At 39.3% G+C, this 56,497-nt stretch carries 57 protein-coding genes, 5 tRNA genes and 6 pseudogenes (2 of these 68 running past the window's edge); 23 read left to right on the forward strand and 45 right to left on the reverse strand.

Annotation, left to right across the window (positions count from 1 at the left end; genetic code table 11):
- The 4 genes from purB to glmU all read left to right on the forward strand — a co-directional run.
- Positions 1-655, forward strand: the end of a protein-coding gene (gene purB / locus KP710_RS07020; protein WP_140449784.1) for an adenylosuccinate lyase. It extends 716 nt beyond the left edge of the window; the window shows 655 of its 1,371 coding nt (coding positions 717-1,371); its start codon lies off the left edge, out of view; it ends in the stop codon at positions 653-655.
- A 271-nt stretch (positions 656-926) separates the two neighbouring features.
- Positions 927-1,418: a 50S ribosomal protein L10 gene (gene rplJ / locus KP710_RS07025; RefSeq protein WP_005626605.1), complete on the forward strand. Its 492-nt coding sequence runs from the start codon at positions 927-929 to the stop codon at positions 1,416-1,418.
- Between the two features lie 54 nt (positions 1,419-1,472).
- Positions 1,473-1,844, forward strand: a complete 372-nt coding sequence (gene rplL / locus KP710_RS07030) for a 50S ribosomal protein L7/L12 (protein ID WP_009501111.1) — start codon at positions 1,473-1,475, stop codon at positions 1,842-1,844.
- Between the two features lie 158 nt (positions 1,845-2,002).
- Complete coding sequence (glmU, locus tag KP710_RS07035) at positions 2,003-3,373, forward strand: bifunctional UDP-N-acetylglucosamine diphosphorylase/glucosamine-1-phosphate N-acetyltransferase GlmU (protein WP_215771036.1); 1,371 nt, start codon at positions 2,003-2,005, stop codon at positions 3,371-3,373.
- A gap of 40 nt (positions 3,374-3,413) precedes the next feature.
- Here the strand turns inward: glmU and KP710_RS07040 are convergent, their stop codons facing one another.
- From KP710_RS07040 to KP710_RS07070, 7 genes are all read right to left on the reverse strand, one after another.
- On the reverse strand, positions 3,414-3,725 hold the full coding sequence (locus tag KP710_RS07040; RefSeq protein ID WP_065265519.1) for a DUF5389 family protein: 312 nt from the start codon (positions 3,723-3,725) through the stop codon (positions 3,414-3,416).
- A 96-nt stretch (positions 3,726-3,821) separates the two neighbouring features.
- Positions 3,822-3,898 (reverse strand) — tRNA-Arg (locus tag KP710_RS07045).
- A gap of 56 nt (positions 3,899-3,954) precedes the next feature.
- Positions 3,955-4,031, reverse strand: a tRNA-Arg gene (locus tag KP710_RS07050).
- 20 nt (positions 4,032-4,051) lie between these two features.
- A tRNA-Ser gene (locus KP710_RS07055) sits at positions 4,052-4,146 on the reverse strand.
- Between the two features lie 115 nt (positions 4,147-4,261).
- The gene (locus tag KP710_RS07060; protein WP_048953344.1) at positions 4,262-5,206 is read right to left on the reverse strand and encodes an alpha/beta fold hydrolase; all 945 of its coding nucleotides are present in this window, start codon (positions 5,204-5,206) and stop codon (positions 4,262-4,264) included.
- A gap of 78 nt (positions 5,207-5,284) precedes the next feature.
- A complete protein-coding gene (gene asd, locus KP710_RS07065) occupies positions 5,285-6,400 on the reverse strand; it encodes an aspartate-semialdehyde dehydrogenase (RefSeq protein ID WP_048953345.1) in 1,116 nt (371 codons plus the stop codon).
- 165 nt (positions 6,401-6,565) lie between these two features.
- Positions 6,566-7,282 carry an MgtC/SapB family protein gene (locus KP710_RS07070; RefSeq protein WP_048953346.1) on the reverse strand — a complete coding sequence of 239 codons (717 nt, stop codon included), beginning with the start codon at positions 7,280-7,282 and terminating at the stop codon, positions 6,566-6,568.
- A gap of 152 nt (positions 7,283-7,434) precedes the next feature.
- Between KP710_RS07070 and rimO the strand changes: the two genes are divergently transcribed.
- Positions 7,435-8,772: a 30S ribosomal protein S12 methylthiotransferase RimO gene (gene rimO, locus KP710_RS07075; RefSeq protein WP_048953347.1), complete on the forward strand. Its 1,338-nt coding sequence runs from the start codon at positions 7,435-7,437 to the stop codon at positions 8,770-8,772.
- Between the two features lie 116 nt (positions 8,773-8,888).
- Here rimO and KP710_RS07080 read toward each other — a convergent pair whose 3' ends face one another.
- The gene (locus KP710_RS07080) at positions 8,889-9,752 is read right to left on the reverse strand and encodes an AraC family transcriptional regulator (protein ID WP_111407853.1); all 864 of its coding nucleotides are present in this window, start codon (positions 9,750-9,752) and stop codon (positions 8,889-8,891) included.
- Between the two features lie 131 nt (positions 9,753-9,883).
- Between KP710_RS07080 and KP710_RS07085 the strand changes: the two genes are divergently transcribed.
- Positions 9,884-10,102, forward strand: coding sequence for an OsmC family protein (locus KP710_RS07085; RefSeq protein WP_046943022.1), 219 nt, complete (start codon positions 9,884-9,886; stop codon positions 10,100-10,102).
- A 108-nt stretch (positions 10,103-10,210) separates the two neighbouring features.
- On the opposite strand, the gene KP710_RS07090 is transcribed toward KP710_RS07085, so the two are convergent.
- The 11 genes and pseudogenes from KP710_RS07090 to KP710_RS07135 form a co-directional block, all read right to left on the reverse strand.
- The gene (locus KP710_RS07090) at positions 10,211-10,825 is read right to left on the reverse strand and encodes a CadD family cadmium resistance transporter (protein ID WP_003766668.1); all 615 of its coding nucleotides are present in this window, start codon (positions 10,823-10,825) and stop codon (positions 10,211-10,213) included.
- Positions 10,826-11,134: 309 nt separating this feature from the next.
- Complete coding sequence (locus KP710_RS07095; protein ID WP_181153943.1) at positions 11,135-11,827, reverse strand: ATP-binding cassette domain-containing protein; 693 nt, start codon at positions 11,825-11,827, stop codon at positions 11,135-11,137.
- Positions 11,827-11,955: pseudogene (locus KP710_RS07100) on the reverse strand (ABC transporter permease); the annotation flags it as partial. The gene KP710_RS07095 and the pseudogene KP710_RS07100, both read right to left, overlap by 1 nt.
- A gap of 304 nt (positions 11,956-12,259) precedes the next feature.
- The gene (locus KP710_RS09520) at positions 12,260-12,454 is read right to left on the reverse strand and encodes a helix-turn-helix domain-containing protein (protein ID WP_204371006.1); all 195 of its coding nucleotides are present in this window, start codon (positions 12,452-12,454) and stop codon (positions 12,260-12,262) included.
- Between the two features lie 100 nt (positions 12,455-12,554).
- The gene (locus KP710_RS07110; protein ID WP_048952635.1) at positions 12,555-13,085 is read right to left on the reverse strand and encodes a DUF302 domain-containing protein; all 531 of its coding nucleotides are present in this window, start codon (positions 13,083-13,085) and stop codon (positions 12,555-12,557) included.
- 125 nt (positions 13,086-13,210) lie between these two features.
- A pseudogene (locus KP710_RS09525) lies at positions 13,211-13,393 on the reverse strand (carboxymuconolactone decarboxylase family protein); the annotation flags it as partial.
- A gap of 12 nt (positions 13,394-13,405) precedes the next feature.
- Positions 13,406-13,558, reverse strand: a pseudogene (locus KP710_RS09530) (RNA methyltransferase substrate-binding domain-containing protein); the annotation flags it as partial.
- A gap of 127 nt (positions 13,559-13,685) precedes the next feature.
- Positions 13,686-13,946: an AzlD family protein gene (locus tag KP710_RS07120; protein ID WP_226385942.1), complete on the reverse strand. Its 261-nt coding sequence runs from the start codon at positions 13,944-13,946 to the stop codon at positions 13,686-13,688.
- 443 nt (positions 13,947-14,389) lie between these two features.
- Positions 14,390-15,406, reverse strand: coding sequence for a YeiH family protein (locus KP710_RS07125; RefSeq protein WP_065244871.1), 1,017 nt, complete (start codon positions 15,404-15,406; stop codon positions 14,390-14,392).
- A 393-nt stretch (positions 15,407-15,799) separates the two neighbouring features.
- Positions 15,800-16,126, reverse strand: a complete 327-nt coding sequence (locus KP710_RS07130; protein WP_133253120.1) for an IS3 family transposase — start codon at positions 16,124-16,126, stop codon at positions 15,800-15,802.
- A gap of 332 nt (positions 16,127-16,458) precedes the next feature.
- Positions 16,459-17,331: an MBL fold metallo-hydrolase gene (locus KP710_RS07135; RefSeq protein WP_048953291.1), complete on the reverse strand. Its 873-nt coding sequence runs from the start codon at positions 17,329-17,331 to the stop codon at positions 16,459-16,461.
- 140 nt (positions 17,332-17,471) lie between these two features.
- Here KP710_RS07135 and KP710_RS07140 point away from each other — a divergent pair, with 140 nt between their 5' ends.
- Positions 17,472-18,425: a GlxA family transcriptional regulator gene (locus KP710_RS07140; RefSeq protein WP_048953292.1), complete on the forward strand. Its 954-nt coding sequence runs from the start codon at positions 17,472-17,474 to the stop codon at positions 18,423-18,425.
- 177 nt (positions 18,426-18,602) lie between these two features.
- On the opposite strand, the gene KP710_RS07145 is transcribed toward KP710_RS07140, so the two are convergent.
- Positions 18,603-19,181 carry an NAD(P)H-dependent oxidoreductase gene (locus KP710_RS07145; RefSeq protein WP_048953293.1) on the reverse strand — a complete coding sequence of 193 codons (579 nt, stop codon included), beginning with the start codon at positions 19,179-19,181 and terminating at the stop codon, positions 18,603-18,605.
- A 110-nt stretch (positions 19,182-19,291) separates the two neighbouring features.
- Here KP710_RS07145 and KP710_RS07150 point away from each other — a divergent pair.
- Positions 19,292-20,179, forward strand: a pseudogene (locus tag KP710_RS07150) (LysR substrate-binding domain-containing protein).
- Between the two features lie 51 nt (positions 20,180-20,230).
- Positions 20,231-20,529, forward strand: a pseudogene (locus tag KP710_RS09535) (helix-turn-helix domain-containing protein); the annotation flags it as partial.
- 76 nt (positions 20,530-20,605) lie between these two features.
- On the opposite strand, the pseudogene KP710_RS09540 reads toward KP710_RS09535, so the two are convergent.
- The 4 genes and pseudogenes from KP710_RS09540 to KP710_RS07170 all read right to left on the reverse strand — a co-directional run.
- Positions 20,606-20,952, reverse strand: a pseudogene (locus KP710_RS09540) (NADH oxidase); the annotation flags it as partial.
- 193 nt (positions 20,953-21,145) lie between these two features.
- Complete coding sequence (locus KP710_RS07160) at positions 21,146-21,481, reverse strand: thioredoxin family protein (RefSeq protein ID WP_111315152.1); 336 nt, start codon at positions 21,479-21,481, stop codon at positions 21,146-21,148.
- Between the two features lie 121 nt (positions 21,482-21,602).
- Entirely contained in the window at positions 21,603-21,908 is a 306-nt protein-coding gene (locus tag KP710_RS07165) for an aldo/keto reductase (RefSeq protein ID WP_207929724.1), read from the reverse strand.
- Entirely contained in the window at positions 21,908-22,486 is a 579-nt protein-coding gene (locus KP710_RS07170) for an NAD(P)H-dependent oxidoreductase (protein WP_048953296.1), read from the reverse strand. The genes KP710_RS07165 and KP710_RS07170 overlap by 1 nt, the downstream gene beginning before the upstream one ends.
- A gap of 178 nt (positions 22,487-22,664) precedes the next feature.
- On the opposite strand from KP710_RS07170, the gene KP710_RS07175 reads away from it, so the two are divergent.
- Complete coding sequence (locus KP710_RS07175) at positions 22,665-23,555, forward strand: LysR family transcriptional regulator (protein WP_111407786.1); 891 nt, start codon at positions 22,665-22,667, stop codon at positions 23,553-23,555.
- A gap of 112 nt (positions 23,556-23,667) precedes the next feature.
- Here the strand turns inward: KP710_RS07175 and rep are convergent, their stop codons facing one another.
- From rep to waaA, 4 genes are read right to left on the reverse strand one after another with little or no spacing between them, the layout of a single operon-like run.
- Positions 23,668-25,683, reverse strand: a complete 2,016-nt coding sequence (rep, locus tag KP710_RS07180) for a DNA helicase Rep (RefSeq protein ID WP_111407787.1) — start codon at positions 25,681-25,683, stop codon at positions 23,668-23,670.
- A 5-nt stretch (positions 25,684-25,688) separates the two neighbouring features.
- The gene (locus KP710_RS07185; protein ID WP_111407788.1) at positions 25,689-25,901 is read right to left on the reverse strand and encodes a YceK/YidQ family lipoprotein; all 213 of its coding nucleotides are present in this window, start codon (positions 25,899-25,901) and stop codon (positions 25,689-25,691) included.
- Entirely contained in the window at positions 25,898-26,368 is a 471-nt protein-coding gene (gene coaD / locus KP710_RS07190) for a pantetheine-phosphate adenylyltransferase (RefSeq protein ID WP_111407789.1), read from the reverse strand. Before coaD ends, KP710_RS07185 begins: the two co-directional genes overlap by 4 nt.
- Positions 26,365-27,648, reverse strand: a complete 1,284-nt coding sequence (waaA, locus tag KP710_RS07195; protein ID WP_111407790.1) for a lipid IV(A) 3-deoxy-D-manno-octulosonic acid transferase — start codon at positions 27,646-27,648, stop codon at positions 26,365-26,367. The genes coaD and waaA overlap by 4 nt, the downstream gene beginning before the upstream one ends.
- A 62-nt stretch (positions 27,649-27,710) precedes the next feature.
- On the opposite strand from waaA, the gene KP710_RS07200 reads away from it, so the two are divergent.
- Positions 27,711-28,475, forward strand: a complete 765-nt coding sequence (locus KP710_RS07200) for a glycosyltransferase family 2 protein (RefSeq protein ID WP_111407791.1) — start codon at positions 27,711-27,713, stop codon at positions 28,473-28,475.
- Here the strand turns inward: KP710_RS07200 and KP710_RS07205 are convergent.
- From KP710_RS07205 to KP710_RS07225, 5 genes are all read right to left on the reverse strand, one after another.
- Positions 28,472-29,029 (reverse strand): DNA-3-methyladenine glycosylase I, encoded by a 558-nt coding sequence (locus KP710_RS07205; protein ID WP_111407792.1) that lies wholly within the window; start codon positions 29,027-29,029, stop codon positions 28,472-28,474. The two genes, KP710_RS07200 and KP710_RS07205, sit on opposite strands and share 4 nt — an antisense overlap.
- Positions 29,026-29,844, reverse strand: a complete 819-nt coding sequence (aroE, locus tag KP710_RS07210; protein WP_111407793.1) for a shikimate dehydrogenase — start codon at positions 29,842-29,844, stop codon at positions 29,026-29,028. The genes KP710_RS07205 and aroE overlap by 4 nt, the downstream gene beginning before the upstream one ends.
- Positions 29,845-29,847: 3 nt before the next feature.
- Positions 29,848-30,399 (reverse strand): L-threonylcarbamoyladenylate synthase type 1 TsaC, encoded by a 552-nt coding sequence (gene tsaC, locus KP710_RS07215; RefSeq protein WP_111407794.1) that lies wholly within the window; start codon positions 30,397-30,399, stop codon positions 29,848-29,850.
- A gap of 15 nt (positions 30,400-30,414) precedes the next feature.
- Positions 30,415-30,951: a DNA topoisomerase family protein gene (locus tag KP710_RS07220; RefSeq protein ID WP_111407795.1), complete on the reverse strand. Its 537-nt coding sequence runs from the start codon at positions 30,949-30,951 to the stop codon at positions 30,415-30,417.
- A 123-nt stretch (positions 30,952-31,074) separates the two neighbouring features.
- Positions 31,075-32,220 carry a porin gene (locus tag KP710_RS07225; RefSeq protein WP_111407854.1) on the reverse strand — a complete coding sequence of 382 codons (1,146 nt, stop codon included), beginning with the start codon at positions 32,218-32,220 and terminating at the stop codon, positions 31,075-31,077.
- Between the two features lie 284 nt (positions 32,221-32,504).
- On the opposite strand from KP710_RS07225, the gene tig reads away from it, so the two are divergent.
- The 5 genes from tig (at position 32,505) to nusG (ending at position 36,876) form a co-directional block, all read left to right on the forward strand.
- Complete coding sequence (tig, locus tag KP710_RS07230) at positions 32,505-33,803, forward strand: trigger factor (protein WP_215771037.1); 1,299 nt, start codon at positions 32,505-32,507, stop codon at positions 33,801-33,803.
- A 96-nt stretch (positions 33,804-33,899) separates the two neighbouring features.
- The gene (gene clpP, locus KP710_RS07235) at positions 33,900-34,511 is read left to right on the forward strand and encodes an ATP-dependent Clp endopeptidase proteolytic subunit ClpP (RefSeq protein ID WP_258182720.1); all 612 of its coding nucleotides are present in this window, start codon (positions 33,900-33,902) and stop codon (positions 34,509-34,511) included.
- Between the two features lie 8 nt (positions 34,512-34,519).
- On the forward strand, positions 34,520-35,761 hold the full coding sequence (gene clpX / locus KP710_RS07240) for an ATP-dependent protease ATP-binding subunit ClpX (protein WP_111696257.1): 1,242 nt from the start codon (positions 34,520-34,522) through the stop codon (positions 35,759-35,761).
- Positions 35,762-35,900: 139 nt separating this feature from the next.
- Complete coding sequence (gene secE / locus KP710_RS07245; protein WP_009500265.1) at positions 35,901-36,317, forward strand: preprotein translocase subunit SecE; 417 nt, start codon at positions 35,901-35,903, stop codon at positions 36,315-36,317.
- A gap of 1 nt (position 36,318) precedes the next feature.
- Entirely contained in the window at positions 36,319-36,876 is a 558-nt protein-coding gene (gene nusG, locus KP710_RS07250; protein WP_048953309.1) for a transcription termination/antitermination protein NusG, read from the forward strand.
- 55 nt (positions 36,877-36,931) lie between these two features.
- Here the strand turns inward: nusG and KP710_RS07255 are convergent, their stop codons facing one another.
- The 6 genes from KP710_RS07255 to KP710_RS07280 all read right to left on the reverse strand — a co-directional run bounded on the left by KP710_RS07255 (position 36,932) and on the right by KP710_RS07280 (position 42,065).
- Positions 36,932-37,684 (reverse strand): DeoR/GlpR family transcriptional regulator, encoded by a 753-nt coding sequence (locus KP710_RS07255; protein ID WP_048953310.1) that lies wholly within the window; start codon positions 37,682-37,684, stop codon positions 36,932-36,934.
- 29 nt (positions 37,685-37,713) lie between these two features.
- Complete coding sequence (locus KP710_RS07260) at positions 37,714-38,292, reverse strand: rhomboid family intramembrane serine protease (RefSeq protein ID WP_111407798.1); 579 nt, start codon at positions 38,290-38,292, stop codon at positions 37,714-37,716.
- A gap of 26 nt (positions 38,293-38,318) precedes the next feature.
- A complete protein-coding gene (rluA, locus tag KP710_RS07265; protein ID WP_111407799.1) occupies positions 38,319-38,978 on the reverse strand; it encodes a bifunctional tRNA pseudouridine(32) synthase/23S rRNA pseudouridine(746) synthase RluA in 660 nt (219 codons plus the stop codon).
- 2 nt (positions 38,979-38,980) lie between these two features.
- Positions 38,981-41,752, reverse strand: coding sequence for an RNA polymerase-associated protein RapA (gene rapA, locus KP710_RS07270; protein ID WP_111407800.1), 2,772 nt, complete (start codon positions 41,750-41,752; stop codon positions 38,981-38,983).
- 111 nt (positions 41,753-41,863) lie between these two features.
- Positions 41,864-41,940, reverse strand: a tRNA-Arg gene (locus tag KP710_RS07275).
- Between the two features lie 48 nt (positions 41,941-41,988).
- A tRNA-Pro gene (locus KP710_RS07280) sits at positions 41,989-42,065 on the reverse strand.
- Positions 42,066-42,243: 178 nt separating this feature from the next.
- Between KP710_RS07280 and folD the strand changes: the two genes are divergently transcribed.
- The 5 genes from folD (at position 42,244) to purT (ending at position 46,500) form a co-directional block, all read left to right on the forward strand.
- On the forward strand, positions 42,244-43,098 hold the full coding sequence (gene folD, locus KP710_RS07285) for a bifunctional methylenetetrahydrofolate dehydrogenase/methenyltetrahydrofolate cyclohydrolase FolD (protein WP_111407801.1): 855 nt from the start codon (positions 42,244-42,246) through the stop codon (positions 43,096-43,098).
- A gap of 292 nt (positions 43,099-43,390) precedes the next feature.
- A complete protein-coding gene (locus KP710_RS07290; RefSeq protein ID WP_106013745.1) occupies positions 43,391-43,993 on the forward strand; it encodes a beta-phosphoglucomutase family hydrolase in 603 nt (200 codons plus the stop codon).
- Complete coding sequence (locus KP710_RS07295) at positions 43,993-44,466, forward strand: YqaA family protein (protein ID WP_106013747.1); 474 nt, start codon at positions 43,993-43,995, stop codon at positions 44,464-44,466. Before KP710_RS07290 ends, KP710_RS07295 begins: the two co-directional genes overlap by 1 nt.
- A 340-nt stretch (positions 44,467-44,806) precedes the next feature.
- Positions 44,807-45,310, forward strand: coding sequence for an S-ribosylhomocysteine lyase (gene luxS, locus KP710_RS07300; protein ID WP_111407802.1), 504 nt, complete (start codon positions 44,807-44,809; stop codon positions 45,308-45,310).
- An 8-nt stretch (positions 45,311-45,318) separates the two neighbouring features.
- Entirely contained in the window at positions 45,319-46,500 is a 1,182-nt protein-coding gene (purT, locus tag KP710_RS07305) for a formate-dependent phosphoribosylglycinamide formyltransferase (RefSeq protein ID WP_111407803.1), read from the forward strand.
- A 57-nt stretch (positions 46,501-46,557) separates the two neighbouring features.
- On the opposite strand, the gene dtd is transcribed toward purT, so the two are convergent.
- From dtd to KP710_RS07320, 3 genes are all read right to left on the reverse strand, one after another.
- Entirely contained in the window at positions 46,558-46,992 is a 435-nt protein-coding gene (gene dtd / locus KP710_RS07310) for a D-aminoacyl-tRNA deacylase (protein WP_111407804.1), read from the reverse strand.
- On the reverse strand, positions 46,989-47,429 hold the full coding sequence (mioC, locus tag KP710_RS07315) for an FMN-binding protein MioC (protein WP_111407805.1): 441 nt from the start codon (positions 47,427-47,429) through the stop codon (positions 46,989-46,991). The genes dtd and mioC overlap by 4 nt, the downstream gene beginning before the upstream one ends.
- 107 nt (positions 47,430-47,536) lie before the next feature.
- Positions 47,537-47,755, reverse strand: coding sequence for a cell division protein ZapB (locus KP710_RS07320; RefSeq protein ID WP_046949384.1), 219 nt, complete (start codon positions 47,753-47,755; stop codon positions 47,537-47,539).
- A 150-nt stretch (positions 47,756-47,905) separates the two neighbouring features.
- On the opposite strand from KP710_RS07320, the gene glpX reads away from it, so the two are divergent.
- Entirely contained in the window at positions 47,906-48,919 is a 1,014-nt protein-coding gene (gene glpX / locus KP710_RS07325) for a class II fructose-bisphosphatase (RefSeq protein ID WP_111407806.1), read from the forward strand.
- Between the two features lie 50 nt (positions 48,920-48,969).
- On the opposite strand, the gene KP710_RS07330 is transcribed toward glpX, so the two are convergent.
- The 3 genes from KP710_RS07330 to ilvC all read right to left on the reverse strand — a co-directional run bounded on the left by KP710_RS07330 (position 48,970) and on the right by ilvC (position 55,775).
- On the reverse strand, positions 48,970-51,651 hold the full coding sequence (locus KP710_RS07330) for a YadA-like family protein (protein WP_111407807.1): 2,682 nt from the start codon (positions 51,649-51,651) through the stop codon (positions 48,970-48,972).
- Between the two features lie 321 nt (positions 51,652-51,972).
- On the reverse strand, positions 51,973-54,225 hold the full coding sequence (locus KP710_RS09435; RefSeq protein ID WP_243583128.1) for an autotransporter outer membrane beta-barrel domain-containing protein: 2,253 nt from the start codon (positions 54,223-54,225) through the stop codon (positions 51,973-51,975).
- 71 nt (positions 54,226-54,296) lie between these two features.
- Positions 54,297-55,775, reverse strand: coding sequence for a ketol-acid reductoisomerase (gene ilvC, locus KP710_RS07340; protein ID WP_049364180.1), 1,479 nt, complete (start codon positions 55,773-55,775; stop codon positions 54,297-54,299).
- 562 nt (positions 55,776-56,337) lie between these two features.
- Here ilvC and ilvY point away from each other — a divergent pair.
- Positions 56,338-56,497 carry the start of an HTH-type transcriptional activator IlvY gene (ilvY, locus tag KP710_RS07345; RefSeq protein ID WP_111407808.1) on the forward strand. 719 nt of this gene lie beyond the right edge of the window, so the window shows 160 of its 879 coding nt (coding positions 1-160); its start codon is at positions 56,338-56,340; the stop codon falls past the right edge of the window.

Genomic DNA, 56,497 nt, shown 5'->3' on the forward strand with positions numbered 1-56,497 from the left:
TCAATGGAATCCTTATACCACACAAATTGAGCCGCACGATTACATCGCTGAATTTTTTGATGCTGTAGTTCGCTTTAATACCATTATCATTGATTTTGATCGTGATTTATGGGGATACATTGCATTAAATCACTTTAAACAACGGACTATTGCAGGCGAAATCGGTTCTTCTACCATGCCACACAAAGTCAATCCAATTGATTTTGAAAACTCAGAGGGCAATCTAGGGTTAGCGAATGCAGTGATGACCCATTTAGGTCAAAAGTTACCAATTTCTCGCTGGCAGCGTGACTTAACGGATTCAACCGCATTACGTAATTTAGGCGTAGGATTAGGTTATTGTTTGATCGCTTATGCTTCAACCCGCAAAGGCATCAGTAAACTTGAAGTAAATCAACCGCACTTATTAGAAGAACTCAATCAAAACTGGGAAGTTTTGGCTGAACCAATTCAAACCGTAATGCGCCGCTATGGAATAGAAAAACCTTACGAAAAATTAAAAGAATTAACGCGAGGTAAACGAGTGACAGAACAGGCTATGCGTGAATTTATTGATAAGTTGGATATTCCACAAGAAGAAAAATTACGTTTACAAAAATTAACACCCGCTACTTATATTGGAGCCGCAGTGGAATTAGTAGAGAAGCTATCATAGGAATTTGGCTCTTTTTCCAACAATATTCTTTACAAAAACATAGCTTTTCTCTATAATCCTGCGCCTGTGTTAGTCAATCTAACAAATTTCTGGTTGGTGCTTGACCTATTCAAGCCCCATCCAAGACCGTAGGGGAGTAATCTTAATTATCCTACGTAGATGGTGAACAGAATAAGAATTTTTCTTGCTTCTGGGCGCCGAAGTCATCCTAGTCTTAGGATTAGGTAAATTAATTCCGAGTAATCGGAGTGTATTCAGGAGCTAAAAGCCAATGGCATTAAATCTTCAAGACAAACAAGCAATTGTTGCTGAAGTAAATGAAGCAGCCAAAGGTGCACTTTCAGCAGTAATCGCGGATTCTCGCGGTGTAACTGTTGAAAAAATGACTGAATTACGTAAATCAGCACGTGAAGCTGGCGTTACAATGCGTGTAGTTCGTAATACTTTATTACGTCGCGCAGTTGAAGGCACAGATTACGAATGCTTAAAAGATACGTTTGTAGGTCCAACACTTATCGCGTTCTCTAATGAACACCCGGGCGCAGCTGCTCGTTTGTTCAAAGAGTTTGCTAAAGCAAACGATAAGTTTGAAATTAAAGGTGCAGCCTTTGAAGGTAAAATCCAAGATGTTGAATTCTTGGCAACATTACCAACTTACGAAGAAGCGATTGCACGTTTAATGGGCACAATGAAAGAAGCTGCAGCAGGCAAACTTGCTCGCACCTTCGCGGCATTACGCGACAAATTACAAGAAGCAGCTTAATCATTAAGCGTTTCTTACTTCATCTAACTTTATTTATTTTAGGAATTGATTGTTATGTCATTAACTAACGAACAAATCATTGAAGCGATTGCTTCAAAAACTGTAACTGAAATCGTTGAATTAATCGCAGCGATGGAAGAAAAATTCGGTGTTTCAGCAGCGGCAGCAGTAGCAGCAGCTCCAGCAGCAGGCGGCGCAGCGGCAGCAGAAGAAAAAACTGAATTCGACGTAATTCTTGCAGCAGCTGGTGCTAACAAAGTAGCAGTAATCAAAGCAGTACGTGGTGCAACTGGTTTAGGCTTAAAAGAAGCTAAAGATTTAGTTGAATCTGCTCCAGCAGCATTAAAAGAAGGTGTTTCTAAAGAAGAAGCTGAAGCACTTAAGAAAGAATTAGAAGAAGCGGGTGCACAAGTAGAAATTAAATAATTTCTATTTTAACCACTTTAAAATTCTGAAAACCGATGGGAAACCATCGGTTTTTTCCTATCTAAAAAGCCGTAACTTCCTTCATTTAAAAACTTATCATCTTCTCCTTTCTACGATAAAATATTTCCCATTATTACTGATAAATAAAGAGAAAATCTATGACTACAAAAGCATTAAGTGCGGTAATTTTAGCAGCCGGAAAAGGAACGCGCATGTATTCCGATTTACCAAAAGTACTACATACAATAGCTGGTAAACCAATGGTAAAACATGTAATTGATACTGCTCATCAATTAGGCGCAGAAAATATTCATTTAATCTATGGCCACGGTGGGGACTTAATGCGTAGCCATCTTGCAAATGAACAAGTAAATTGGGTATTACAAACAGAACAACTTGGTACTGCACATGCAGTTCAACAAGCGGCACCTTTCTTTAAGGATAACGAAAATATTGTTGTACTTTACGGCGATGCTCCATTAATAACTAAAGAAACATTAGAAAAGTTAATTAAAGCAAAACCAGAAAATGGCATTGCATTGCTTACCGTAAATTTAGATAACCCAACAGGCTATGGGAGAATTATCCGTGAAAATGGCAATGTTGTAGCAATTGTAGAACAAAAAGATGCAAATGCTGATCAACTAAATATTAAAGAAGTAAATACTGGCGTTATGGTATCCGATGGTGCAAGTTTCAAAAAATGGTTAGCTCGTGTAGGCAATAATAATGCTCAAGGCGAATATTACTTAACGGATCTTATTGCTCTCGCCAACCAGGATAATTGCCAAGTTGTTGCGGTACAAGCAACAGATGTCATGGAAGTTGAAGGTGCAAATAATCGCTTACAATTAGCCGCACTTGAACGTTATTTCCAAAATAAACAAGCCTCCAAATTATTGCTTGAAGGCGTAATGATCTACGATCCCGCTCGCTTTGACCTGCGTGGAACATTAGAACATGGGAAAGATGTGGAGATCGACATTAACGTTATTATCGAAGGTAGTGTTAAACTCGGCGATCGCGTAAAAATTGGCGCAGGTTGCGTATTAAAAAATGTTGTTATTGGCAATGATGTAGAAATAAAACCCTATTCTGTGCTAGAAGATTCTGTGGTGGGAGAAAAAGCCGCAATTGGTCCATTTTCTCGTTTACGCCCAGGTGCGAAACTCGCAGCTGAAACACATGTCGGTAACTTTGTAGAAATTAAAAAATCTACCGTTGGTAAAGGTTCTAAAGTAAATCACCTAACCTATGTTGGCGATTCAGAAATCGGCTCAAATTGTAATATTGGTGCGGGTGTCATCACCTGTAATTACGATGGCGCAAATAAATTTAAAACGATCATCGGTGATGATGTATTTGTGGGATCTGATACACAATTAGTCGCGCCAGTGAAAGTCGCAAATGGCGCAACTATTGGTGCTGGGACAACAATTACACGCGATGTAAGTGAAAATGAATTAGTGATTACACGAGTTCCTCAACGCCATATTCAAGATTGGCAACGACCAACAAAGAAAAAATAAAATAGCATAAAAAAATCCTACGTTTTATCGCAGGATTTTTTTATAAACCGATTTTACAAATCGTAATTAAAGCTATATAAAAAATGACCGCACTTAATACCAATAATTTAAAAGCCAATTTTGGCTTTCTATGATGTAGACGATATAAAATTCGAGCTACTACCGCAAGAATAATAGGATAAATCCAAAAAAATATTGAGAATAAATTAACTTGCCAAGTTTCCAAGCTAGGATTTTTATCAAATGTAGTTGAAAGCAACAGAGCCATCGGACATAACAATACAGGGGCACAAAAAATAGCTAATCCCCAGGAAAATAAACTAAAACCACGAGGCAAAGATTGTCTTGTCATAATTTAAAATTTTACAAATAATAGATAATTACAATATAACAAATACTGTGATTATTAGAAAGTAAGTAGAAATCAATAGACTTGAATAAAATGAAATGGCGCACCCGAAAGGATTCGAACCTTTGACCGCTCGGTTCGTAGCCGAGTACTCTATCCAGCTGAGCTACGGGTGCGTAGATGATGCTTTAATTATTCATAACCAATTTAATAAGATAGAGCCGTTTTAAAATGGCGCACCCGAGAGGATTCGAACCTCTGACCGCTCGGTTCGTAGCCGAGTACTCTATCCAGCTGAGCTACGGGTGCAGAATAAATAAAACAAACAATGGCGGTGAGAGAGGGATTCGAACCCTCGATGGAGCTTTTTAACCCCATACTCCCTTAGCAGGGGAGCGCCTTCAGCCTGCTCGGCCATCTCACCACGATCGGTGTGAGCGGTATAATACGTTTTTTAGAAAATATGTCAAACCATTTTTTGAAAAACGTACCTGTTTGAATATTTTATCTACACATTAAATATATTCTTGAATAAAAATCTACTCATCATTCAAAAATACTAAAATCTTAGATATTGTTTCCCGTCTTAATTCATCTTGCTCAAATAACACCTCATGTTTCGCGTTCAATACAACTTTACACTGAGCATTCGGAAAAAGTGCGGTTAATTTTTCAAGATTTTTGTTATCTACTATTTTTTCTTTTTCGGCTTGTAAAATTAGGATTGGAATTTCAATCTTAGGAATAACTTTCGGCAAACGTTTAATGGCATTCAAACACAAATGTACCCAACGGAACGTTGGTCCGCCAAGATGAATTGCTGGATTCTTACGATTAACACGATTCATCCATTTCATTCTGTTTTTACAGAAACTTAGTTCATTGTATTCCAAGTGGGCTTGTTGATAAGCCCCTTTACCAAAAACATAACGCTCGCTCTGCCCTAACATATTCATTAGGGCAATAATCAGTTCATCTCTAATAGGGTGTTTTAAAGGAATACCGTAAAAAGGCGAAGAAAGCACGGCTTTATTAATGCGATGATCATAATTAGCCAAATAATAGGTTGCAATCAATGCGCCCATTGAATGAGCAAGCAAATGCTGCGTTGAATAGCTGAAAAGTGCGGTTACTTTTTCGATGATTTTCGCCATATCATCGACATAGAAACGAAATTCGTCTAAATGCCCTTTTTCAGAATCCTTCAACAAATGGGTTGAATAGCCTTGACCACGGTGATCAAATAGCAACACATCATAGCCTTGATGATAAAAATCATAAGCTGGCTCTGACCATTTCAACATATTTTCAGCACGACCATTCACTAAAATCATCAATTTTCTATCCGCACTTTTTGCGTGGATTAAATGACGATAAGCGATTTGAACATTATTTTTGCCAGTGAAATATTGCGTTGAAAATTGATTAAAAAAAGGTAACAGTTTGGTAAAGACAAATTGAGTAAAGTAGGATTCTCGATTCATAAGTTTTTAGATGGGATACATCAACGCATACAAAAGAAAGAAAAAGTGCGTGAGATTTTACTTCACGCACTCTGCCAATTATGCAACCAATTGTTTTAAGATACGGCGAACTGGCTCTGCTGCCCCCCATAATAATTGGTCACCCACAGTAAAGGCAGCCAAGTATTCTGGTCCCATTGCCAATTTACGTAAACGACCAACCGGTACGCTTAATGTACCCGTTACTTTAGCTGGCGTTAATTCACGCAATGTACTTTCTTTGTCGTTTGGAATCACTTTCACCCATTCATTATGTGATGCAATAATTTGTTCGATTTCTTCTAATGGTAAGTCTTTTTTCAGTTTAATAGTGAATGCTTGGCTATGGCAACGTAATGCACCAATACGCACACATAAACCATCCACAGGAATTGGATTGTCGCTTAAACCTAAAATTTTGTTGGTTTCTGCATAACCCTTCCATTCTTCTTTAGTTTGTCCGGTTTCTGGAAGAAGTTTGTCAATCCAAGGGATTAAGCTGCCACCTAATGCGGCACCAAAGTTTTCTGTTGGGAAGCTGTCAGCGCGCATTTCAGCGGTGACTTTACGTTCAATGTCTAAAATAGAAGAGGCCGGATCGGCTAATTCTGCGCTTACGGATTTTTCTAATAAACCCATTTGTGAAAGTAATTCACGCATATTTTTTGCGCCAGCACCTGAAGCCGCTTGGTAAGTTGCCACAGAAATCCATTCCACCAAATCTTTTTCAAATAGACCGCCGATAGCCATAAGCATTAAGCTTACGGTACAGTTCCCGCCCACGAAAGTTTTAATGCCTTTTTTCAACCCTTCAGAAATCACATGTTGATTTACCGGATCAAGCACGATAATTGCGTCATCTTTCATGCGTAGTGCAGAAGCGGCATCAACCCAATAACCGTCCCAACCTGTTGCTTTTAATTTTGGATAGACTTCATTGGTGTAATCGCCTCCTTGGCAAGTCACGATAATGTCTAATTTTTTCAGTTCTTCAATATCGAATGCATTTTTAAGTTCGCCTGCATCCTTGCCACCAAATACAGGGGCTTTTTGACCTGCTTGTGAAGTTGTAAAAAATACGGGATTAAGATTCGCAAAATCATTTTCCTGCAACATACGATCCATTAATACGGAACCCACCATTCCGCGCCAGCCGATAAAGCCTACATTTTTCATTATTGTTTCCTTAGTTCGTTGTGTTTAAATAGAATTATTAATTACAAGATAGCGTTAGCAAAATCAAGTATTTTTCATGGAAATTTACATTTTGCGAAAGAAATTAAATAAGAAATAAAAAAGAGCAGTCAATTTAAAAGAAAATTTAATTTGACCGCTCTTTTTCTAGTTATCTACTTCGACACTTATCACACCTTCTTCCGCTTTCAACAATGCATACGCATCTTTCAACATTGTGGAATCAATGGAAAAACAGCGAATTTGTAGCCGCACTTCACCACTACTTTGATCTTTCACCTGTATATGTTCAATACGATACTGATTGTTTACTAACAATTGGGTGACTTTTCCAATACTTTCTGCACTATTGACAAGAATATTGAATTTTGTCCGACGACGTTGTGATTTACGATGAACCCAACGTTGTACCAACGGACTTAATCGAATAGACACCAAAATCATCACCGTCGCAATGACCGCATCAAACACGAAGCCCGCACCAGCGGCAATACCGATCCCCGCAGAAGCCCAAATAATCGCCGCAGTGGTTAAACCTGAAATCGCATCATTTTTCTTATGCAAAATCACTCCTGCACCTAAAAAACCGATGCCGCTAATCACTTGAGCCGCAAGACGCATCGGATCCGTACGAATATTTTCTGAAACTTGCGCATAATGCTCTGCGGCTTGAATCGAAACAATGGTTAGCACACAAGTGGTGACGGCAATAATGGCGCAAGTTTTTACACCCACAGGTTTGCGCTTAAGCTCACGCTCTAAGCCAATAACACTGCCAAGCACCATCGCCAATAGCATTTTGCTAAAAATAATTAAGTGATAAGGATCGAAAAGTGCGGTTAAAAGTAAAGATGAATTTTCCATAATGATAAAAATGAGTACGACATAATCGTCTATTCTACATCACTTAGCTTAAAATCTTTACCCTTCCAAGCCTTTAATTTATCGCCTTTCTTGCGAAAATTGAGTAAAATCTTGCGTTTGAAATTTTATAGAGCGAAAGAACGGTTATTTTTATGCAAAATTCAACCCCAAGCATTGGCTTTGTAAGCCTTGGTTGCCCAAAAAACTTAGTAGATTCTGAACGAATCTTAACGGAACTACGCACCGATGGTTACAATATTGTGCCAAGCTATGAAAATGTTGATTTAGTGATTGTGAACACTTGTGGCTTTATTGATAGTGCCGTGCAGGAATCACTCGAAGCCATTGGCGAAGCATTGGAAGAAAATGGACGCGTCATTGTAACTGGCTGTTTGGGGGCAAAAGAAGACCAAATTCGTGAAGTGCATCCTAAAGTTTTGGAAGTCAGCGGCCCACATAGTTATGAAACAGTGATGGCGCAAGTTCACAAATACGTGCCAAAACCAACACATAGCCCTTACACCAGCTTAGTACCAAAACAAGGCGTAAAACTCACACCAAAACATTATGCCTATTTGAAAATCTCTGAAGGCTGTGATCACCGTTGTACGTTCTGTATTATTCCATCTATGCGTGGTGATTTAGAAAGCCGTTCTATTACGCAAGTTTTAGACGAAGCAAAACGTTTGGCCGAAGCAGGCGTAAAAGAATTACTTGTGGTATCGCAAGATACTTCCGCTTATTCCATGGATTTAAAACGCCAAGAGGGCGGAGTAAAAACGGCTTTCTGGAATGGCATGCCAATTAAAAATGATTTAATGACGCTTTGTAAACAGCTTGGCAAACTTCGCATTTGGGTTCGCTTACATTATGTGTATCCCTATCCGCATGTGGATGATTTAATTCCATTAATGGCTGACGGCACGCTCTTGCCGTATTTAGACATTCCATTACAACACGCCAGCCCGAAAATCTTAAAAGCAATGAAAAGACCGGGCAGTATTGACCGCACTTTAGAACGCATTAAACAATGGCGTGAAATTTGCCCAGATTTAACATTGCGCTCCACCTTTATTGTCGGTTTCCCTGGTGAAACAGAAGAAGATTTCCAATTATTGCTCGATTTCTTAAAAGAAGCTCAACTTGATCGCGTAGGCTGTTTCAAATTCAGCCCCGTTGAAGGCGCACCTGCAACAGAGATGGCTGACCAAGTACCAGAAGATGTGAAAGAAGAACGTTTCCATCGTTTTATGCAATTACAACAGGAAATTTCTGCAAACCGTTTAAAACAAAAAATCGGTAAAACTCTTGATGTATTAGTGGATGAAATTGACGAAGACGGCATTATTGGCCGCTCCAAAGCAGATGCCCCTGAAGTTGACGGGTTAGTTTATGTAGATAATTTAAGCGGAATGAATGTAAAAGTCGGTGACGTGATTAAAGTAACCATCACAAATTCTGATGAATATGATTTGTGGGGAAGTTGTTAAATAATAACAATCTCAACGAAATAAACAAAAAATCCATCTTCGTATTGAAGATGGATTTTTTATGACTAAGAGCGGTCAAATTTTTAAGTGTTTTTGAACCTATCTTTAAGCCTCATCTATTTAATATCCCCCTTTGGCGCATGCCCGAAATAGCGTTTGTATTCACGGCTGAATTGGCTAGGCGATTCGTAGCCGACTTGGTAAGCTGCCTCGGTAATGCCTCTCCCTTCTTGTGAGATCAGTCGTCTGGCTTCCATTAGACGTAAGGATTTTTGATATTGCAGCGGTGAAAGGCTGGTTATCTTCTTAAAATGGCTGTGAAAACCAGATAATGACATGCCGCTCAGATTTGCCAAGGTTTCCACGGTAATGGTTTCACTGAAATGCTGTTGTAGATAGTGGGTGGATTGGGCAATTTTTTGCGTATGAGATCCAATGCTTACCATCGCTTTAAGTTTATATCCTTGCTCACCAGTAAGCAACCGATAGTAGATTTCTTGTTGGATAAGTGGTGCAAGAAATTCAATATCTTTTGGATTTTCGTGCAATAGAAATAGACGTTCAACAGCATTTTTGAGAGATTCATCTAGATGCCATTGTGCAAAACCTTCGTCGCCCTTTTGAACATCATCTGCAAGGTTTGGATTTGCTAATAAAATCTTGCTAACGCTCTCAATATCAATTTTCATCGAAATCACTAAAAACGGCTTTTGCGGCTCTGCATATTTAGTCTCACCACGCATCGGTACATTGACTGGGCAGAACATAAAGTGTTGATTGTCAAATCGATAGCATTGTTCACCTAGTTGTATTTCACGTTCGCCACTTAACACGATGCAAATGCTTGGTTCTTGAATAATACCTTCATAGCAAAACGGCTGATCGGCATGGCGAATCACCAAGCCTTTAATTGGAGATGAATAGGTTTCGTTATGTGGAATAACTTTTAATAAGCGTTCTATCGTTTCAGTTGAAAACATAATCTTGTAGAAATAGGCAAGTAATTTGGATAAATCATATAACACTTCATATTGCCGTCCAATATAATGAACTCACTTTCAACGGCGGTACGCCAAAACATATTAACCAATATTAAACTGAGGAAAACATTATGAAAATTTTCTACAAAACTTCAGCAACAGCAACCGGCGGACGTGATGGTCGTACCCAAGTGGACGACGGTTCAATCGGCTTTGATTTGGTTTCATTTCAAAATGACGGCACCGGAGCTGATGAAAAACACCAACGCGCCGAGTATGGCAAGCACCGCCGCACCGACGAAAAACGGCCGCATGGGGTGGGTGAAAAACTTATTCATGGTTTGGCTTAATTCTGCATGAAGATGCTTTCAGATATGGATTTATTGGGCGGACAGGGTTGTATCTTGTATTGAAGAAGCAAGCTGAAGGTTTGTCAGATACTCAAATGCCCGTATCATTCATATTATTGATATTATTGTTTGAATTGTATTATTTTCAATAATAATAAATAACCCTAAACCAATATAAATAACAGCCATTATCCAACGACTAAACTTCTCTACAATTTCACCAACACCTGAAATATTAGCCAATCTTTGTGCTGTATATACTAAAACAAAAATCAATATTAAAAATACAAGAAGAGTAACTAATAAGTCGACAAGATCTAAAGTCACAAAGTAAGGAACAAAAAGTCCAATATTATCTGCACCACAACTAGCAACTGTAACCAAAGCAACAATACCGACTAATTTTGACAACCCTTTTTCATCCAATTCTTTTTTAGCTCTTTTTTCGCCCTCACAATCGTCGTAAATAGCAACTTTAATACCTAAGTAAATCGGTATTAAACCTAATAAACCCAACACCCATTTTTCCGGAACATAATTCAAAACAAAAGCTAGAAATAAACTAACTAATATTAAAATTACAGAACCTAAATATTGTCCGATATAAATATCTCGATATTCTTTTCTAGTATTTGCTCTAGCAAAAAATATTAATAGTATTACCAACAAATCTACTGCTGTAGCAATATATAAAACAGCAGCAGTAATCACAGTCGAAAACATAAAGCACCTCATAATGAATCCCCTGCCCCCTTGGCACCACGGCTTTTTCAAAAACCGAATCGCGTTCGGATAACAGATTCGTATCTTTCGCTAAAGAGGCAAGCCTGCGGCTTGCTTACCCTCTCCCTAGCCCTCTCCCAGGGGGAGAGGGAATTGGGCTGTCGAGCCTGAACATTTTCAGGTTTACCTGACATCTGATTCCCAATTCTACGGTTCTCTGATTTTGAGAAACCTGATCCCCTTTCCCCGTGGGAGAGGGGTAGGGAGAGGGCAACGAACCGCAAGGTTTGTCAGAAATTTAAATTCCTATCACTCATAATAATGAATCCCCTGAAACTCTCTTGCCACCACGGCTTCTTCAAAAGCCGAATCGCGTTCGGACAGCGGCGTAGGCAGGGTAATCACATTTTGCACGTTCATGCCCTTAGTGGAAAGCAGCATTATTTCATGGCTCAGGCATGCGGCTTCGAAGCGGTCGTGCGTTACCAGCATACACGCCATGCCCTGCCGCTCGATTTTTTCCACCAGCATGGCGACCAAAATATCGCGCAAATCGCGGTCCAAACCGACGAACGGCTCGTCCAGCAAGGCAAGGTCGCAGCCGCACAGCAGCAGGCGCAAAAATGCTACCCGTTTCGCCATGCCGCCGGACAATTCGGTCGGATATTTGTTCAAATCGCCCGCAGTCAGCCCGACTTTCGCCGCCAGCGCGATGATTTCGCCTTCATCGGGTTTGTCCATAAAAATAGCGATATTCTGCATCGCGGTCAAGTTTTCCGGCAGGCGGTTTTCCTGAAACAGAAAACCCGTTTTGCGGAAAGTATTGCGTATCGTGCCCGATTTCGGCGTTTCCAAGCCCGCAATCAAACGCAAAACCGTCGTCTTGCCACAGCCGCTCGGCCCGAACAAAGCTTTCACTTCGCCATGTTGCAGGTTCAAACTGAAATCGTGCACGATGGGGTCACGGAGAATTTCAAAACGCACGTTTTCAAGACAGAGCATCACCTTCTCCACGGCATAAACAAAATTTCCAAAGGCTTGGTAATCAGGTATTCAAACAGTGACACAAACACGATAACCAACACCACATAAGCCATCACCGTCGAAGTCCCCCTGATAGCGCAAGCGTCCTCGCTTGTGCCATTACAATCTATTGTGGTTTCGGAGTTAGCAAAATTCCGAGGCAAGCTCACGAATAAAGTTTACCGGAAAAGTGATATTTGGCGATAAAGTGATTACCTGTTTAAGTTCTTCAATTTTCTTCTAATGACAAAAAAGTGCGGTTATAAAATCAAAAGGATTCTGAACGTTGGCTTTGCCAACGGCTCCCCAGATAGCCCCTCCTTCTGACGCGTAGTTTTATCTATCTAAAAAATAAGCAAATTGAAGTTATTCATGAAAATAGTAAAAATCTGAATCAAACGAAATTGATTTTCAGGCACGCGTTAGGAAACGCGCGCTATCGTGGGGATGTTCGAGTGCGCCGATGCCGCCTTCTTGATAGGCGCGTATCCATCGTCGCAGGTGGGTTCGGGAGATGCCGTAATGATCTGCGGTACGCTGTTGGCTGCGTATATGCAGGTAGTGGAGTACGGCTTGGTATTTGAAGTGTAATGTATATTTGCTCATAAAAAAACTGCACCTTGTGAGTTGGAGGGGATGTCCAACTTTTGGGGTGCAGTTCAGGGTTTGCTCAGGTTTTCAGACGACCTTCGGATTTGGGCGAACCTTATTCCGTTACCGTTTTACGGATGAGCTTTTCCGCATTGGCGAGTGTGTTTTCCACTTCGGCGAACTCTATTTTGCTGCCCGACACCAGCGCGCGCGTATCGTTGAATACGACTTGGACTGCGCCGTCAGCTTCGGTAACGAGGACGCGCAACGGCAGTTGCAGGGCGAAGGCGGGGTCTTTTTGCATCAGCGGTGTGCCGGCTTTGGGCGTGCCGAAAACGATGACTTTCGCGGGCTGCATGTCCAAACCACTTTGTCGCGCTGCGGCTTGGTGGTCGATGACGGCGAACACGGTCATGCCTTTTTCTTTAACGGCGGTTTCCAAACGGCGGACGGTATCGTCGAAGCTGTATTTGCTGACGGCGGTATGGGTTTGATTCATGGCTGAACTTTGTCGGGAATCGGTTTGTCGGGCGGCATCGCCGCTATGTGAAGCGCTGGCGGCTTTAGCAGCGGGCGCGGCATAGGATACGGCGGCAGGAAGGACGAGTGCGGCGGCAGTCAGCGCAGCAGTCAGTAATTTTTTCATGGTTGTTTCTCCAAACGGTTGAATAAAAACATCAATCTAAACGGTTCGGCGGCAAAAAGCAATGCCCGTCAGCAAAAGGGTCGTCTGAAACGGGAGTGGTTTTCAGACGACCCTTTGAGACAAAATCAACGCTGCGCATCAACCGCTTCCAATGCGCGCAGGGCGTAAGTGTAGGCTGCGCCTGCGTTCAGGGCGATAGCGGTTGCCAGCGCGCCGGCGATTTCGCTTTCAGTCGCGCCCGCTTTGGCGGCTGCGGCGGCATGTACGCTGATGCAGCTTTCGCAACGGGTAGTGATGGCGACGGCGATGACAAAGTATACGCGCACGTTTTCGTTTGCCGCTTTATCCAACACGTCGCGCGTGCGGGCATCGTTTTTGCCTTCTTGGACGTAGAGTTCGGTAATCGATTTCGGGTTTTGCCACAGGCGGGCGTTGACGGCGTGGAAGCCGTAGATGAGTCTTTGGTTTGCCATGATTTTGCTTTATAAAAAATTTCAGACGACATTATAACAAGATAAGGTCGTCTGAAAGAGAAAGGTCGTCTGAAAACAAGTGTAACCGGTATCACGAAAACGCAGTCGACTACCGCATCAAATACCCCTACAGCCCAGAACTGCCGACGCCGATCAACACGGTAACCAACATGGAAAACCTGCTTGCGGCAAGCACGGTCAGTGCAATGGCAATCAATTCGTGCGGTTTGTTGGACACGAAATAAGGCGCGATGACGTAAATCAACATGCAACCCGGCGCAGCTTCCATCACGATTTGTGCGCGGCGGCTTAAGGTACGGTTGCGCAAGGCGAAAAAACCAATAAGGCGGGTGGAATACGTTACCGCCAGCATGCCGGCAAACAGCAGGAACGACTACCAAGAGAGCAAATCCTTCATTCTTTCCCCCTGATAGCGCAAGCGTCCTCGCTTGTGCCATTACAATCTATTGTGGTTTCGGAGTTAGCAAAATCCCGAGGCAAGCTCACGAATAAAGTTTACCGGAAAAGTGATATTTGGCGATAAAGTGATTACCTGTTTAAGTTCTTCATTTTCTTCTAATGACAAAAAAGTGCGGTCATAAAATCAAAAGGATTCTGAACGTTGGCTTTACCAACGGCTCCCCAGATAGCCCCCCCTTCTGACGCGTAGTTTTATCTATCTAAAAAATAAGCAAATTGAAGTTATTCATGAAAATAGTAAAAATCTGAATCAAACGAAATTGATTTTCAGGCACGCGTTAGGAAACGCGCGCTATCGTGGGGTCCAGGTTTTGGGGTGCAGATCAAAGTGCGGTCAATCTTAAGTGAATTTTATATTAATTTTGATATTCCATAATTCACTAAAAATCCACCAACCACTAGCCATAAATAAATTAGTATTCCTAAAATCAGAGGTTTTAATCCTGCTTTCTTGATTGCGCTTGCTTGTGTAGTTAAGCCGAGCGCAGCCATCGCTGAAATTAATAAGAAAGAATCGATTTCAACTAATAAGTTTACAAGTTCTTTTGGTAATAAATCAAAAGAATTAAAAATCGCAACACCAATAAAAAGTACAGCAAACCAAGGAATTGTAATTTTGTGTGATGTATTTTCTGATACTCCATTACTACGTGTTAATAACCAAGAAAGCATTAATAAAAATGGGGCGAGCATCATCACTCGGATCATTTTGGAAATGACGGCAGTATTTGCCACGATAGGATCAATATTTTCCCCAATCGCATAAACTTGAGCCACCTCATGCACGCTAGAGCCAACATAAATACCGAATTGATGAGCATTAATTAAATGTTGTGACCAAGTGTAGAAAAAGGGGTAAGTAAAAATAGCAAGCGTCCCGAAAATGACCACTACGGCAATCGCTACTGAAACTTTATGAGATTCTGCTTTGGTAACAGGCTCTGCCGCCATAACCGCTGCCGCACCACAAATACTACATCCAGCCCCAGTGAGATAAACTAATTGTTTATCCATTTTTAGATAACGAATGCCTAAAAGTGCGGTAAAAAAGAAGGTTGAAATTAGCATAATCGCATCAGTGACAACAGCATTTAATCCTACATCGGCAATATCGCCAAAAGTGAGGCGGAAACCATACAACACAATGCCAGTGCGAAGAAGCGTGCCTTTCGCAAATAACACGCCTTTTTCCACTTGTGTTGAAAATTGCGGATAAATGGTATTGCCGATTGCCATTCCCAGCAAGATGGCAATAATTAAAGCACTGATATGATAATGATGGGAAAAATCAGTGTTTCCTAAATAGTTAGCAAGTATAGCGATAATCGCAATAAATATAAGTCCGAAATAAAAGGGACGAGTGTTCATTTTTCCTTTCCTTAGTGAGTCAAGCGGTTTCATCTAAAATTTTGCCAAAATAGCTTTCGACTAAGCGACGAGTAACATCAGTTTGTGGATTAAATGAAAAACCTGAAGCGTGGGTGCAATAAGTTAAGCCATTTTCAGTTAAAAATGTTGGAATACTTGGCGCAGCCTGTAATTCTACACTTTAGCTTATGCAGAGCAGAAAATATAAAAATCTCAGATTTAGACGTAACATAACAAATGCATTGTAATAAATTATGTGCCAAATTGTAAGGCATATTAGTAAAAATGGCTAGGATATTGAATGTTTAATAGGGTTCAAAAGGAAATCAATCAAATTATTAATCGTGGTTTTGACCGCACTTTGATCTGCCCCCCAAAAGTTAGACAGGTTAGTTAACTTAAATATTGAGCTCGGTATTGCACCGGGCTCAACCCTTTGAAAGCAAGTTTAATTCGTTTTTGGTTGTAATACACTAAATATTCTTCAATTTCAGCCTGTAATTCAGCAATTGAATGATAAGTCCGAGAGTAAAAGCACTCTGATTTTAGTATCGCAAAAAAACTTTCAATCACCGCATTATCGTAGCAATTTCCTCGGCGACTCATACTTTGCACCGCTTTACCCTCCAACATCTTTACCCATTCCGCCGTGCCATACAATACACCTTGGTCGCTGTGAATAATCGGGCATTCTGTCGGTTTAAGAATTGTAGCGTGCAACTTGTTGCACGAAATCGTGAATGCCCGAAAGGGTTAAATAACGTTCCGTGCGTGATTCGGTCGTGCATCAAGATGCACGCTACGAGGGGTAAATAATCCTCCTATATGTTGAATTTTGGTTGTCAGCCTTGTTCATTATATAGCGAGGATTTTTTTCTGTTCATCGCTTAAGCTATTTGTCTCCATACGCATAGCGTATGGTTTTTATAGCCTGACTTTGCCTGGCTATAATCAAAGGCCGTCTGAAAATTCAGACGGCTTTTATATAACGAAGTGCGGTTAAATTTTTAGGTGTTTTTTGTGAATTATCCTAAGAACTCAACCACTTGTTTTTAAAACTTCACTGTTTCACCATCTTCTGGAATTGCTACATTTTCAAGCTTATTTGCTTGGACAAATTGGCGTAAATCCTTACGGTAAACAGACATATGATTTACTGCATCCATGTGCACCGTGATAAGTTTTGTATTTGGTAGCATGTTACGAGCATGAGCAACATCTTGTAACCCCATAATAATGCCATCATTCGGAAAAGCTAAGGTACGCGCATCACCTGTGTTCATAATCATTACATCAGGTTTATAACGATTAATGGCTTTGTTTACTTCGGCAGTCCAAACTGTGTCACCAACCAAATAAACCGTTGGATGGTCTTTCGCTTGGAATGTTACGCCCATCGCCTCATCTAAAATCTCGGCTAATTGTGGTACAGCGTACATTTCCGTTGTGCCGTGAGAACCGCCGGTTTTATTTAAAATAATACCTTCGAACTCCACCGGTTTTTCTAGCGATAAACTGGTTATGTTAGTAAAACCTTGCGCTTTGAGTAAGTCGCCATCCCGTTCATGTTGCACAAAAATTTTGATGGATTTAGGTAAAATTTTTTGTGCAACCTCATCCCAATGATCTTCATGTGTATGAGTTAAAATAATGGCATCAACATCTTTAAAAGTATCTTCTGCTTTCATCGGCAATTCCACAAGTGGATTACGCAAATGGCTATTTAATGTTCCTTCAAAGCCTGCATAACGTCCTTTTTCAGCAAGCATCGGGTCAATTAAAAAAGTTTTCCCTGCGTAGTTCAGGCGACCAGTAGCATTGCGGATATGTTGGTAGCTATCAGTGTTTTTAGAGGCAAGATCTACGGCGAAAGTATTTGCGCTAATAGCCAATGCTGTAGTGCTAATTAAGGTTTTTAAGTTCATTGTTTTTCCTTTTCTATACGTTATTGAATGAATAAACATATTATAGTGAGAACAAGATTGCGTAAAAATGGATAAAAAATCAATAAACGTAATAATCGGGTCATTTCTGTGTTATGCTCATATCAAAGTAGGAGAATAAAATGAATACACCCACAGTTGCTTTGATTGTGTATGAACAAATGATGCCCATTCATTTTGCGATGGCATATTCCGTTTTTTCTATGTCGGATTTAAACGGCAAGCCGTTATTTGACTGTAAAATCGTTAGCGATTCGGACAACCTGACAAACTCGCTATTTCACATACATTTAGATGGAGGTTTAGAATGGTTGGATAATGCCGATATTGTTGTGATGACTGGATGGCATGATACTCAAGTAATGCCGAGTGAGGCTTTATTAACAGCATTACGGCAAGCGTATCAACGTGGTGCGACAGTAGTGGGTTTATGTTATGGTGCCTATGTGTTAGCGTGCAGTGGTTTACTTAACGGCAAAAAAGCAACTACACATTGGCTAGGAGATAGTGATTTTACTAGTCGCTTTCCGCAGGTGAAATGGGATTTAAATCCTATTTATTTAGAACAAGATCGACTGATTACCTCAGCAGGAACGGCAGCTTCCATGGATTGTTGCCTTTCCATTGTCCGTAAATTATATGGTGTAAAAATTGCCAATCATATTGCCCGAATACTGGTTATCCCCCCTCATCGTGAAGGCGGACAAGCACAATTTATCGAACGACCTATTTCTCGTTCCACACCTAATCATAATATCAATGCGTTGCTTGCTTATTTAAATGAAAATCTGACCGCACTTCATTCGACTGATAGTCTTGCAGAACGTTTGTCAATGAGCCGTAGCACTTTCACCCGACATTTTCGCAAAGCAACCGGAATGTCATTAAATCAATGGTTAATTGAAGCAAGGCTACAGCGAGCAAGAGAGCTTTTGGAAAGCACAGATTTATCTATTACTGACATTGCAGAACAAAGTGGATTTCATAGTGATACCGCCTTGCGTCAGCACTTCTTGAAGAAACATAAAATTTCACCGAATCGCTGGCGTAAGCAGTTTCAAATTGAGGATATTTAAATCTTTTTATTTTAAAGTGCGGTCAGATTTTTAGATGTTTTTACAAATTCAAAATTAGACCGCTTGTTTGATATAAAGCCAGTCTATTCCTCTTCCCTCTCCCCGTTAGGAAATTTGATTAGATAAAAATAAAAAAGGTGAGCTAAAATGCTCACCTTCTAAACTAATATTTTGTAATTATCCGAACACTTTTTCCAAATGTGCTTGGTAGTCTGCTAAGTATTGTTCTACTTGTGGATTTTTAATCACATCGTTACATAAGAATGTTGGCAGACGGGTTAAGCCGATGAACTCGTTAAGTTTGTGGAAAGGCATGTACACAGCATCTACGCCTTTGCCTTCGAAGAAATCGCCTTCACGGGTGAACGCTTCAATCGGCGCATTCCAAGTAAGCGAAAGCATGTGTTTTTTGCCTTGCAACAAGCCACCTGTGCCGTAACCTTCTGTCGGATTGACACGATGACGGCCATCACTGTGGTAAAGCTTGCCGTGTCCAGCGGTTAATACTTCGTCTATGTATTTTTTCACTGTCCAAGGTTCGTGCATCCACCAGCCTGGCATCTGCCAAATCACGGCATCCATCCACAAGAATTTTTCGATTTCTGCTTCAACATCATAGCCAGCATCGATCACAGTTTCTTTTACATTGTGTCCAAGTGCGGTCAAAACTTCTTTCGCTTTTTTGTGAAGTGTGTGGTTTAACTCACCATGCGAATGTCCGAAATTTTTACCACCATCTAATAATAAAATATTCATCTTTTGCTCCTAAAACAATAATCCAAAGAGGACTTTATTATGCTGTTTTACTTTATACTTAAAAAGTACAAAAATAAAAAAAACTCTTTTGCGTTAAAAAGAATAATAAAATGAAAACAACTTCTGAAGAATTAACGGTATTTGTACAAGTAGTCTAAAATGGCAGTTTCAGCCGAGCAGCCAAGCAGCTAGCGATGGCAAATTCTGCGGTAAGTCGTGTGGTGAAAAGGCTAGAAGAAAAATTGGGTGTGAACCTAATCAACCGTACCACGAGACAGCTAAGACTAACAGAAGAAGGCTTACAATATTTTTGTCGCGTACAGAAAATTCTACAAGAAATGGCCGCGGCAGAAGCCGAAATGTTGGCTGTGCACGAAGTTCCTCAAGGCGTATTATGAGTAGATTCTGCTATGCCAATGGTGTTACGTCTGCTTATGCCACTGGCAGCGAAATTCAACGAACACTATCCACATATCCAGCTTTCGCTAGTTTCTTCCGAAGGCTATATCAATCTGATAGAACGCAAGGTCGATATTGCCTTACGAGCTGGAGAATTGAATGATTCTGGGTTACGTGCTCGTCATCTGTTTGATAGCTACTTCCGCGTAGTCGCCAATCTAGAATACTTGGCAAAACACGGCACACCACAATCAACTGAAGATCTAGCCAACCATCAATGTTTAGGCTTCACTGAACCTAGTTGTCTAAATACATGGGCGGTTTTAGATGCTCAAGGAAATCCCTATAAAATCTCACCTCACTTTACCGCCAGCAGCGGTGAAATCTTACGGTCATTGTGCCTTTCAGGTTGTGGTATCGCTTGCTTATCAGATTTTTTGGTAGACAATGACATCGCTGAAGGAAAATTAATTCCCCTACTTTCTAATCACATCACCGATGAAACGCTCCCTTTCAACGCTGTTTATTACAGTGATAAAGCTGTCAACCTTCGCCTACGTGTGTTTTTAGACTTTTTAGCAGAAAAGCTGAGGGGATAATTAAAATTCATAAACATCAAATTTTGAAATCAATTTGCAAAAATACTTTAAAACCTGACCGCACTTCATTCGACTGATAGTCTTGCAGAACATTTATAAATGAGCCGTAGCACTTTCACCCAACATTTTTGCAAAGCAACTGGAATGTCATTAGATCAATGGTTAAATGGTTAATTGAAGCAAAGCTACAGCGAGCAAGAGAGCTTTTTGAAAGCACAGATTTATCTATTACTAATATTGCATAACAAAGTGGATTTCATAGCGATACCACCTTGCGTCAGCACTTCTTGAAAAAACATAAAATTTCACCGAATCGCTGGCGTAAGCAATTTCAAATTGAGGATATTTAGATCTTTTGATTTTAAAGTACGGTCAGATTTTTAGATGTTTTTACAAATTCAATTCACAATTAGACCGCTTACCCTATCAAGATCTTCCAGTACTTAAACCCGCTTTGCCGTTTTCCCACAAGGTTTTCAGCAATACTTTCCACGCCGACAATTTAGGATTGGGCTGCTTGCCTTGCCCAATCAAGTCCATTTGCGTCATATACCAATTCATTTCCAACATTGCGCCCGCTTTTTTATCACAAACACCACGCCTGTTTGGATGCGGTCGGTTTGCACGGTTTGGTAAGTGCCGTTTTGCATTTGGTTTGCAAAATCGGGCACCAAAGCAAACGGGCGAGTGACGCCGACCAAATCCAAATGGCCGCTGGATAAGGCATCTTCCATGGCGCTTTGTGAACGGAAGCCGCCGGTAATAATCAAAGGGAATTTTCAAAAGATGGTTTTAGTGTACAAATCACAGCGTTTCATCAATCATTATCTCAGTCTGCAAGCCGTTTCAGACGGCCTTTTCGTAAAAAGAGCGGTCAAAATTTTAAGTGTTTTGCAAATCATCTTAAAAACTTGACCACTTGCATCATTATCAAGACCGCAGCCGTCTGAAACATTGATAGACCGGTTACTGATGCCCGCTTTCTGCTACTTTTGTCCATTTTGCCAATGTCTGCTTCATTTGTGCCTGAGGGATGAAGCGAGCCATCCGCTCAACTTCCTTGCCTTGATAAAAAAGCAGCCATGCAGGTGCAGTCAGCACGTGGAAACGTCCGGCCATTTCGGGTATTTCAGCAATATCGGCTTTTACGGCATACACATTTCCTTCCTCCGCCAAAGCTGACTCAAGCTGGGCGGCCACGACTGTACAAACGCCGCAGATTGGGGCTTTGATGTACAGTGATACTAAAGGGTGTGTGGCGATGGCCTGTTCGATGTCTTTCAGAGTGTGTAGTTGTTGCATGTCATGTACTCCTTTGAGCGATTAAGCACGTTTCAAGTTGTCTAGAAAAGGGGCTTTCAACGAAATAAAAACAAGAAAACGGTTTGAGTCGTTTAGATTTTCTCTACTACTATCGCTACACTTACGCACCCGTTTTCCATGAAGCGATGCGTTTCAAATTATCCACCGTGTCGTGATTGACGATGGCAGCGAACGTGCCGTCCAGTTTGGCAATTTCTGCTTTGTCTTCATCGCTGAGAGCAAAATTAAAGACATTCAGGTTTTCCGCTATGCGTTCGGGTTTGGTGGATTTTGCCAACACGATGATGTCGCGTTCCACCAGCCAGCGGGTAATCACTTGCGCCACGGATTTGCCATATTTCGTACCAATTAGCGACTGACAAAATGGTGGGCAAAAGCCCACCGCTTCAAGTTGATGTTTTATCATTAACCAAACACTTTTTCCAAGTGTGCTTGGTAGTCTGCTATGTATTTTTCCACTTGCGGATTTTTAATTACATCGTTACACATAAATGTCGGTAAACGGCTCATACCGAGGAATTCGTTGAGTTTATGAAAGTGCATGTACAAGTCATCCACGCCTTTTCCTTCAAAAAAGTCGCCTTCACGGGTGAATGCTTCAATCGGCGCATTCCAAGTAACCGAAAGCATGTGTTTTTTGCCATGCAGCAAACCACCTGTGCCAAATCCTTCGGTCGGGCTGACACGATGGCGGCCGTCATGTTGATAAAGTTTTCCGTGTCCGGCGATAAATACTTCATCTATGTATTTTTTCACTGTCCAAGGTTCATGCATCCACCAACTGGGCATTTGCCAAATCACAGCATCCATCCACAAGAATTTTTCGATTTCTGCCTCAACATCATAGCCAGCATCAATCACAGTTTCTTTTACATTGTGTCCAAGTTCGGTCAAAACTTCTTTTGCTTTTTTGTGAAGCGTGTGGTTTAACTCACCATGCGAATGGCCGAAATCTTTACCACCGTTTAATAATAAAATGTTCATTTTTAACTCCTAGAATAAATAATTTATAAAAAAAGGATGTGATGTTTACGGATATTGTCTTCTGTTTACTCTCATGAAAGTGCAGTCATTTTATGATTTGTTTTTATTGAGATAAATATAGTTTAGCTTTATTATGTAATGAATTAAACTCACTAATAAAAGAGAGTTTAAAGAGAAAATGCAGAACTTTAACGAACTGAATTATTTTTTGACGTTGGCGCAAACGCAGAGTTTTGTGAAAGCGGGGCAACTTTTGGGGATTTCTTCTTCGGCGTTGAGCCATAGCATGAAAAATTTAGAAACGCGGCTGAGCCTGCGTCTGTTCAACCGCACTACACGCAATGTGTCACTGACCGAAGCTGGGCAACAGCTTTTCGACCAACTTTTCCCACTTTATCAAGCCATAAACCAAGAAGTCGATGCATTAAATGATTTTTTGAATATGCCATCGGGATTGATTCGCATCAACGCCCCGGCGATGGCAGCGGAAGCCGTGTTGTATCCAAAATTAAAGCCGATTTTGAACCAATACCCGAAAATCCGCTTGGAAATCGTGGTGGACGATCGTTGGGCAGATATTGTGAAAGAAGGATTTGATATGGGCGTTCGGTTAGGTAACAAGGTAGCGAAAGAGATGATTGCGGTGCCAATTTCCGCACCGCTCAAAATGGCATTGGTTGCCTCGCCCGATTATTTGGCGCAACATGGTTCACCGAAAAATATTGATGATCTGCAACAACACCGCCTTATCGGCATAAAACTCTCCGCCGAACACGGCGCGGAAATGCAGTGGGAATTCAAATACAAAAAAGAACTGATTACGTTCACACCAAAATCGCAATTTTCCATCAACAATCATCTGCGTCAGCAAGCTGTTTCAGACGGCCTTGGCATTGCATGGATAGCACACATGAGCGTGGCGGATGCACTCAATTCGGGGCACCTGGTCGAGCTGTTGCCTGAGTATGCTATGACTTACGAACCGCTTTACCTCTATTACCCCAGCCGCCGCGGGCATTCCAATGTGTTTAAGTTGATTGTGGATGCGTTAAAAGTAAAAGCCGTCTGAAATTTCAGACGGCCTTTTTTATGCGAAAGTGATCTGCATCCCAAAACCTGGACACCTAATTTGAGGTGCAGATTATGTCCTACTCTTGTCTTTTCATTCCAAGCCAGATTTTCTAGCCTCCTTTCAAAATCGCCCTTAATCGATCAAGTTGGTTTTGTGTTTTTTCTTGTTTTTGCTCAGTGGTTAGTTTTGGTTTATCGCGTTCCCACAGCACATCGTCATTGGGTAACTCAGCTAAAAATCGGCTCGGTTCTGGGCGAACTAATTCACCATATTGACGGCGTTCTCGACACAAGGAAAAGGTAAGTTCTTTTTGCGCTCTTGTGATCCCCACATAAGCCAAGCGGCGTTCTTCTTCCACGTTGTCTTCATCAATACTTGTTTGGTGGGGCAAAATGCCCTCTTCCATACCAATCAAATAAACATAAGGAAATTCCAATCCTTTAGATGCATGTAATGTCATCAGTTGAACTTGATCGCTGTCATCATCATCTTCGCCTCTCTCCAACATATCGCGTAATGTTAGGCGGGTTACCACTTGATTAAGGTTCATCGGTTCATTGGTTTTATCGCCTTTTAACATATCCGCAACCCAGTCAAATAGCGTAGCGACATTCTTACTTTGCATTTCTGCGGCTTTAGGGCTTGTCGCGTATTCGTACAAATATTCTTCATAATGAATTGCGGATAACATAGAACGTACCGCCCGTTCAGGTTCAGAACGTTGAATTTCATCATTAAGTTCTACAATCCAACGGCCAAATTTTTGCAATGAATCATAGGCTTTTGGTGTGATGCGTTGAATAAGCTCAAACTCAAAAATAGCGTCAAACAAACTGATGTGCTTTTCTTGAGCCAACTCACCAAGTTTTTGTAACGTTGCAGTGCCAATTTCACGTTTCGGTGTATTCACAATACGCAGGAATGCGGCGTCATCATCTTGATTTACCACCAATCGCAAATACGCCATCATATCTTTGATTTCTGCACGAGAGAAAAAAGAAGTACCGCCCGAAATTTTGTAAGGAATGCGGTTTTGCATTAGTACTTTTTCGAGTAATCGGGATTGATGATTGCCTCGATACAAAATCGCATAATCTTTATATTTGGTTTTACGGCTAAAACGATGGGCGATCAGCTCGGCGACAATCCGCTCTGCTTCGTGTTCTTCATTTTTTGCTTCGATAACAAGCAATTTCTCCCCTTCTCCAATAGTTGAAAAAAGTTTCTTATCAAACACGTGCTCATTGTTATCAATCAAGATATTGGCACAATGCAAAATACGCTGGGTTGAGCGGTAATTTTGCTCTAGCTTAATCACGTTCAAACGAGGGAAATCATCGCGTAAACGCACAATATTTTCTGGTCGTGCGCCACGCCACGAATAAATAGATTGGTCATCATCGCCCACCACAGTGAAACAAGCACGATCACCCACTAAAAGTTTAATCAGCTCATACTGGCTGGTGTTGGTGTCTTGATATTCATCCACCAACAAATAACGAATTTTTGCCTGCCATTTTGACCGCACTTCTTCATTTTGCTTGAACAATAATGTTGGAAGCATAATCAAATCATCAAAATCAAGGGCATTGTAAGCTCGAATTTGTGTGGCGTAACGCTCATAACATTTTGCGAAAGTTTGATATTTTGCATCACGCGCCAACGCAAACGCCTGTTTTGGCGAAATCAAATCGTTCTTCCAATTAGAAATCACGGAAATTAACTCACGCAATAAATCCTTATCTTCTTTTAACACATCAGCGGTTAGCTCTTTTAACAACGCAAATTGATCATGTTCATCAAACAAAGTCATATTTGATTTAAAGCCCAACGCTTTATATTCACGCTTAATAATGTCAAAACCGAGCGTATGAAAAGTGGAAACAAGCAAGCCCTTAGATTGCTCTTTGCCAATGGAATGAGCCACACGCTCTTTCATCTCTCGTGCCGCTTTGTTAGTAAAAGTAACAGCCGCAATTTGTTTCGGAGAATAACCGCACTTTTCAATTAAATGAGCAATTTTATTAATAATGACACGAGTTTTGCCAGAGCCTGCGCCAGCAAGCACAAGACAAGGGCCTGTCACATATTCAACGGCTTGTTGTTGTTGAGGATTGAGTTTCATAAGAATTATTGAGCCCACGCATAGGGCAGTAATACGGTGTCTAATAAAAATGAGAGGGGCAAATCTAAGATTGGCAATCCCCATTGTTGGGCCATTTCAAGATCATAAGCAGCCCCTGCATAGGCGGTATATTTTTCTGTTGGATCGATAAGTTTGACCACAGAACCACAACCAGATAAAGCGATAAGTACGGTTAAAAAGATAAAGATTTTTATCATCGTGATTTTAACGCATTGAACACAGGCACAGGAACTAGCTCAGCGACATCACCGCCATGTAAATAAATTTCACGCACAATGGTGGAAGAAACAAACGCCCATTTTTCTGCTGGAGGGAAAAACAAACTATCTACGCCTTTTGTGAGTAAACGATTAAGGGCAGCCAATTGAAGTTCATATTCAAAATCTGTTGTCGTGCGTACGCCGCGAATAATGGCAGAAATATTGTGCTGCTTAATCACATTGGCCAACAAATCAGAAAAGCCAAACACCTCAACATTGGATAAATGCGCCACAGATTGACGCACAAGTTCTACGCGTTCATCCAAAGAAAATAATGGCTTTTTACTTGGGCTATTCGCCACCGCCACTAAAACACGAGGAAAAATCACCGCACTTCTTTCAATAATGTCTAAATGACCGTTCGTAATCGGATCAAATGTACCGGGATAAATCACACTCGTCATACATTGCGCTCCAAATAAGGTTTTAATAAATCTAACAAACGCTGTAATGCGCCACGGTTTTCCATCAGCACTTCATAGCCAGCATTGCCTAAACGTTCGCTTGCCTCTTTTGAATTTAATAAGGCTTCAACCGCACGTTCCAAAGCATCTGCGGTTGAATTAACTTCCAACACACCTTGTACTTCCACCAACATTCGAAATATCTCGGGGAAATTGAAAGTATGCTTGCCGGTAATCACCGGCATTTTGAATGCTAGAGGTTCCAGCGGATTGTGTCCACCATGTTTCACAAGGCTTCCCCCCACAAAAGCAATATCAGAAACGCCATACATCAACATCAATTCACCCATGCTATCGCCTAAAATCACTTGGGTGTTTTCATTTGGTAACTCATTTGTCGAACGGCGAATAAATTGGAATTTTTCCTTTTTGAGTAAATCAGCCACGACATTAAAACGCTCTGGATGGCGCGGAACGAGCAATAACAATAAATTTGGGTATTTTTCCAATAATTGGCGATGTGCTTGTAATATAATTTGCTCTTCGCCTTCATGGGTACTCGCCGCAATCCAAATCGGACGATTTTTTACCCAAAGTGTTCGTAAAGCATCTATTTTTTCACGTAACTCATCTGTAATGGAAAGATCATATTTAATATTACCCGTCACCTTCAATTTATCTTTGCGATAACCTAAATCCAAATAACGATTGCTACTAATTTTGTCTTGAGGTGCAATTAAATCAATTTGTGAAAACATATTTTGCAAACGCGGTTTAATTTTTCCATAACGGCGCGCGGAACGAGCAGACAAGCGTGCATTTGCCACCACAAAAGGGATGTCACGGCGATAAAATTGTTGAATTAAATTTGGCCAAAGTTCGGTTTCAATCACAATACAAAGTTTTGGTTGAACAAAGTCAATAAAACGATTAATGGCACAAGGTATATCGTAAGGCAAATAACAATGGAAAACGCTATCGCCAAAAGCCGCTTTGACACGATCTGAACCCGTAGGGGTGACCGTAGTGAAAGTAATAGGTAAGTGCGGGTAATTTTGTTGGAGTTTTTGCACGAGTGGCGTAGCAGCAATAACCTCACCCACTGATGCCGCATGAATAACGATACCACCAGCCTTGGGCGGTGTCAGTGAGACATAAAAACCATAACGCTCACCAAGCCTTTTTCGGTAATTCGGTGCCTTAAATCCGCGTAGCCACATAAAGAGCAGCACTAACGGTTGAATCAGATACATCAAGCTCGTATAAAAAAAACGCCACATAAATGAAATTCGGTTATACTTGAAAAAATTTCGGCTAGTATAGCAAAAAAAGGACTGAAAATATGCCTACAATTAGCGTTGCGATGATTGTAAAAAATGAAGCACAAGACCTCGCCAATTGCTTAGACACCGTAAAAGATTGGGTGGATGAGATTATCATTCTAGATTCAGGCAGCACAGATAACACTAAAGAAATTGCGCTCAGTTATGGGGCGAAATTCTATGAAAATAACGACTGGCCAGGCTTTGGTAAACAACGCCAATTAGCCCAACAATATGTAACCAGTGATTATGTACTCTGGTTAGATGCAGACGAACGCGTTACCCCCAAACTACAACAGGCTATCTTAAGTGCGGTTAAAAATGATCGAGAAAATACCGTTTACGAAATTCCACGAGTTAGTGAAGTCTTTGGGCGTGAAATTCGCCATTCAGGCTGGTATCCCGATTATGTGGTTCGTCTCTATCGCACAAATTATGCGCAATATAACGACTCACTTGTACATGAAAAAGTGGAATTTCCAGCTGGGACAAAAGTAGAAAAATTGACAGGTGATTTAGAGCATTTTACTTATAAAAGCATCCATCATTATTTAGTAAAATCCGCAGGTTATGCAAAAGCCTGGGCAGACCAACGCCAAGCAAAAGAAAAAAAAGCGACACTTTGGCAAGGAATCACGCATGCGCTCGGTTGTTTTGTGAAGATGTATTTGTTAAAAGCGGGTTTTTTAGATGGCAAACAAGGATTTTTATTAGCGGTGTTATCGGCGCATTCAACCTTTGTAAAATACGCCGATTTATGGGAGCGTGATCAGCATAAACACTAGCGAGTTTTGCAAGGACAATCATTTAAATGATCGTTCACCAATCCCATAGATTGCATAAACGCATAGCACGTGGTTTCGCCAACAAAGACGAAACCACGTTTTTTTAAGGCTTTAGAAAGAGCTTTAGATGCTTCTGTTTTAGCTGGCACAGATCGCAAATCAGGCACATCATTCACAATCGGTTTATGATTTACAAATGACCAAATAAAATCACTGAAATTTTCACCGCACTTTTCCATCTCTAAATAAGCTTTAGCATTTTTGACAATAGCCTCTAATTTGGCTCGATGGCGAATTAATCCTGTATTTTGCATACAAGCATCAATATCAAGTGCAGTCATTTTTGCGATTTTTTTCGGATCAAATTGATGAAAGGCTACACGGTAAGATTCACGTTTTTTCAAAACCGTAATCCACGAAAGTCCCGCTTGTTGCCCTTCCAAACAAATTTTTTCAAATAGCTTTTGACTGTCGAATTCAGGCTTTCCCCATTCTTTGTCATGATAATCAACATAAATAGGTTGTTCGCCAACCCAAGGGCATCGAGTAATCATAACATCTCCTTTTTAAGCTGCTCATAAACCGCCACAAAATCTGGCATTACGCCTCGCCATAAATGGAAAGAATGTGCTGCTTGCGCGACCAACATTCCCAAGCCATCGCTAACGTTGGTTAAACCCAAACTTTTGCATAATGCAATAAATGGCGTGTCTGCGCCTTTGGCATATTGCATATCGTAAAAAGCTGAGCCTAATTTTAAAATTTCAGTATCAACTGGAGCAGTTCCACCACTTAATCCAGCTGAAGTTGCATTAATCACTACATCATAAGTTTGTAGTGGAATAGAATCCATTGAGGCGGCTTGAATATCGCCGTAAGGCTGAAATCTTTCGGCTAATTCTTTGGCTTTCGAAAAAGTGCGGTTAGCAAGAACAATGTTTTGTTGAGCTTGTAAAAGTGGCAATAATACGCCTTTTGTTGCTCCGCCCGCCCCCAAGATTAATACGCGCTGATTTGGACGAAGCCAATTTAAACGCTCCAAATCCGTCACTAAGCCAATCCCATCAGTGTTATCCGCATAAAGTTTTCCATCATCGAGTTTTTTTAGCGTATTACAGGCTTCCGCCAATTTTGCTCGTTGGCTATATTCGTCTGCCAGCTGATAAGCTCGTTCTTTAAAAGGCGAAGTAATATTGCAACCTTTCGCACCATCCTCAAAAAATGCCAAAAGCTGTTGTTCAAAAACATCAAGATCACCTAATTTTGCAATGTATTCCATGGTTTGATGCGTTTGCGCTGCTAACTGACTTTGAATTAATGGCGATTTACTTTGCGCAATCGGATTCCCCCACACAGCATAAAGATCCATAAATTATCCCTGTCTAAAAAGTTGATTTGTGCGCAAGTCTCGAATTTCGGATGGATTGAGTGCGCCGCCCACAGTTTCATCTAATACAGGAAAATCAGCACCGAATTGTGACCACACTTCATCGGCAGTGCGACAAGGTGGCTCACCTGTCAGATTTGCGCTAGTCGAAGTTAATGCAAACCCTGTGATTTCACATAAGGCTTTCACAGCAGGATGATCGCACAAACGTACCGCAATGCTATCAAATTTGCCTGTGAGAAAGTGCGGGGTGGTCGATTTAGCTGGCACAATCCAAGTTGTTGGACGTTCATATTTGCCTTGCAGGCGAGAAAGCTGCTCATCGTTAATCAGCTCAAAATCGATAAAAAGACGGAAAAAATCCAAGCTCGGTGCCACTAAAATCAAGCCTTTTTCCACTGGACGTTGCTTCAAATCAAGTAATTTTTTTACCGCACTTTCACTTTGCGGATTACAGCCCAAGCCAAACACAGCTTCAGTGGGATAAGCGACCACTTGATTTTGTCGAAGGGCCTCGGCGATTTGTTCTCTATTCATTTCACTCTTTTACTTTTATTGCTCAAAAATATGACGGCAAGTTTTATTTGCACACTGGAAAATTTGTTTTTCCCCATCTTCGCCTTTTAACAAAGAAAGTGGGAAATGACAGGTTGGACAAGGCACGGAATAAGGCTTGGTAGGCAAAGAAAATTTACATTTAGGAAAATTATCACAGCCGTAAAAAATTTTTCCTTGGTGACCTCGACGAGAAATCAAATGCCCCGTTTTACATTCAGGACAAGCAATTTTTTCCTCAGACTCAGATTCTTCTCGCACCACAAAATCGCATTCAGGATAATGGCTACAACCAATAAACATCCCAAAACTACCTTGTTTCAACTGCAATAAATTACCGCACTTCGGGCAAATTTCATCAAGTGTTTTTAATACTTTATGCTCCGATCGTTGCAAAGGACGCAAATAATCACATTCAGGATAAGCAGAGCAACCTAAAAACAGCCCTTTTTTGCCTTGTTTAATTTGCAAAGGCGAACCACATTGAGGGCAAAGCTCTTCATGCTTTATGCGTTGAAAAAGTGTTTCTACCATAAACTGATCACTTTATTTACCAATATGATTGATTCTACAAGCTTAGGTTTTCTCGTCAATATTCAATAAAATAAAAGCGGGATATTTTACAATATCCCGCTCACACTCAATTACAGTCCTAGATTACCAATAAGCACGTAAACCTACAACAGTTTTATAATCGTGCGCTTTGCTAGTTTCTACACCATTTTCTTGAGTTTTGGTTCGTGTTGCTTGCCATTCAACAAATGGTTTAACCTTAATAGAACCTTGTTTATATACGTAGTACTCGGTTCCCACCATAAATTGATTTTTAGTTTTTTCTGTACGAGAACCAGTATGATCCTTATCTGTTTTATATGCATACATCGCATATACATTTAAATCATTATTATAAGTCCATGGATTATTGAATTTTTGAAGAACGATTGTACGAATTTCATTCTTGGTATTTTTGTTATCATAACCACCTTTATGGTTAGTAACTTGACGTTCAAGATCAATACCATAAGTTGTATTTACAAATGTATAAGATGCACCTAAAGAATAAGCATTTGTTGCAAATGAATTATTAGCATTTGTATTCGCAGAAATTTCACGCGTAAAGCCTGCACCAAAACTTACACTTTGAATATCATTAATTTTGTGCTCGTAAATAGAACCTACACCCCAAACATTTTTACGAGGATTTTTTAAATCTAGATTAGTATCACCACGTTTGCTAGCTCCACCGTAGTAAATACCTGCTCTTACTTTATCACCATTTCCATATTCTGAAGTATAAGTATATTGAGTTGCACGACGAGCTGCACTATCTAATAAACCATCAGATAAGCTATAAGTATTAGCTAAATCTGTACGTTTTACTTCATCAGTGATAGTTGGCATATTACCATAAGTTAATTCACTAAATTGTTTCTCCGCATGCTTATAACCAAAACCTGCATAAAGGATACGCGTATACAGATGATCAAAATCATGTTGAGAATCAGCTTCTCCACGTAAACGCCACTCAACACGACCTAAAGCATAGAAATCATCAGTTAATTTTTGTTTCACTTTGAAACCAAAACGTGAACCATTATTAGAAACAGCATGATTAATATGATCTTTTTTCTGACTAGGTGTACTACCATAAGTATCTGTGGTATGAGAGGTACTTTCCCATTTCACACGTAAAGAGCCATTGAAATCAATATCTGTACCAGTTTCTTGAATTTGGAATTTGTAAGCTTGTGCAGAACTTGCAGCCAATGCAGCTACTGTTAAAGCGAGAAGTGTTTTTTTCATCATTTGCTTTCCTTGTTTTGTTAAGAGTTAAAAAATAAATATATTTAAAATATATTGAACTTTTCCAAGTCTACTCACCACATTAGAAATAATCAAGCAGATTTATAAATTCAATATCAAATTATTACGTAAAAAATATGTATAAAAAAACCATTAAAATACAACTTTTCATCAGTCTCATATCGACTGCTTAGATTTCTTTCGCTATAATCAGGCGTCTTATTTTATTTAACAAACGTGTTCGGTGTGGATTTTTACCGAGTGCAAATTAATTGAGGTAACAAATGTCATTAAATATTGAAACAACTCAAGGTTTAGAACGCCGTGTAGCGATCACCGTTCCAGCTGAAACTGTATCTAAAGCAGTTCGTGAAGAATTTAAACGTGCATCAAAAAATGTGCGTGTAGATGGCTTCCGTAAAGGCCATGTTCCTGCTCATATTATCGAACAACGTTTCGGTGCATCAATCCGTCAAGATGTATTAAACGATTTATTACCACGTCATTTTTTTGATGCTGTGATTGCAGAAAAGATTAATATTGCAGGCCGTCCAACTTTTGGTATTGAAACTTTTGAAGAAGGTAAAGATCTCGTTTTCACCGCAACTTTTGAAGTTTATCCAGAAGTTAAATTACAAGGTTTAGAGAATATTAAAGTTGAAAAACCAACTGTTGAAATCACAGAAGCTGATATTGATAAAATGGTTGATGTGTTACGTAAACAACAAGCAACTTGGGCAGAAACTGACTCTGCAGCAAAAGCAGATGATCGAGTAACTATTGATTTTGTTGGTTCTGTAGATGGCGAAGAGTTTGAAGGCGGTAAAGCATCTGACTTCGTATTATTTATGGGACAAGGTCGTATGATTCCTGGTTTTGAAGAGGGTATCGTAGGCCATAAAGCAGGTGAACAATTTGATATTAATGTAACTTTCCCTGCTGAATACCATGCAGAAAACTTAAAAGGTAAAGCGGCAAAATTTGCAATCACCTTGAAAAAAGTAGAAAACATGGTGTTACCTGAGTTAACAGATGAGTTTGTTGCTAAGTTTGGCCCGAATACTAAATCTGTTGCGGATTTACGTGTAGAAATTCGTAAGAATATGGAACGTGAATTGAAAAATGCATTAGTTTCACGTGTTAAACAACAAGTAATCAATGGTTTAATTGAACAGAATCCAATTGAAGTTCCAGCTTCTGCTGTAGAAGAAGAAATTAATATATTACGCAATCAAGCAGCTCAACGTTTTGGCGGTAATGCACAGCAAGCTGCACAGTTACCACGTGAATTATTTGAAGCGGAGGCAACTCGTCGCGTTCAAGTAGGTTTATTATTCTCTGAAGTGATTAAATCTAATGAATTAAAAGCTGATGAAGAACGCGCTAAAGCAATGATTGCAGATATTGCATCAGCTTACGAACAACCAGCTGAGGTTGTTGAATACTATAGTAAAAACGAAGAATTAATGAACAATATTCGTAACGTAGTATTAGAAGAACAAGCGGTGGATGCAGTACTTGCTAAAGCTCAAGTTACTGAAAAAGTTTCTTCGTTTGATGAAATTATGAATCCACAAGCATAATGATTAATTAATATCGTTATGATTGGATAAAAGTGCGGTCGCTCTTTTTAACAAAAGCGACCGCATTTTTATTTATAGGTTATTTAGAGTAAAATAATTAGCAATTTTAGAGAAAAAGGTAAGAAAATGAGTGTAATTCCTATGGTTGTTGAACAGACTTCGCGTGGCGAGCGTTCATACGACATTTATTCCCGTTTATTAAAAGAGCGTGTGATCTTCCTCAGTGGTGAAGTGGAAGATCGTATGGCAAATCTCATTGTGGCTCAGCTGCTTTTTTTAGAGTCTGAAGATCCCACTAAAGATATCAATATCTATATCAATTCTCCCGGTGGTTCTGTGACTGCAGGTATGGCTATTTACGACACAATGCAATTTATTAAGCCAGATATTCGTACACTTTGTATTGGTCAGGCATGCTCAATGGGCGCATTCTTGCTTGCTGGCGGAACCGCTGGCAAACGAGCAGCGTTACCAAATGCGCGTGTGATGATTCACCAACCTTTGGGCGGTTTCCGTGGTCAAGCATCCGATATTCAAATTCATGCACAAGAAATTTTGAAAATTAAACACACCTTAAACGATCGTCTAGCATTCCATACTGGGCAAAGTATCGAACGAATTGAGAAAGATACAGATCGCGATAACTTTATGTCAGCTGAAGAAGCAAAAGCGTATGGTTTAGTTGATGAAGTTTTAATTAAACGTTAAGGAAACACATGTCAGACAAAGATAAAGATTTACATTGCTCTTTTTGTGGAAAAGAAAAAGGCGAAGTAGATAAATTAATTGCTGGTACAGACGGCTATATTTGTAATGAGTGTATTGAACTTTGTCATTCAATGCTTGAAGAAAGTAATGATGAAAGTGTAGACGAAAGTGCGGCAGAAAATGAGGAGAAATTACCAACTCCTCACGAAATTCGCGCTCATCTAGATGATTATGTTATTGGCCAAGATTATGCTAAAAAAGTGCTTTCTGTCGCAGTTTACAATCATTATAAACGCTTACGAACTAATCATGAAAATAACGATGTTGAGCTCGGTAAAAGTAATATCTTGCTTATTGGACCAACTGGTAGTGGTAAAACATTGCTTGCTCAAACATTAGCTCGTCGCTTAAATGTGCCGTTTGCGATGGCTGACGCGACAACATTGACTGAGGCTGGCTACGTGGGTGAAGATGTAGAAAATGTCCTACAAAAGCTTTTACAAAACTGTGAGTATAATACTGAAAAAGCGGAGCAAGGCATTATCTATATTGATGAAATTGATAAAATTAGCCGTAAATCGGAAGGCGCATCAATTACTCGAGATGTATCAGGTGAAGGTGTACAACAAGCGTTGTTAAAACTCATTGAAGGTACCGTAGCTTCTATTCCACCTCAAGGCGGGCGTAAACATCCTCAGCAAGAAATGGTGAAATTGGATACGTCAAAAATTCTCTTTATCTGCGGCGGCGCATTTGCGGGATTAGATAAAATTATCAGTAAACGTACACAAACAAGTACGAGTATCGGTTTTAGTGCGAAAGTAGAAAAGGATGAAGAAGAAAAGTCTCTTTCTGAATTATTCCGTCAAGTAGAACCAGATGATTTAATGAAGTTCGGTTTAATTCCGGAATTTATTGGGCGTTTACCCATGATTTCTCCACTAAGCGAATTAGATGAAGAGGCCCTTGTGCAAATTCTTACACAGCCTAAAAATGCCTTAACTAAACAATATCAAGCTTTATTTGGACTTGAAAATGTGGAGTTAGAATTCACTCCAGAAGCTTTAAAAGCAATGGCTAAGAAAGCGCTTGAAAGAAAAACAGGCGCACGTGGTTTACGTTCTATTGTCGAGGCTGTATTGCTTGATACGATGTATGATTTACCATCTATCGAAAATTTACGTAAAGTAGTCGTGGATGAAAGTACCATTGTAGATAATACTGCTCCAAAATTAGAATATAATTCTTAATAGAAAAGTGCGGTTGTTTTTCCTTATGTTTTCTATTTTGCTTGATGATTTTCAATAGGCAAGGCGAAAAGAAAATGCTACAATCGCACGTTCTTATAACTTTATTCTTATTTTCCTAAGTAAATAACGGATTCAATTTATGGCAACTGAAATTGTTGATAAAAAGAAAAATGCACCAGAGACGGTGGTAGAAGGTAAATCTAAAGGATTAAATACCCTTCTTTGGATTTTAGTCGCAGTCTTTTTTGCGGCAGCTGCAATTGGTAATGTTTATTTCCAAAAAGTATATTCATTACCTATTCGTGTAGTGGGTGTAGTCATTGCGTTAGTGATTGCTTTTGCATTTGCAGCAATTACTAATCAAGGTACAAAAGCTCGTACATTCTTTAAAGATTCAAAAATAGAAGCGCAAAAAGTGGTATGGCCAAGTCGCCAAGAAGCGCGTCAAACTACATTAATCGTAATTGGGGTAACAATCATTGCATCCTTATTTTTCTGGGCGACAGATTCGATTATTGTCACAGTAATTAATTTCTTAACTGATTTGAGATTCTAAAATGACTGAAGAAACAACTGTATCAAAAAAACGTTGGTATGTATTACAGGCGTTTTCTGGTTTTGAAAGCCGAGTGGCTTTAACTTTGCGTGAATACATTAAACAGCAACAAATGGAAGACCAATTTGGTGAAGTGTTAGTTCCAACTGAAGAAGTCGTTGAGAATGTTGCAGGTAAACGTCGTAAAAGCGAACGTAAATTTTTCCCAGGCTATGTCCTTGTTGAAATGGAAATGAATGATGATACTTGGCACTTAGTAAAAAGTGTGCCCCGTGTCATGGGATTCATTGGCGGTACACCTGATAAACCTGCGCCAATTTCTAAACGTGAAGCAGATGCTATTCTAAATCGATTAGAACAAAGCTCAGATAAACCACGCCATCGTAATGAGTATCACCCTGGTGAAGAAGTTCGAGTCACTGAAGGTCCATTCGCAGACTTTAACGGAACAGTAGAAGAAGTAGATTATGAAAAAGGTCGCTTAAAAGTCTCAGTATCTATCTTTGGTCGCGCAACACCTGTTGAACTTGAATTTAGTCAAGTAGAAAAAATACATTAATTACATATAAAAAACCCTGCTAATTAAGCGGGGTTTTTCTTCATATCTGATAAAACTAACATAAAACTAATTTTGTTTTCTTATCGTGTAAATAATCGGTAACACTATTAGGGACCTTATCCGTAAACAAATATTCTACATCACTTAATTCGCCCAATCGAACAATCGCTTGGCGCGTAAATTTAGAGTGATCGGTCACCAATAAGGTCTGACGTGAACTTTCAATAATCGCTCGTTTTACTTGTACTTCGTGGTAATCATAATCCAATAGTGAACCATCTGCATCGATCGCGCTAATCCCTAAAATACCAAAATCTAGGCGAAATTGAGAAATAAAATTCACCGTAGCTTCGCCAATAATGCCACCATCCATTCGCAATGATCCGCCTGCCATGACAATATCAAAACTTTCATTTTGGCGTAAAAGATGAGCGGCATTCAGATTGTTCGTCACAATTCTGAGTTTTTCGTGTCCAAGCAAGGCATTGGCGACAGCCTCAGGCGTCGTACCAATATCAATAAACAACGATGCGCCGTTAGGAATCAACTTTGCGACTTCCTGTGCAATATTATTTTTTTGTAATGAAAAGAATTGCTTACGATCCACGTAATCAGAATTTTCTGCAGAAGATGGCGATGCCGCACCACCGTGATGGCGGCGAATTAAATCTAACTCCGCCAAAATATTCAAATCACGGCGAATCGTTTGAGGGCTAACATCTAAGGCAGCAACCAATTCTTCCGTGCTTAAATAGCCGGATTGTTCCACCAGTTTAATAATTTGTTGATGCCGTAACGACTGCTTCATAGAAAACCCTTTATCCAAATTGAACACACCTACTCTAGCGAATTTTTACGTAATTTGCTATCGATAAATCCCCAAATCAAGCCGACAACCAGGCCTGATATATGCGCTGCATTTCCCATTTCAACACCAAATAAGGGGCTAATAAAACCTAATGCGATCCCCACCAATAACATTGTGAAAAAACCTTCTGGCAGATCAAATAAATGATGATTCAATTTATCGCATATAAATACATACCCCAACACAGCATATACAACCCCAGAAAGTCCAAAGAAAGCAGGGCCGGACACATAATTTTGCACATAGCCTGTTATGGCAGATGCTACAACATACAACATCAATAATTTAACCGAGCCAAAAGTGCGCTCAATCATTCCACCGAAAATAAAAAACCAAGACAGATTAAACAAAATATGCAAATTAGATAAATGTACCAGTGTATGTGAGATATAGCGCCACGCTTCGCTATCTTGCTCTTCGTAAGCGGGGTAATGCATCAAATATATAATATCGTCCTCAAAACCCATCTGCTGAGCAATATAAATAAGCGCGCAAAGTGCGGTGAGAATTAGCGTAATTTTTCCTTGTTGGGCTAAAAAGTTTTTCATTCGTGATCTCGTACTTCTGCGCAAATTTAAAAATCGGACTTCGCATTAAAGGTCATTGTTTCCCCTGTAATAGGGTGGGTAATCGTCAATTCTTCTGCGTGCAAACATAATCTTAGCGACATAGCTTTAGCCTGTGGATGAGAATAAAATTTATCGCCTAGAATTGGATGCCCCAATGCTAACATATGCAAGCGTAATTGATGAGATCGGCCTGTCACGGGTGTCAGTTTCACGCGAGTACTGTTATTAGGCAAACGTGCTAAAACTTCGAATTTTGTGACCGCTCTTTTTCCTAAAACGAAATCCAAACGTTGGCGAGGTCGATTTTCCCAATCACAAATCATCGGCAAATTTACCTCACCATAATCTTTTTCCAATTGCCCCCAAACAATCGCTTGATAATGTTTTTTCGGTTCACGTTCGCGAAATTGACGTTTTAATTCACGATCTGCCGCCTTACTTAAAGCAAACACAATAATACCGCTCGTTGCCATATCCAAACGATGAGCAGGCTCACAAAAGCCGAATTTTTCTTTTACTCGACTCATTGCGCTATCGTAATATTGTGGTTGATTGCCAGGCACGGAAAGCAAACCGCTCGGTTTGTTCACCACGCACAAATGATTATCTTGATAAATAATATCCAAATAAGGTTCAAGAGGCGGATTGTATTCAATCAGTGCCATTTTTATTCCTTGTTCGTCACAATGACACGCAAGCAATCCAAACGCCAATTTGCTTTAGAAAGCTCGTCCAGTGCTTGTGTTCGTTGTTGTTCTAAAATATCAATTTCGCTCTGGCGAATATTTTTATTCACAGCTCGCAAAGCCTGTAAACGATTAATTTCTGCGCTTAATTGTTGATCTGCTTGATTTTTAGCTTCAGAAATAATCGGTTCAGCTAAAGATTTTACGAGCTGATCGCCTCGTGTAATCAAGGTTTCAATATTGGCCCGTGCCATTTTCACCATTTGATTAGCAATATTTTTACCAAGTGGTTTCAATTTGCTATGCAATGTTTCAAAAGCAACTTGCCCTCCAATGTTATTTCCTTTGTTATCAAGCAGCAGACGAATTGGCGTTGGCGGCAAGAAGCGATTAAGCTGTAATCCTTTTGGCGATTGGCTTTCCACCAAGTAAATCAATTCAATTAATAAGGTTCCAGCTGGCAGTTGTTTATTTACAAGCAATGCCATTGCAGCTTTGCCAATATCCCCCGAAGCAACAAGATCAAGACCTTGACGAATCATAGGATGGTCCCAAGTCAAGAATTCCATTTCTTCGCGAGCAAGGGCAAGTTCGCGATCAAAGGTAACCGTCACACCTTCTTCTTTTAAACCCGGAAAATCTGGCACAAGCATTGTCCCAGTTGGGCTAATAACAATACTATTTGCGCCAAGATCTTCTTGCTCTACGCCAATAATATCAAATAATTTTAAAGCAAAATTCACAAGCTCTGGCGAATTATCTTCATCAGCAATTTGATCCGCTAACGCTTGTGCTTGCTCACCGCCATGAGAATTTAGCTCTAATAAACGATCCCGACCTTTTTCTAACTCAATCTTGAGTTTTTCTCGCGCAGTTTTAGTTTGTTTTAATAATTCAGAAAATTCATTCTCTGAAAGTGCGGTAGAATTTGACCGCACTTTTTCTAACTCATCAGAAAACTGGGCAAATAATGCCATTCCCATTGGACAAGTTTGTTCAAAAGCATTGAGTCCCTCATTGTACCAACGAGCTAAACGACTTTGAGGCGAATCTTTCGCACAAGGCACATAAATTTGCACATCACGTTTTTGTCCAATACGATCTAATCGGCCAATACATTGTTCCAATAAATCTGGATTGGTCGGTAAATCAAATAACACTAAATTTGCCGCAAATTGGAAATTACGCCCTTCCGAGCCAATACTCGAGCTCAGTAAAACCTGTGCGCCGTTTTCTAAATCCGAAAAATACGCCGCGGCTCTATCCCGTTCAATAATCGACATTTTTTCGTGGAACACTGCGGCGCGAATCGCCTCACGTTCACGTAAAATTTGTTCTAACTGAATCGCCGTGGCCGCAGTCTTACAAATCACAAAAATTTTTTCATCGCGATGTAGTTTGAGGAAATCAATCAGCCAATCAATTTTATCATTCTCTTCCGAGAGTGTAATTTGGTGGTAAACACGGTGCGGAAAACCTTTCACGCCTTGACGTGTATTGCGGAATAACATTCGCCCCGTGCCGTGACGATCAATTAAGGCTTGGATCAGTTCCTGACGGGCTCGATGCTGTTCTTCATCATTATTTGATGCAATCGCGTTAAAAAGTGGCTCAACATCTTGTTCAAGCAACAAATCAGAAATATGATTTTTTTCTACCGCACTTAATGCCTTATTTGCCAACAAAGATTCAACGGCATTAACCACCGGTTGGTAGCGTTCCTGCTCTTTCACAAAGGTTTGATAATCAAAGAAACGTTCTGAATCCAGTAAGCGCAAACGAGCAAAATGACTTTCTTGCCCAAGTTGTTCTGGGGTTGCTGTGAGTAACAAGACGGATGGAATAATACGAGCAAGCTGTTCAACTAATAAATAAGCAGCACTTGGCGAAGTTTCGGACCATACGAGATGATGCGCCTCATCCACAATTAAACAGTCAAATTGAGCATTGAGCGCCTGCTCTACTCGGTTTGGATGAGTTTCTAACCAATTCAGCGAACAGATAATTAAACTTTCCGTTGTGAATGGATTAACGGCATCAAGATCAAAATCGTTGCAACGTTCTTCATCAAAAAGTGAAAAATGCAAATTAAAACGACGAAGCATTTCCACCAGCCATTGATGTTGCAACGTTTCTGGCACGATAATAAGAACGCGTTGCACTTTCTCAGCAAAAAGCTGATTCTGCAAAATCATTCCTGCTTCAATGGTTTTCCCTAAACCAACCTCATCCGCCAATAACACGCGAGGATTAACTCGATTACCGACTTCAGCTGCAATATGAAGCTGATGAGGAATTAAACCCGCACGCGTTCCGCGCAAACCACGCAATGGCGATTTAAATTGTGCTTTCTGATAACAAAGCGTGCGATAACGCAATGCAAAATGACTGCTGCGATCAATTTGCGCTGAAAACAGACGATCTTTTGCTTGGCTAAAAGAAATAATCGGTGAAATATCACGTTCTTGCACAATGACATCTTCACCTTGTGGATGTTTAACTAAATAAAATAGCAAACCGTTCATATTTTGAACGTCTAAAATCTCACCTTGCCAACCAGCTTGATGAGATAATCTTTCACCTTTGCTAAATACAATTCGGCTTAAAGGCGCTTGTGCAGCAGCATATATACGCGATTCATCCGCAGCAGGGAAATAAATCGTGACAGTTCGTTGATCTAATGCGGTAATGATACCTAATCCTAAAGCGTTTTCACTTTCACTCAACCAGCGCTGACCAATAGCAAAGGGCATAATAATTCTCTTTCTGATTTATATTAATAAAATTTGGGGGCGTATTGTAGCTTGCTTAAATAGCAAAGGAAATTAATAAAAGAGAATAAAAAAATAGATCGAAGAAATAAATGGCACGCCCTAAAGGATTCGAACCTTTGACCCACGCCTTAGAAGGGCGTTGCTCTATCCAGCTGAGCTAAGGGCGCATTCAAAGGATTTCTTTTGTACAGAATTTCAAGACAATATAAAAGAAGTGGTCGGCGAGATAGGATTTGAACCTACGACCCACTGGTCCCAAACCAGTTGCGCTACCAAGCTGCGCTACTCGCCGATAAGCTGAACCAATTATAGATTTGTTTTGATACCAGTCAATGACTTTTTTTATTTTTTAAGCTAATTGCTCAAAATTATTTCAATTTAGGAAATGTCACTATTTCCCGTTGTAAAAAATTCATTGTCCGTTAGAATAGCAAACGTTTTCTCTCTTTTCATATATAAAGGACAACTAAATGACTGCACAAATCATCTCTGGTACTACCCTTTCAAAAAAAATCAAATCTGATGTTGCCTCTGAGATTGAACATTATATTGCTCAAGGTAAACGTGCACCAGGGCTTGCAGTTATTCTCGTTGGGGCAGATCCTGCATCACAAATTTATGTAGGAAGTAAACGTAAAAGCTGTAAAGAAATCGGCATACTTTCCCAATCTTATGATTTACCAGAAACAACTACACAAGCCGAATTATTAGCCCTCATCGATAAACTCAATAACGACAAAACAATTGATGGTATCTTAGTACAACTCCCCTTACCTCAACAAATCAATGCAGAAGCTATTATTGAACATATTGATCCGAAAAAAGACGTGGATGGCTTCCATCCTTATAATGTAGGAAGACTGTGTCAACGAATTCCAACATTACGAGCCTGCACACCTTATGGTGTAATGAAACTATTAGAAACAACAGGCATTGATTTACATGGCAAACACGCGGTAATTGTAGGCGCATCCAATATTGTCGGCCGCCCAATGTCTTTAGAATTATTATTAGCAGGTGCAACCGTCACAGTAACTCATCGGTTCACCAAAGATTTAAAAAGTCATGTTCGCCAAGCAGATATACTTGTCGTTGCGGTGGGTAAGCCGAATTTAATTCCTGGCGATTGGATCAAAGAAAGTGCGGTCGTCATTGATGTCGGAATTAATCGTGTAGATGGAAAATTAGTAGGCGATGTAGAGTTTGACAAAGCAGCCGAAAAAGCGGCATATATTACCCCTGTTCCAGGTGGAGTTGGGCCAATGACCGTTGCAATGTTAATGAGCAATACACTTTATGCCTATAAACAAACATTAACGCAATAAAATTCAAAAGCAAGGTTAACCTTGCTCACCAATGTGAATGAAATCATTTCTTATCATTCAGGGACAATATTATTCCATTGCAATCTAAAACAAGCGTATGAATATTCAATAATCGATTAATTAATTCGCCTAGGAACTTTCCAACATTCTAATTGCTGAAGCAATCGTATTTGAATTCTATTTGTTCAAAATTCGTGCTTTAATTTACCGCTCTTTATAAAAATAAAACAATGCAGAGATCGCAATTTTATAGCAAAATGATAAAAATTTAAAAATAAGTAAGGATGTAAAAATGTTTAATTATGCAATGTTCGATCGATATGAAGGATTAATTTTTGATATGGATGGAACCCTCATTGATACTATGCCTGTTCACGCAAAAGCATGGGGAATGGTGGGAAAACAATTTGGTTACGAATTTGACAGTCAAATCATGTATAACCTAGGTGGGGCAACCGTAAGAACCATTGCAGAGGAAATGATGAAATTGGCTAATATGCCACTTGAGCGCCTTGATGAAGTTATTACAGCAAAACGTGCTTTATCTTATCAGCTCATTCCATCACAATCCACCTTGCTTCCTACATTTGATATTGTAAAACATTTCTATCAGAAAAAACCGATTGCACTAGGCTCGGGCTCTCATCGAAAAATTATTGATATGTTGATAGATAAACTTGATATTGCCTCTTATTTTAATGCCATTGTCAGTGCAGACGATGTAAAAGCGCATAAACCTCATCCAGAAACTTTTTTACGTTGTGCAGAGCTGATCAAGATTAATCCTACAAACTGTATTGTTTTTGAAGATGCAGACTTGGGTGTAAAAGCAGGTTTAAGTGCCGGAATAGATGTTTTTGATATTCGTACTCAACAAATTATAACCACAAAATGATGGAATGGTTATTAGGATTACTCACCGATTTTTGGCAAACTCATGCCTTATGGTTAATGTTTGCAAGTGCATTTCTAAGTGCGACGGTATTACCAGGTAATTCAGAGATAATATTTATTGTATTAGCTATCCCCAAATTAGCATTAGGAACTTGGCTAAGTACGGATATTTTTTTACTTCTTTTTATGGCAACACTAGGTAATGGGCTAGGTAGCCTAACTACTTATGGAATAGGATGGTGGCTTCCTCAATTTAGGCCCAAAAATCACCGCACTTTATGGGTTATGAAGCAACTTCAACGTTATGGTTCACTCACCTTACTATTAAGTTGGCTACCTATAGTAGGCGATTTATTTTGCGCCCTAGCGGGCTGGCTTAGATTGAACTTTATCGCGAGCTGTTTTTTTATTTTTCTTGGAAAACTGGTACGTTATGTAGCGTTATTGTTTCTCAGTGTACCTTTCTTATTATAAAATGGACAAAAGAAAAGCCCCGCAAGAATACGGGGCAAATAACCTAAGGAACCAATTTTATTAAAACAACTGCAAGTTGCTTGTTCTATCAGACAAGCCCATCTGGAAAAAGTTCACATAAATTAAAAAAATTCCAAAAAATAAAATCTAACAAAAAATACAAAGAAAAAAGCCCCGCAAGAATACGGGGCAAATAACCTAAGGAACCAATTTTATTAAAACAACTGCAAGTTGCTCGTCTTATAGGACAAAGACCTTGCTATAAAGTTCATAAAAAAATTGTAAAAAAATGAACATTCATTCAAATAATTCTTAATCAACTGATTTATAAGGAAAATTTATGCCATTACTTGATAGTTTTAAAGTAGACCACACTAAAATGAATGCCCCTGCCGTGCGTGTGGCTAAAACAATGCGTACACCTAAAGGTGATGATATTACTATTTTTGACTTACGTTTCTGCATTCCCAATAAAGAAATCCTCTCTCCAAAAGGAATCCACACTCTAGAACACTTATTTGCAGGTTTTATGCGTGATCACTTAAATAACGAAGATGTTGAAATTATTGATATTTCACCTATGGGATGTCGAACCGGTTTTTATATGTCTCTCATCGGCACACCAGATGAACAACAAGTCGCTAAAGCTTGGTTAGCATCAATGCACGATATTTTAAATGTACAAGATCAAACCAAAATTCCGGAATTAAACATTTATCAATGTGGCACATATACAGAGCACTCTTTAGAAGAAGCACATGAAATCGCAAAAAATGTGATTGCTCGTCGTGTTGGTATTAATAAAAACGAAGATTTAACATTAGATAATGCATTATTAAAATAGGAGAAATAATGACAACGCTTGGTACCGCATTAACACCTAATGCAACAAAAGTGATGCTATTGGGATCGGGAGAACTTGGTAAAGAAGTAGTAATTGAACTACAACGATTAGGCGTAGAAGTAATTGCAGTGGATCGCTATGAAAATGCCCCTGCACAACAAGTTGCACACCGTGCCTATACACTCTCAATGTTGGATGGTGAAGCATTAAAAACACTTGTAAAACAAGAAAAACCTGACTACATCGTGCCAGAAGTAGAAGCGATTGCAACGGCAACACTGATGGAATTAGAGCAAGAGGGTTTTAACGTGGTACCCACAGCCAAAGCCACACAACTTACTATGAATCGTGAGGGGATTCGCCGACTAGCCTCGGAAGAACTTAAGTTACCCACCTCGCCTTACCAATTTGTAGATAATTTTACTGATTTCCAAAATGCGGTAGAAAAAATTGGTATTCCCTGTGTCGTGAAACCTATCATGTCATCCTCTGGTCATGGGCAAAGTATTTTAAGAGCTAAAGACGATATTCAAAAAGCATGGGATTATGCACAAGAAGGTGGTCGTGCTGGTGCAGGAAGAATAATTGTAGAAGGTTTTGTAAAATTCGATTATGAAATTACGCTTTTAACCGTTCGTCATATCAATGGTACAAGCTTCTTAGCGCCAATTGGCCATCGCCAAGAAGAAGGTGATTATCGGGAATCATGGCAACCACAAGTGATGTCGGATATTGCATTGAAAAAAGCGCAATCGATTGCGGAGAAAATTACAAGTGCACTAGGTGGACGAGGCATCTTTGGAGTAGAAATGTTTGTGTGTGGAGATAATGTCATTTTCAATGAAGTCTCACCACGCCCACATGATACTGGCATGGTTACGCTTATTTCTCAAGAGCTTTCAGAATTTGCCTTACACGCAAGAGCCATTTTAGGTTTACCTATTCCAGAGATTACCTTAATTAGTCCATCCGCATCTAAAGCTATTGTTGTAGAGGGGAAATCAAAGAATGTAAAATTTGGTGCGATTGATAAAGTGCTTACTGAACCCCATACGAATATTCGTTTATTTGGTAAAGGTGAGGTTAATGGCCACCGACGTTTAGGCGTGTTATTAGCACGAGACGTTTCCGTAGAAAAAGCGCTAGAAAAAGTAAATCAAGCTTATCAAAAATTAGAAATTACACTCTAATATTTCTTGCACTCACTGACGCAAGCCTTTCAGCTTGCGTCGATCTTATAGAAGATTTTATATATTAAGCCAAAATGTCACTGGGCCATCGTTTGTTAAACTCACTTGCATATCCGCTGCAAATTGCCCTGTTGAAACAGGTAATTTCTCACCGCACTTTTGGATAAAGTATTCATATAATTTATTAGCTAATGCTGGAGGCGCACCTTTTGAAAAGCTTGGACGCAAACCTTTTTGTGTATCCGCCGCTAATGTAAATTGAGAAACAATAAGTAATTCACCTTGTGCTTGTTGAACATTTAAGTTCATTTTGTCATTTTCATCACTGAAAATTCGATAATTAAGCACTTTTTCAGCAAGTTTATCCGCTTTCTCTTGATTATCTTCTTTTTCTACACCAAGCAAAACCAGTAAACCTTTGCCGATTTCTCCTATTGTTTCACAGTTTACATCAACTTTCGCTTGAGACACACGCTGAATTAAAGCAATCATTTTAATCCCTCGATAAAGCTCGGTAACCATGCTTCAGCATAGCCTTCTTGATCATCCACGTTTAAAACATCAATTTTTAAAGTCTCGCAAATTTTTACCGCACTTTTTTCTTGAAGCGCTTGCTCCACTTTGTCCGCTGCATAGCAAAACGTATCATAATCAGAATTACCTAATCCAACGACAGCAAAACGAACATCTGAAAAATCGCTTTGATTTTTAGCTAATTCATCAAATAGAGGTTTTAAATTATCTGGCAACTCACCTGCACCATGAGTTGAAGTCACAACAAGCCAAATTTTTTCATTTTCGATGTCAGATAAACTTGGTCCGTGAAAAAGAGCGGTGGAAAAACCTTGAGTTTCTAAAACATCGTTTAAATGTTCGGCAACATATTCTGCACCACCTAAAGTGCTGCCAGAGAGAATGCAAATGTGCATTTGATTATCCTGTATTTATTTTCTTCCCTAACACAGGGAAAAGTAAAAGAATATTTTTGAAATGATTAAAATAAAAAGGCTTAGATTTTCTAAGCCTTTTGTTATGATTAAACGTTATCGAATTTACCAAGCAATGAACGAATATGTTCTTGCCAGTTGCGGTGTTCGTTTTTCAGTTGCTCATTTTCAGTTTGTAAACTTTCGATATTTCTTTGAGATTCTGCGTTTTTCTCTTTTAATTCTTCAACTTCTAATTGAAGCAATTGGATGGTTTCTACCGCTTGTTTAATTTTTTCTTCAAGCTGGTCTAAAATTTCTAAAGACATAATGATTTCCTTTTAAATATGGGTAAATTTAAGCGTATTTTACCTAGTTCACACCTCTTTTTAAAGCCTTGTATAAAAAATTATTATGCGTTCAATAACGTAATGATAAAATCACACCGTTTTTATGGCTAAAAGTCAAAGGAGAATAAAATGAACGCTGCCCTAGCAATTGAATTTTCACGTGTAACAGAAATGGCCGCATTAGCTGCTCATACATGGTTTGGGCGGGGAGATAAAAATGCGGCTGATGATGCTGCAGTAAAAGCCATGCGTTATATGCTAAATTTGATCGATATGGATGCTGAAATCGTGATTGGTGAAGGGGAAATTGATGAAGCACCAATGCTTTATATTGGCGAAAAAGTTGGCTCTGGAATGGGAGAACTGGTTTCTATTGCCGTTGATCCTATTGATGGCACGCGTATGACTGCAATGGGTCAGTCTAATGCTATCTCTGTCTTGGCTGCTGGTGGCAGAAATACCTTTTTAAAAGCACCAGATATGTATATGGAAAAATTAGTGGTTGGCCCCGATGTTAAAGGTATGATTGATTTAACTTTGCCACTAGAACAAAATCTTCGCCGTGTCGCATCTAAGCTAGGAAAATCCCTTTCTGATCTCACCGTAATGGTTTTGGCAAAACCACGCCATGATACGGTAATTAAACAAATGCATAACTTGGGCGTTAGAGTGATGGCAATTCCTGATGGTGATGTGGCAGGTTCCGTATTGTGCTGTTTACCTGATGCCGAAGTCGATCTTCTTTATGGAATCGGTGGCGCACCAGAAGGTGTGGCTGCTGCAGCTGCAATTCGTGCATTAGGTGGCGATATGCAAGCTCGTTTATTTCCTCGTAACGAAGTAAAAGGCGATTCCGAAGAAAATAAAAAAATTGCTGCCGATGAAATTCAGCGTTGTGAAGCATTAGGCGTAAAAATCAATGAAGTGTTAAAACTTGAAGATCTTGTGCGTGATGACAACCTGGTATTTACCGCAACGGGTATCACCCATGGTGATTTGCTTAAAGGCATCTCTCGCAAAGGTAATTTAGCTTTTACAGAAACCCTCTTAATTTGTGGTCAATCATGTGCAATCCGAAAAATACAATCAATTCATGACTTAGCTCGTAAAGATTCTGAAATTTATAAGATTTTGAATATTTAGTTGTCTACAACAAGTGCGGTGAAATTTCACCGCACTTGTTGTTTCTTAGCTTACCATTCGTAGCCTACGCCAACGGAGCTCACCACATCGCCTTGCGTATTTGTGCTTCCGCTTAAACGGAACAACACTTTACCGTTGTCACTTGAGCGACTATATCCCACGGCGATAGCATTTTGTCCTTTGAAGTTTCCTGCGCCCGCAGAAACCATCGATTTACCATTACCTCGCACTTGTGGTAACCCCGCTATTGCAGCTGAACCAGCAATCCCCGCTTTCAACATTTTATTATGTTGAGTAACTTTCTGATTAATTGCTTCGACAACAGAATAAAGTTGAGAGCCGTTAATCGCATCTGTTGATGTACTGGTAATACGACCTGCTGCAACGTGCGTAATTTGACGCTCTTTACCTTCGGCACCTACGCTGACAGTTGATGTTGGATTTGTACCTGCAAATTTATAAGTTGTGCCTTGAATAGTGATGCTTTCTACAGGCATTGGTTTACTTGGCGCAGACTCGTTACCTAATACTACAGCACCATCAAACCCAGCATCAACAGTGACATTATTGCCTAATACCATCACATTATGTGATGCAACTTTATTCCCTGCGCCAATCGCTACAGAATTATTACCAGTCACCTCGTTTTTGGTACCAATAGCAATTGAGTTTGCACCGCTCGCAAAGGATTCTTTCCCAGCGGCAATTGAGTTTTCACCAATGTTAGAAAAATGACGTGTTAGTTTTTCCTCTAACTCTTTTAATGCTTTTTCTTTTTTGGCTCGCTCTTTTTCAAGCCCTTCTTTTTCTGCTTGTTTCTCCGTAAGTTCTTCTTGTTTTCGTTTTAACTCATTTGAATTTTGAGAATCAGATGTTGATTCTAACTCTTTAATTTGAGATTTGAGATCATTAATTTCCCGTTCCTTATCCTTAAATTTTATTGTAGCTTCATTTAAGGCATTTTGGGCTTTTTCAGATTCCTCTGTTATTCCCTTCACAACTTCATTGTACGGGTCATAAAGTTTTAATTTTTTAGCCCAATCAGTTAATTCTGTTGCTGTCTTTTTAGCATATTCATTCCATAAATTTTTGGTTGATTCCTTAAATTTAAATTCAATATTTTCATAGTAATTTTTAGGATTGTCTTTGAGCTTAGAGATTTCTTCATAGAAACTATCTCGTTTCGCTCTATTTTCTGGGGTAGGAGATTTGTTCGCCTCGTCATAAACAGCTATATAGTCTGAAATTTTCTTAGCAAAGCTTTCCACATCCTCAAGTTGCTTAAGAAAGTCCTTTTTATCAAAAAGCCATTTTTCCTCAGGTGCTTCACGATCAATTAGATTATCAAAGTTATTATAAAATGTATTTACCCATTCTCTTAGACGATCCACATCCTGAGGGGTGTTAGTTTTGACTCCGTCAAAAAATTCATCAAAAAATCTTTTCGTTTGACCATAGTAAAGATAATACTCTGCTTTCTTTGCTTCGTCGTTAAATCGATGCTCGACTTTATGATTATCATCACCGTAGTTCATGTCATCAAAATCACTTGGATTATAATGGTGTCTAGTTAATAAAAAATTACTGTGATTTACTTGATCATCACTAGCTTTTATTGGTGGAAGATAAAATACAGTATTCGCTACGTAATTTGGTTTGTAATAATTATCATCATGTATTTTATTAAGCTTATAAGCTTTACTTAAATCACTTATGACATTATTTTCACTTATCATTTTCAGTAGGGTAGAAAATTGCACATAACGCTCTTGTTTTTGGGATGAAAAAAAGTCATCTGTAATTCGGCTTGGTATGTTATTGATGCTTGTAATTTCTACAGGATCTACAGAAGTTACATTTTTTAGTAAATCTGTAATGCCATCGTGATCAGAGGCGTATGAACTTAGATCTCTTCCAGCTCCGTGGTAAAATAAGTATTGTTCGTTTCTAGATCTAATCATATCTTCTATATTTTCTTTGTTATATTCAAATGATCCTCTAGCGTTATCATATCCATTAACTATAACTTCATATTTATCTATACCAAATTTTTTAATTTCAGAAACATTAGGGTAATCAGCCTCAACTCGCTCTTTTAGGTCTTTTGCTAGTTTTTGTACTCCAGTTGTTCCTGCAGAATTGTCCGAAAGTTTATTCCAATCAAGTTCTTTAAGTTGTTTCAGGAATTTTATCGAAACATTTTCATCCTCTGAATAGATTGAAGGATAATGACTAGCGTATTCTTTAGCCTCTTCCCGCTCTTTGTCTAATTTGGCTAATTCTTTTTGTTTATTGGCCAAATCATTATTCAGCGAAGTAACTTGATTTTTTTTATCGTTAGATTGTTTGATTAAATCTGTTATTTCATTAATTCTTTTGTTCAGATCTTCAGTAGTTTTATTGCTAGCTTCAATTTTTTTATTTATATCGGAAAGTTCATTTTCTGCTTTGTTTTTATCAGCAAACGTTTGCTTTTCTTTTTCAAGAATAGCCTTAAATTCTTCACGAGAAATGTTGCCACCTGTTGCAACTGAATTATTACCCTGTGCTAAACCATATTTAGCGGTTACAGCATTGTTATAACCAGTTGCAACGCCATGATCGCCTGAGACAGTATTCCCTTCACCCGTTGTGGACGGGGCTGAATAGGCAAGATTAGAAAATAAAGGCAATGTAAAGAGCAATAAGGCTACTGAGCTTTTTGCTGTAGTAAGAATTGTATGTTTTTTCAAAATATTCTCCTCAATCCTTGAACTATTTAAAATCAATAATCGATTCAAAATTATACATTTCTGGGGTTCTACATACTTATAAAAAGTATTCATTTTGTGATCTTGCTCATATTTTTTATTTTATTTTGAGTGAAATATAATCAATGAATCATCGATTTGACAGCACGTGGTATCCTTGATACACAACAGAGTAATCGAATTCATTTCTCTCTTAATAGCTAAAAGAGTCTAGAATTTATAAGATATTTGAATATTTAGTTAGGGCAAACAAAAGTGCGGTGAATTTTCACCGCGCTTTTAAGAGGTATATTTAGCAAGATACTACCAGCTATAATGATAATTCGCTTGAATTGCATAAGGTTTGTCGAAGTTTTTACCGTCAGCACGGCTTACTTCTAAACCAAAACGATGATTTGCAAATCCAGCATTTAAACCGACCGCACTTTCAAAACGTCCACGGCTGCTTGCAACATCAAGCGCACTGTTTGTGTAATGAATTTTGCTGCTACGGTTTTTGCTAGTAATCGCATTGACTTCTGCGTAAGGTTGTAAATTCCAAGCATTGCTTAATGCAAGGCCTTTGGCTACACGTAAACCAATTCGAGAATAAACAGAAGATAAGCTATCTTCATTCTCTTGTGATGAAATATGTGTCCACGCTAATTGTGCTTGCGGTGTGATTGTCCAATCGTTTGCAAGGCTAAAGCGTTTACCTAATTCACTCGAAATCGTATAAGAGTTGTAATGACGTTTTTCTGTGAGATCTGAGTTAGCATGTAAACGGCTGTATTTCATGATGTTATCTACATAAATACCGTTATCTGCAAGGTAAGCTGCATATAAGCCCACGCTGTTGCTTCTTACTTTGCCATCACCGTAATGACCATTGAAATCAACGTTAGCTTGGCTACGACCAACAAATCCACCAACGCGGAGATTATCTGTTACAGCAGCATCAGCGCCCACTTGTACGCTATGTACGTTTTGTTTAAAGCCAGAAGTTTCACTCTTACCAGTCGAAAGTGCGGCTAATTTTTGGCGAGAATTCACATTACGAACCCATACATTACCTTTTTCACCGTTTTTCACTTCACCTAGACGTTGATGAATGCCACTTAAATCATCTTCCACTAAAAGCAATTGTGCTTGGCGAAGAGAAACTTGTGCATTCGCTAAGTCTGAGAGTAATGTGTTATGCGGGAGTGATGAGAAATTAGTGGTTGCAGAATTACTTGTAGCAACAGAACGGCTTGGAACGGTTGAGTTACTAGATTCTGTATTAGTTGTTACATTAGAAGACTCTACAGAACTCGTTGAATCTAATACTTTTTGAGAATTCGCTAATACCCAATTATTTCCTTCTTTTGTTAGGAAGTATTGGTAAGCACCTAAATCTACACGATTATTCGGGTTCGTTAAGCTAAATGCAGCGTTACCGCCATTGGTTTCGACAAGTGTCACTTTTCCGTTAGCAACATTTGCCCCTTGGTTAGTTACACCAATTTTATGATTACCTTCAGCAGTGCCTTTAACAACGATTTTATCGCTTTTGTTTTCAGCGATATTCGTGTTTAGATTGAATGTGCCTGAGCCAGTGAGATTACCACGAACAATGATACCTTGGTAGTTATCATTGGCTAGATTTACTACGCCATTATTAAGAACCAAATTAGTTAAGCTTGTAGTTTGAACCATGCCATCTTCATTAGTGAAAGCTTTCGTTGTCCAATTGCTATTATTTAAGTTCAAATTGAGTACGCTATTGCTGTCGGTAGTAGTAACTCCAGAAACAGTAGAATTATTAAAGGTTAGTTGGATATTTTCTGTAATGCTTTCTGTATCATTAAATTTAACATTTTCACCACTAGCAAGCATACTTCCATTTATTGTTGAGTTATTAAAGGTTGCAGAAAAGTGGCTATTAATATTTTCTGTTAATCTAGATACTACACCTAGGATTGAGCCTTGAGGAATTGATACATTGGAATTATTAACGATTAACTCTGGTCGAGCTTGATTATCCGCTTCATATACAAAGATAGTATTATCATCGTTCGATGTTACATTTACATTGTTTAATGTTAATTTACTATTTTGATTAATGGTGAATGCTTCTAATATGGAGTCTTGGTTACTATCACTCATCAAGACTTTTGAGTTATGCATGGTTACCGTTGAATTATTTAACTCAAATAAATAACCATTAGCATCTGCCTTGTTAGGATTAGTAATACTATAGGTTCCACCATTGATTTCAGTTGTGGAATTAGTGATATTCATTACCGCAAAAGAATGATGTCTATTTGCTGGAATAGATAGTGAAGCATTAACATTATTTAATTGTCCGCTTGAATTTGTCATTGTTACTGCAGATAGGGATCCCCATTCAGGATCATTTGTTGGACTGGTTGGATTAATCGAACATTTATTCAACACAACCCCATTTTGCCCAGTAATTGTCACACCATCACCATTACAAGCTACATCAGCTGCTAGCGCTGAATTTACCAATCCAAGAGCTACAGCGACTAAACTCACTTTAAAAGTGCGGTCAAAAATTTTATTGTTTTTCATATTAATTCCTTTGGATTATAAAAAAAGCCAACTTATTGAATAAGTTGGCTTAAATTTTACTGGTTTAATAATTAACCCGCAACTGCGATACGTTTCATATCTGTCATATAACCACGTAATTCTTGACCGATTAATTCAACAGGATGGTTACGAATTGCATCGTTTACATCGCGTAAGGTGATGTTATCAATTTCCACTGCTGGAGTTGGCTCGCCCAAGTCACCTTTTTGAAGGTTAGGGATAATTTCTTTTGCAAGAATTGGGGTCGCTACGTTAGAGAATAAGTAGTTACCATATTCTGCAGTATCTGAAATTACCACGTTCATTTCGTATAAGCGTTTACGTGCGATGGTGTTCGCAATTAATGGTAATTCGTGAAGTGATTCGTAGTAAGCTGATTCTTCATAAATACCGCTAGCAACCATTGCTTCAAAAGCTAATTCTACGCCGGCTTTCACCATTGCGATCATTAATACGCCGTTATCAAAGTATTCTTGTTCGCTAATTTTGCCATCATATTTTGGCGCATTTTCAAAGGCTGTTTTGCCTGTTGCTTCACGCCATGCGAATAAGTCTTTGTCGCCATTTGCCCAGTCAGCCATCATTGTTGCAGAGAAGTGACCGCTAATGATGTCATCCATGTGTTTGTAGTATAAGAAACCAAGGCTTTCTTTGATTTGCTCAGCAAGTTCAAATGCACGTAATTTTGCGCTGTTTGATAGGCGATCCATCATTAATGTAATACCGCCTTGTTTTAACGCTTCGGTAATGGTTTCCCAACCGTATTGGATTAATTTACCTGCGTATGCTGGATCTTTACCGTCTGCCACTAATTTGTCATAACATACGATAGAACCTGCTTGTAACATACCGCAAAGGATAGTTTGCTCACCCATTAAGTCAGATTTTACTTCTGCAACGAATGAAGATTCTAAAACACCCGCTTTGTGACCGCCTGTTGCAGCAGCCCATGCTTTTGCGATTGCCATACCTTCGCCTTTCGGGTCATTTTCAGGGTGAACTGCGATTAATGTTGGCACACCGAAACCACGTTTGTATTCTTCACGTACTTCAGTACCCGGGCATTTTGGTGCAACCATCACAACCGTAATGTCTTTACGGATTTCTTCGCCAACTTCAACAATGTTGAAACCGTGTGAATAACCAAATGCAGAGTCTTTTTTCATTAAAGGCATCACATCAGCTACTACTTTAGAGTGTTGTTTGTCTGGTGTTAAGTTCACGACTAAATCTGCAGTTGGAATTAATTCTTCATAAGTACCAACTTTAAAACCATTTTCAGTTGCGCGTTGGAATGATGCACGTTTTTCTGCAATCGCTTCAGGGCGTAAGGCATAGCTAATATCTAAGCCAGAATCACGCATATTCAAACCTTGGTTTAAACCTTGTGCACCACAGCCTACGATAACGATTTTTTTGCCTTTTAAGAAGTTTGCTTCATCTGCAAATTCTTCGCGATCCATAAAACGACAACGACCTAATTGGTCTAATTTTTGACGTAAATTTAAAGTGTTGAAATAGTTAGCCATTTTTTGTCCTTAATTGTGTAAGGTGAATAATTGTATGATGTTGTGTTTGCATATTTTTTTGTTGTGGGTGGGATTATAAAGTTTTTTGTGGTTGCGTAAAGTGATATTATTGGAATTTAGTGTTGCAACTTTAGCAATAATTGGAGTTAAAAATAGGGATTGGGATTTTATTAATGAGTTTATTCGTTTTTTATACTGCCAAATCTCCCCTACCCCTCTTTGCTAAAGAGGGGGGAGTTCTTTGCAAAACACAAAGATAGACGTTTTATCTTTACAGTAATTAACATCAAATATGCTAATGACTGTGATGAATAATCTAACTGAATCAGTTATAACTCATTAACTAAAGTTTCTTTTATGTTGAAGAAACATTTTGATTCTTTGTTTGATTTTTACGGTAATCCAAATGAAATATGCAAATAAGTAATTATGATATAAAAATATAAATGAGCCTGTTTCTAGTAATTAACTAAAGAATACCCCTCTTTAGCAAAGAGGGGTAGGGGAGATTTGGCACTACAAAAAAACGAAGAAATTAATTTTTACTATAGATAAAAAAGTTATGGAATTTAACGACCTACAAATATTCATTCACCTTAGTGACACAAAAAACTTCGCCAAAACTGCCACCCAAAACCATATGTCTCCCTCTACGTTATCCCGTCAAATTCAACGGTTGGAAGATGAGTTAGGGAAAATACTTTTTATCCGTGATAATCGGC

Origin of the sequence: Haemophilus sp. SZY H35 (assembly GCF_018829705.1) — a bacterium.
GTDB classification, from domain to species: Bacteria; Pseudomonadota; Gammaproteobacteria; order Enterobacterales; family Pasteurellaceae; genus Haemophilus; species Haemophilus haemolyticus_K.

Coding starts and splice junctions, on each gene's coding strand:
- rluA (WP_111407799.1), bottom strand. CDS start 38,978: ATGGCACTGATTGAATACAATCCGCCTCTTGAACCTTATTTGGATATT.
- rplL (WP_009501111.1), top strand. CDS start 1,473: ATGTCATTAACTAACGAACAAATCATTGAAGCGATTGCTTCAAAAACT.
- rep (WP_111407787.1), bottom strand. CDS start 25,683: ATGAAACTCAATCCTCAACAACAACAAGCCGTTGAATATGTGACAGGC.
- KP710_RS07185 (WP_111407788.1), bottom strand. CDS start 25,901: ATGATAAAAATCTTTATCTTTTTAACCGTACTTATCGCTTTATCTGGT.
- tsaC (WP_111407794.1), bottom strand. CDS start 30,399: ATGAATAGAGAACAAATCGCCGAGGCCCTTCGACAAAATCAAGTGGTC.
- KP710_RS07205 (WP_111407792.1), bottom strand. CDS start 29,029: ATGATTACTCGATGCCCTTGGGTTGGCGAACAACCTATTTATGTTGAT.
- purT (WP_111407803.1), top strand. CDS start 45,319: ATGACAACGCTTGGTACCGCATTAACACCTAATGCAACAAAAGTGATG.
- asd (WP_048953345.1), bottom strand. CDS start 6,400: ATGAAAAATGTAGGCTTTATCGGCTGGCGCGGAATGGTGGGTTCCGTA.
- KP710_RS07060 (WP_048953344.1), bottom strand. CDS start 5,206: ATGAATCGAGAATCCTACTTTACTCAATTTGTCTTTACCAAACTGTTA.
- folD (WP_111407801.1), top strand. CDS start 42,244: ATGACTGCACAAATCATCTCTGGTACTACCCTTTCAAAAAAAATCAAA.
- KP710_RS07295 (WP_106013747.1), top strand. CDS start 43,993: ATGGAATGGTTATTAGGATTACTCACCGATTTTTGGCAAACTCATGCC.
- KP710_RS07165 (WP_207929724.1), bottom strand. CDS start 21,908: ATGATAAAACATCAACTTGAAGCGGTGGGCTTTTGCCCACCATTTTGT.
- KP710_RS07135 (WP_048953291.1), bottom strand. CDS start 17,331: ATGAACTTAAAAACCTTAATTAGCACTACAGCATTGGCTATTAGCGCA.
- KP710_RS07220 (WP_111407795.1), bottom strand. CDS start 30,951: ATGGTAGAAACACTTTTTCAACGCATAAAGCATGAAGAGCTTTGCCCT.
- aroE (WP_111407793.1), bottom strand. CDS start 29,844: ATGGATCTTTATGCTGTGTGGGGGAATCCGATTGCGCAAAGTAAATCG.
- KP710_RS07145 (WP_048953293.1), bottom strand. CDS start 19,181: ATGAATATTTTATTATTAGATGGTGGTAAAAATTTCGGACATTCGCAT.
- mioC (WP_111407805.1), bottom strand. CDS start 47,429: ATGCACATTTGCATTCTCTCTGGCAGCACTTTAGGTGGTGCAGAATAT.
- KP710_RS07140 (WP_048953292.1), top strand. CDS start 17,472: ATGAATACACCCACAGTTGCTTTGATTGTGTATGAACAAATGATGCCC.
- KP710_RS07090 (WP_003766668.1), bottom strand. CDS start 10,825: ATGTTTTCGACTGTGATTACTGCTGCTGTTTTATATATTGCTACAGCA.
- KP710_RS07225 (WP_111407854.1), bottom strand. CDS start 32,220: ATGAAAAAAACACTTCTCGCTTTAACAGTAGCTGCATTGGCTGCAAGT.
- KP710_RS07040 (WP_065265519.1), bottom strand. CDS start 3,725: ATGACAAGACAATCTTTGCCTCGTGGTTTTAGTTTATTTTCCTGGGGA.
- KP710_RS09520 (WP_204371006.1), bottom strand. CDS start 12,454: ATGAGCAAATATACATTACACTTCAAATACCAAGCCGTACTCCACTAC.
- luxS (WP_111407802.1), top strand. CDS start 44,807: ATGCCATTACTTGATAGTTTTAAAGTAGACCACACTAAAATGAATGCC.
- nusG (WP_048953309.1), top strand. CDS start 36,319: ATGACTGAAGAAACAACTGTATCAAAAAAACGTTGGTATGTATTACAG.
- KP710_RS07320 (WP_046949384.1), bottom strand. CDS start 47,755: ATGTCTTTAGAAATTTTAGACCAGCTTGAAGAAAAAATTAAACAAGCG.
- secE (WP_009500265.1), top strand. CDS start 35,901: ATGGCAACTGAAATTGTTGATAAAAAGAAAAATGCACCAGAGACGGTG.
- KP710_RS09435 (WP_243583128.1), bottom strand. CDS start 54,225: ATGAAAAACAATAAAATTTTTGACCGCACTTTTAAAGTGAGTTTAGTC.
- waaA (WP_111407790.1), bottom strand. CDS start 27,648: ATGTGGCGTTTTTTTTATACGAGCTTGATGTATCTGATTCAACCGTTA.
- KP710_RS07070 (WP_048953346.1), bottom strand. CDS start 7,282: ATGGAAAATTCATCTTTACTTTTAACCGCACTTTTCGATCCTTATCAC.
- KP710_RS07175 (WP_111407786.1), top strand. CDS start 22,665: ATGCAGAACTTTAACGAACTGAATTATTTTTTGACGTTGGCGCAAACG.
- rapA (WP_111407800.1), bottom strand. CDS start 41,752: ATGCCCTTTGCTATTGGTCAGCGCTGGTTGAGTGAAAGTGAAAACGCT.
- KP710_RS07080 (WP_111407853.1), bottom strand. CDS start 9,752: ATGTTTTCAACTGAAACGATAGAACGCTTATTAAAAGTTATTCCACAT.
- KP710_RS07095 (WP_181153943.1), bottom strand. CDS start 11,827: ATGCTCTGTCTTGAAAACGTGCGTTTTGAAATTCTCCGTGACCCCATC.
- coaD (WP_111407789.1), bottom strand. CDS start 26,368: ATGACGAGTGTGATTTATCCCGGTACATTTGATCCGATTACGAACGGT.
- clpX (WP_111696257.1), top strand. CDS start 34,520: ATGTCAGACAAAGATAAAGATTTACATTGCTCTTTTTGTGGAAAAGAA.
- KP710_RS07085 (WP_046943022.1), top strand. CDS start 9,884: ATGAAAATTTTCTACAAAACTTCAGCAACAGCAACCGGCGGACGTGAT.
- ilvC (WP_049364180.1), bottom strand. CDS start 55,775: ATGGCTAACTATTTCAACACTTTAAATTTACGTCAAAAATTAGACCAA.
- KP710_RS07200 (WP_111407791.1), top strand. CDS start 27,711: ATGCCTACAATTAGCGTTGCGATGATTGTAAAAAATGAAGCACAAGAC.
- KP710_RS07260 (WP_111407798.1), bottom strand. CDS start 38,292: ATGAAAAACTTTTTAGCCCAACAAGGAAAAATTACGCTAATTCTCACC.
- KP710_RS07110 (WP_048952635.1), bottom strand. CDS start 13,085: ATGAAAAAATTACTGACTGCTGCGCTGACTGCCGCCGCACTCGTCCTT.
- KP710_RS07290 (WP_106013745.1), top strand. CDS start 43,391: ATGTTTAATTATGCAATGTTCGATCGATATGAAGGATTAATTTTTGAT.
- KP710_RS07255 (WP_048953310.1), bottom strand. CDS start 37,684: ATGAAGCAGTCGTTACGGCATCAACAAATTATTAAACTGGTGGAACAA.
- glpX (WP_111407806.1), top strand. CDS start 47,906: ATGAACGCTGCCCTAGCAATTGAATTTTCACGTGTAACAGAAATGGCC.
- KP710_RS07170 (WP_048953296.1), bottom strand. CDS start 22,486: ATGAACATTTTATTATTAAACGGTGGTAAAGATTTCGGCCATTCGCAT.
- tig (WP_215771037.1), top strand. CDS start 32,505: ATGTCATTAAATATTGAAACAACTCAAGGTTTAGAACGCCGTGTAGCG.
- glmU (WP_215771036.1), top strand. CDS start 2,003: ATGACTACAAAAGCATTAAGTGCGGTAATTTTAGCAGCCGGAAAAGGA.
- KP710_RS07125 (WP_065244871.1), bottom strand. CDS start 15,406: ATGAACACTCGTCCCTTTTATTTCGGACTTATATTTATTGCGATTATC.
- rimO (WP_048953347.1), top strand. CDS start 7,435: ATGCAAAATTCAACCCCAAGCATTGGCTTTGTAAGCCTTGGTTGCCCA.
- dtd (WP_111407804.1), bottom strand. CDS start 46,992: ATGATTGCTTTAATTCAGCGTGTGTCTCAAGCGAAAGTTGATGTAAAC.
- KP710_RS07160 (WP_111315152.1), bottom strand. CDS start 21,481: ATGCAACAACTACACACTCTGAAAGACATCGAACAGGCCATCGCCACA.
- rplJ (WP_005626605.1), top strand. CDS start 927: ATGGCATTAAATCTTCAAGACAAACAAGCAATTGTTGCTGAAGTAAAT.